Genomic DNA, 46196 nt, shown 5'->3' with positions numbered 1-46196 from the left:
CGCGGCTTTTTTTGCGATGTCGCGCTCCATGCGAAGGCGAGCATTCTCAGCGCGCAGCCGCGCTATCTCCATCTGCTCGGCAGACACCTTGGCGACCTTGTCACCGCCATCAGCGCCGCCGAGCTCGCCCTTGGCCGCCAGCCTCACCCAGTTCCCCAGACTGGCCTTGGGAATGCCCAGCACCTTGGCCACTACCGCAATCGCCCGACCCGAGCGGACCTGTCGAACCGCCTCCAGCTTGAATTCACGCGTGTACTGCGCACGCACCTGCTTGTCACTCATTGCTCAACTCCTCGTCGGTATTTTCAACAAGGGTTAAGAACTCCACTTTTCAGGGGTAACCTCAGACCTTGTACAACTGGAAAAATCAGTTGCTTGGCCCTTGTGCCCCAGCCTCAATGAAACACAGTCCAAAGCGATCGCCAGTGTTGGATGAAGCAGCACTCAGGCGCCAAGTTGAATCATTGCGCCAGGATGTTCGGCGGCTGAAGATAGAACGTGAGCTTCTCAAGCAGGCCCATGAAATCTTAAAAAATGGGGCTGACATTGATCTGCATAGGCTGGCAAACAAAGATAAGGCTGTGCTGGTTGAAGCGTTGCACGGGCAGTATGAATTGCCAGAACTGCTTTCTCTTGTTGGCCTTGCTAGAAGCTCGTATTTTTACCATCGTGCTCGGCTGAAGCTGGCTGACAAATACGTTGATTTACGCCGAAGCATCACAGAGATCTTCGACAACAACTACCGTTGCTATGGATATCGCAGGGTGCAGGCATCTCTGCTCAAGGAGTGCACGGGCATCTCAGAGAAGGTGGTTCGTCGGCTGATGAAGCAGGAGGGGTTGATCGTGGCCAAGCCCAAACGCCGCAGATATAACTCCTACCTTGGAGAGATAGGTGCCGCCCCGCAAAACCTCATCAATCGAGACTTCCGTGCCGCTGCGCCCAATGAGAAGTGGCTCACCGACATTACTGAACTCCAGATTCCTGCTGGCAAGGTTTACCTGTCGCCAGTCATTGATTGCTTTGACGGGCTGGTGGTGAGCTGGTCGATTGGGACTCATCCCAACGCACATCTCGTCAACACAATGCTGGATGCGGCCATTGATGCTGTTCAAGGCAGCGAGAGCCGCCCTGTGATTCATTCTGATCGTGGAGCTCACTACCGCTGGCCAGGCTGGCTCTCGAGGGTCCATGATGCAAAGTTGACTCGCTCGATGTCTCGCAAAGGGTGCTCACCAGACAACGCTGCGTGCGAAGGCTTTTTTGGAAGGCTAAAGATGGAGCTGTTCTATCCCAACAACTGGCAATCAACAACGATTGAGCAGTTCATTGAAGCTGTCGATGCGTACATTCGTTGGTACAACGAAAAACGTATCAAGGTATCTCTGGGACGTTTAAGTCCTGTGGAATACCGGCACAAACTTGGCCTAGCCGCATAAAACCAGTCCAAGTTTTTATCCGCACCCCCACCGGGGGCTAGTGGGTCACTTCTGGGTGGAAATCAACACGCTGTTCAAGCCGGGGCTGAAGTTCGAACCCGTGTTCGACTACGAGCAGGTGCTGGTCGTGGCCAAAGACCACCCCCTGGCTTCTACGGCCTACGTGAAGCCCCAGCAGCTGACCCGGGAAGTGCTCATCAGTTACCCCGTGGACATCGAACGCCTGGACATCTACAGCCAGTTCCTGTTGCCGGCCGGCGTGACGCCCAAGCGCCACAAAGCCATCGAAACCACCGACATCATGGTGCAGATGGTGGCCAGCGGCCGCGGTGTCGCCGCGCTGCCGCGCTGGCTGGTCGAGGAATATGCGGCCAGGATGGACGTGGTGCCTGTGCGGCTGGGCGCGCGCGGTATTGCCAAGCAGATCTTCCTGGGCGCACGCGAGGCGGATACCGCCATTGACTACGTGCGGGCCTTCGTCGAACTGGCCCGCCAGCCTGCAACTGCCACCACCGCTATTGCCCAAGGAGCCAAGGGATGAACACCACCGTCGAACGCAAAGCGCTTGCGCTGCCCGGAGGCCACGACAAGGTGCTGCTGCATTCGTGCTGCGCGCCGTGCTCAGGCGAGGTCATGGAGGCCATGCTGGCCTCGGGCATTGACTACACCATCTTTTTCTACAACCCCAACATTCATCCGCTCAAGGAATACGAGCTGCGCAAGAACGAGAACATCCGCTTCGCGGAGCAGTTCGGCGTGCCCTTCGTCGATGCGGACTACGACCGGGACAACTGGTTCGAGCGCGCCAAGGGCATGGAGCACGAGCCCGAACGCGGCGTGCGCTGCACCATGTGCTTCGACATGCGTTTCGAGCGCACGGCGCTGTATGCGCATGAGCACGGCTTTCCGGTGATCACCAGTTCCCTGGGCATCTCGCGCTGGAAGAACATGCAGCAGATCAATGACTGCGGCGTGCGTGCGGCGGCCAAGTACTCTGGCCTGATGTACTGGGAATACAACTGGCGCAAGGGCGGCGGCTCGGCGCGCATGATCGAGATCAGCAAGCGCGAGAACTTCTACCAACAGGAATACTGCGGCTGCGTCTACTCGCTGCGCGACACGAACCGCCACCGCGTGGAAAGCGGCCGCGAGCGCATCCAGCTCGGCGTGACGTTCTACGGTGACGAACAGCCCCCCAAAGATTGACGCGCCTTGCCGGGTGAGCGATGCCGCTCCATGGCTTCCAACCGACCCGATCAGCGCTGGCGGGTCGGAACTCTCCCAACAGTCGCCAGATATGGCAAGCCCCTTGCTTCATTCCGACAAGTCCAAGCCCATCGGCAACATCACCGACGCCTATTCGTTAGAGGTCAACGCGAAGGATATCTCTGCGCTGACCGCAGCGGCGCCGCGTGTATTGCCCGGGTCAACCATTTCCATTCCCTACCTGGCGAACCAGGACAACGACGCGCGACTGGCCGCAGCGCAGGCCGTTCGCGGACTCGGCTTTGAGCCCATGCCTCACCTCGCTGCACGCCGTATCGCCTCGTTCGCAAAACTGGAGTCGTTCATCCAGCGCGCGGTCGCGGAAGCCGGCGTCAAGCGTTGCTTCGTGATCGCTGGAGATCCGTCCACCCCGCTGGGGCCGTTTGCCGACAGCTCCTCACTGATCGAATCAGGCGTGTTCGAGCGCTCGGGCATTCAGATGGTCGGCGTGGGTGGCCATCCCGAGGGCCATCCGGTCATGAGCACATCTGATCGTTGGAAAGTGCTCGAACACAAGTGTCGCTGCATCGAAGGGCGCGGCATGGCGCCCTTGATCGTCACGCAATTTGCCTTCGATGCCGACATCGTGCTGGCCTGGCTGGAAGCCCTGCGCGGGCGTGGCGTCGAACATCCCGTACGCGTGGGCGTGCCGGGCCCTGCAGGCGTGGCGGTGCTGGCGCGCTATGCCGCCTTGTGTGGCGTTAGCGCATGCGCGTCGATGTTGTCCAAGTACGGCATCTCGATCAGCAAGCTGTTCGGCATAGCAGGCCCGGATCTCTTTGTGGATCGTCTGACCACCCGCCTGACCGAAGCACATGGAAAGGTGAGCCTGCATTTCTTTCCATTCGGAGGCATCGCTCAGTCCGTGAAGTGGGTAGAGCAGTACTGCTCGCGTGCCGAGCCTGAACAACCCATCGACACGGCTCCCATGTGATTACTGCGCCTCCAGCAGTCGCTTGCACTGGCATGCCCCATAGAAGCAGACCTCGTTGGGGCGAACGCTTCGAGAGCATCCTACCGCCCGCCTCAGCCTTCGCGTTGCGCAAGCGCCCCATGGGCGCGATCCCATTGGCACAGGACACACGCGGCCAACATCACCGGACGCAGGCGCAAATGCCACATCGAAATGGATCGCCCGCATCATCGGCTTCGACGGTGCGAGCTATCGATTGGCAGATTGGGGGGGCAAACACGATAAACGCCCTTCTCGAACTGCCTTCTGTAGGAAGATGGTGATAGACCGAAACTTTGATGATGCGACTTTGCTCGCTGAGACATCCTTACGTTTGCCACTGCAAAGCGCCTATGTGGCACCTAGCTCGCAAATCAGCAAGGATGCGTAGCGACCAAAATATGGACTAACCTGTTATTCCATAAGACCTTTTACGGAACTGTCCGTCTACATCAAAGACTTGACAGCGGACATTTTTCATGCGCGGGCGGCAGGAATGCGCGCCCCCGCCCTTGCCGGCCCCGCGCCGGATGCGATGATCGGCAAGTAATACCAAGCACTGCACCGGCGCAGCCGGCGGGGGGAGGCAGAGTGAACAAGTTGCAGGCCTACATCGGGGCGCTCGAACTGGCCATCCGCGCGCTGGACAGCGCCTTCGTGCGCGCCAACGCGGCAGAGGACGTGCGGCCGCAACGCGCGCTGGCCGAGCTGTGGCAGCTGCCGCCGGCCGAGCGGGCCGCTGCCGAGCGCGCCGAGGTGGCGAGCTACGACGTGGCGCCCGACCACTGGGGCGCGCGCCTGGCGCTGATGTCGGCCTTCGAGGCGCTGCACGCGTCGCTGCGCATCATCGCCTCGCGGTCGGCCCACGAGAACCCGGGCGCCAGCGCCTGGCGCCAGGCCACCGCCCGCTCGCGCGAGGCCGCCCGGCTGGCGCTGGAGGCGGCGGCGGCGTTTGAGGAGGCGAGCCTGCCGCCCTTCGTGGAGACGGCGCCCTCGTCGCGGCCGCCGGCCGCCTGGGACGACAGCGGGCTGCTGCCCATGCAATGACCGGGCGCCGGCTGCGCGGCCGGGCTGCGGCGATGATCGGGCCCATGCCCGCTGCGCCCACCCGCCACCCATGACCGCCGGCACCCTGCGCGGCATCGTCGCGATGCTCGCGGCCTGCGCCTGCTTCGCCTGCATGGACGCGCTGCTCAAGGCGCTGGCGGGCCACTTCCCGCCGCTGCAGGTGACCGCCCTGCGCGGGCTGACCTCGCTGCCGCTGGTGTGCCTGTACGTGCTGTGGCGGCGCGAGGCGGGCGCGCTGTTCTCGCGCCGGCTGCGCTGGGGACTGCACCTGCTGCGCGGGGTGCTGACCATCGTCATGCTGGTGCTGTTCACCACCGGGCTGAAGACGCTGGGCCTGGCCGAGGCCTACACGCTCAGCTTCGTGGCGCCGCTGGTCATCACCATGCTGTCGGTGCCGCTGCTGGGCGAGCGGGTGCGGCCGCGGCACTGGGTGGCGATCGCGGCGGGCTTCGGCGGCGTGCTGGTGGCGCTGCGGCCCTCGCAGGCGGCGCTGGTCTCGACCGGCGCGCTGGCGATCCTGGCGGCGGCCGCGGCCTATGCGCTGGCGAACGTGCTGGGCCGGCTGGCCAGCCGCACCGAGCCCAGCGTCACGCTGGTCTTCTGGACCACCGTGAGCCTGGCGCTGGCCGGCCTGCTGGCGCTGCCGCAGTGGGCGCCGGTGCGCCCGGAGCACGCGCCGATGCTCGCCGGCCTGGCGGTCTCTGGCTTCCTGGGGCAACTGGCGATCACCGAGGCCTTCCGCCACGGGCAGGCGGCGGCGATCGCGCCCTTCGAGTACAGCGCGCTGGCCTGGGGCATCGCGCTGGACTGGCTGGTCTGGCGGGCCGTGCCGGACGGCTGGACGCTGGCCGGCGCGGCGGTGATCGTGGCCAGCGGGCTGTACCTGGTGCGGCGCGAGGCGCCGCGGCAGCCGGCGGCGGCCTGAGCCCGGCGGTGCGTGCAGGAGGCGGAAAGCTGCTTTTCAATCCCTGCGCACCGGGGCCGGGGACCGGCTCCTAGACTGGATTGCAGCGCCCGGTCCCGGGCCCGTCCACCACAGGAGACAGCATGAGCTACCGCAAACTCGTCCTCGGGTTGGCGCTGGGTGCCTGCGCGCTCGCGCCGGCCCTCGCCCAGCAGATGACCCGCATCGTCGTTCCCTTCGCCGCGGGCGGGGGCACCGACCAGTACTGCCGCATCCTGGCGCAGGAACTGAACAAGCAGGGGCTGAACGTCATCATCGAGAACAAGCCCGGCGCCAGCGGCATCGTCGCGGCCGACCACGTGGCGCGCGCCAGGCCGGACGGGCAGACCGTCCTCGTCTCGTCCCTGGGCATCCTGGCCAACAACAGCGTGCTCTACGACAAGCTGCCCTACGACCCGGCGAAGGACTTCGCCGCCGTCACGCAGATCGCCTACCAGCCGGCCATCGTCGTCGGCCGCACCGACCTGCCCTACAGCAACATCCGGGAGATGGTGGACTACGCCAAGGCCCATCCCGGCAAGATCAACCGCGGCTCGCCGGGCGCCGCCATCCTGACCAACCTCGCCCCGATCGCCTTCGAGAAGGAACAGGGCTTCAGCACGCTGCACATCCCCTTCAACGGCGACGCGCCCGCGCTGCAGGCGCTGCTGGGCCGCCAGATCGACATCCACGGCACGTCCATCACGGGCTCGCTGCCCTACGTCAAGTCGGGCAAGCTGCGCGTGCTCGGCGTCATGGATTCGCAGCGCCTGCCGCAGGTGCCCGACGCACCCACCTTCAAGGAGCAGGGCTTCGACATGGTGGCCACGCTGTGGTATTCGCTGTCGGTGCCGGCCGGCACGCCGCGGCCGGTGATCGACCGGCTGAACAAGGCCGTGAACAAGGTGATCGCCGACCCGGCCTTCGTGGAGCGGGCCCGCGCGATCGGCATGGAGCCGCGCGGCAGCACGCCCGAGGAGCTGGACCGGTTCGTGCAGGTGGAGGCCGACCGGTGGCTGCCCATCCTGCGCAGCCTGGACCTGCCCAAGCAGTCGCACTGAACGGGCCGCCGGCCCCGGATGCAGCCGCCCCTTGCAGGGCGGCTTTCTTATTTGATGACGTTGCGGCGGCTCAGGGCGTGGAGATCGCCTTCGCCGATGTCCAGCAGCTCCCGCAGCACCTCGGCCGTGTGCTGCCCCAGGTGCGGCGGCGGGCGGCGCACGTCCGAGCGCGCGCCGTCGATGACGTAGGGCGGCGCGTGGACGGCCTGGGGTCCGGCCTCGTCGTCCTCGTAGCGGTGCCACACCTGCGTCTGCGCGGTGCGCTCGGACTGCAGCGCCTCGTACAGCCCCAGCACCTCGCCGCAGGGGATGCCGCAGCGGTTCATGCGCGCGATCAGCTCGGCGCGCGTGAACTGCCGGACCTTGCCGAGCAGCACGGGCAGCAGCGCGTGCCGGTGCTTCGAGCGCTCGGTGTTGGTCGCGAACTTCGGATCGGCGGCCAGGGCGGGGCTGTCGATCACCTCCTCGCAGAACTTCCTGAACTGGCCGTTGTTGCCCACCGCGATCACGAGCGGCCCGTCCGCCGCGTCGAACACGCCGTAGGGCACGATCGACGGGTGCGAGTTGCCGAACTTCGCGGGGTCGCCCTGCTGGAGCCAGGCGGTGAGCCCGTAGTAGGAGGTGATCATCATCCCGCTGTCGTACAGCGACATCTGGATGTGCCGGCCCTCGCCGGTGCGCGTGCGCTCGTACAGCACCGCAAGGATGGCCTGCGCCGCGTACATGCCGGTGAACATGTCGACGGCGGCGATGCCGAACTTCAGCGGGCCCTGGCCTTCCTCGCCGTTCATGGCCATCAGGCCGGTCTCGCCCTGGATCACGAGGTCGTAGCCGGGCCGGGCCTTCTCCTGGCTCAGCACCGAGTAGCCCGAGATCGAGCAGTAGACGATCTTCGGGTTCAGCGCGCGCAGGTCCTCGTAGCCCAGCCCCATCTTCTGCGCGCCGCCGTACTTGAAGTTCTGGATGACGACGTCGCTCTGCTGCGCCAGCCGGCGCACCAGCGCCTGCCCGTCCGCGTCCTGCAGGTCGACGCAGATCGAGCGCTTGTTGCGGTTGCAGCTGTTGAAGTAGGAGGTGTTGTGGCGGCCGATGCGCGTGCCCCAGTCGCGCGTGTCGTCGCCGCGCTCGGGGTGCTCGACCTTGATGACGTCGGCGCCGAGGTCGGCCAGCGCCATGCCGCACAGCGGCCCGGCCATCACGCGGGACAGGTCCAGCACGCGCACGCCGGCCAGGGGTTGCAGGGGTGATCGGTTCATGTCGTCGGCTCGCGCGTCGTGTCGTCCCGCATGGGCGACGACGACGCGCCGCCGCCGGCCCGCGGGACGGTGCGCTCGCAGTCTAGGGACGCGGCCGCCCTGCAGATGTGCAGGGCGTGCAACGGTGCTTTGCAGGTCCCGGCGCGCGCTACAGCACGCCGCGCTCGCGCAGCGCCGCGATCTCGCCCGCGTCCAGGCCCAGCTCGGCCAGCACCTCGTCGGTGTGCTGGCCCAGCGCCGGGGGCGCGCGGCGCAGCACCGGCGGCGTGGCCGACAGGCGCAGCGGACTGGCCACGCCGGTGATGGCGGCGATGCCGTCGCCGGCCTCGCGCGGCAGCGTGACGGCCAGGCCGCGCGCCTTCACCTGCGCGTCGGCGAAGGCCTGGCCGATGTCGTTGATGGGGCCGCAGGGCACGGCCTTGTCTTCCAGCAGACCGATCCACTCGGCGGTGGTGCGGGTGCGGGTGACGGTCTCCATCAGCGGGATCAGCGCGTCGCGGTGCTTCACGCGCAGGCTGTTGCTGGCGAAGCGCTCGTCGGCTGCCCATTCGGGTTTGCCGGCGGCCTCGCAGAAGCGCGCGAACTGGCCGTTGTTGCCGATGGCCAGCAGCATGGCGCCGTCCTGCGTCGGGAAGTCCTGGTAGGGCGCCAGGCTGGGGTGCGTGTTGCCCTGGCGCTGCGGCGGCGCGCCGGTGTTGAGGAAGGCGCTGGCCTGGTTGGCGAGGATGGCCATGCCCACGTCCAGCAGCGCCATGTCGATGTGCTGGCCCTGCCCGGTCTGGTCGCGCACGCGCAGCGCCGCGAGGATGGCGGTGGCGGCATAGCAGCCGGTGAACAGGTCGGTGAGCGCCACGCCCACGCGCAGCGGGCCGCCGCCGGGCTCGGCGTCGGGCCGGCCGGTGATGCTCATCATGCCGGTCATGGCCTGGATCATCAGGTCGTAGCCGGCGCGCTCGGCATACGGGCCGTCGTGGCCGAAGCCGGTGACGCTGCAGTACACCAGGCGCGGGTTGAGGGCGCGCAGGCTCCGGTGGTCCAGGCCGTACTGCGCCAGGCCGCCGGTCTTGAAGTTCTCCACCACCACGTCGGCCTGCTGCGCCATCCGCTGCAGCAGTTGCCGGCCCTCGGGCGTGGCCATGTCCACCGTCACGCTGCGCTTGTTGCGGTTGCAGGCGGTGAAGTAGGTGGACTGCGCGGTGTCGCGGCCCTCGGCGTCCTTCAGGAAGGGCGGCCCCCAGGTGCGCGTGTCGTCGCCCGTGCCCGGGCGCTCGATCTTGATCACGTCGGCGCCCAGGTCCGCCAGGATCTGGGTGCACCAGGGGCCCGCGAGCACGCGGGAGAGGTCCAGGACCTGGATGCCGTCGAGGGATGCAATGGGCGCGTTTGTCATGTGAGGAAGTCCGGTCCTTCTTTTGGATCGACTCGCCGGCGAGGCCGTGGACCCATCCCAGGGCACCCGTGGAACCGGCTTTGCCGGGCCACCGGGTGCGCCCCCTTCGCGAAGCAGAAGGGGGAGCCGCGAAGCGGCATGGGGGTTGTCAGCTGAATGCTGCGATGCCCGTGATCGCGCGGCCCAGGATCAGCGCGTGCACGTCGTGCGTGCCTTCGTAGGTGTTGACCACCTCCAGGTTGACCAGGTGGCGCGCCACGCCGAATTCGTCGCTGATGCCGTTGCCGCCCATCATGTCGCGCGCCATGCGGGCGATGTCCAGCGACTTGCCGCAGTTGTTGCGCTTCATGATGGAGGTGATCTCCACCGCGGCGATGCCCTCGTCCTTCATGCGGCCCAGGCGCAGGCTGCCCTGCAGGCCCAGCGTGATCTCGGTCTGCATGTCGGCCAGCTTCTTCTGGATGAGCTGGTTGGCGGCCAGCGGGCGGCCGAACTGCTTGCGGTCCAGCACGTACTGGCGGGCGCGGTGCCAGCAGTCCTCGGCCGCGCCCAGTGCCCCCCAGCTGATGCCGTAGCGCGCGCTGTTCAGGCAGGTGAAGGGACCCTTCAGGCCCTGCACCTCGGGGAAGGCGTTCTCATCGGGCACGAACACGTCGTCCATGACGATCTCGCCGGTGATGGAGGCGCGCAGGCCGACCTTGCCGTGGATGGCGGGGGCGGTCAGGCCCTTCATGCCCTTCTCCAGCACGAAGCCGCGGATCGGGCCCACCACGTCCTTGCCGTCGGCGCCCTTGATCACTTCCTTGGCCCAGACGACGAACACGTCGGCGATGGGGCTGTTGGTGATCCACATCTTGCTGCCCTTGAGCTTGTAGCCGCCGTCCGTCTTGTAGGCGCGGGTGGCCATGCTGCCGGGGTCGGAGCCGTGGTCGGGCTCGGTCAGGCCGAAGCAGCCGATCCACTCGCCGCTGGCCAGCTTGGGCAGGTACTTCTGCTTCTGCGCCTCGGTGCCGAACTCGTTGATCGGCACCATCACCAGCGAACTCTGCACGCTGGCCATCGAGCGGTAGCCGGAATCGACGCGCTCGACCTCGCGGGCGATCAGGCCGTAGCAGACGTAGTTCAGGCCGGGGCCGCCGTACTGCTCGGGGATGGTGGGGCCCAGCAGGCCCAGCTCGCCCATCTCGCGGAAGATGGCGACGTCGGTCTTCTCGTGGCGGAACTGCTCCAGCACGCGCGGCGCCAGCCGGCCCTGGCAGTAGGCGTTGGCGGCGTCGCGCACGGCGCGCTCGTCGTCGCTGAGCTGCTGGTCCAGCAGCAGGGGGTCGTCCCAGTGGAAGGCGGCTTTGGTGGTGGCCATGTGGAGTCTCCGTGGAAGGTGGAATGCGGGGGAATGGCCGGCATGGTACGTCCGCCACGGGGGCCCGGCAAACGAGAATTCGGCACCCAGATATGCGACATTCGCACATCTCGGACGCCTCTCCCTGCTTCCGGCAAGGGAGCACCGCGCCGATCCAACCATGCAGCCGGGGCATACCATGCGACGCAAGATCCCTTCCACCCAGGCGCTGGCCTGCTTCGAGGCGGCGGCCCGACACGAGAGCTACACGCGCGCGGCCGAGGAACTGGCGCTGACGCAGAGCGCCGTCTCGCGCCAGGTCGGCGCGCTGGAGGCGTTCATGGGGATGGCGCTGTTCCGCCGCACGCGCCACGGCGTGCAGCTCACCGCCGCCGGCGCCGACTACGCGCGCCAGATCCGCCGCCAGCTCGACGCGATGGAGCGCGACACGCTGGACGCGATGGCGCGCCAGGGCACGGGCGGCGCGCTGCAGCTGGCGGCGGTGCCGACCTTCGCCACGCGCTGGCTGATCCCGCGCCTGCCCGGCTTCGCGCGGCTGCATGCCGACGTCACCATCCACATCGAGACGCGCACGCGGCCCTTCCTCTTCGCCGACACGCCCTTCGACGCCGCGCTGTGGGCCGGCACGCCGCAGCAGGCGGCGCACTGGGCCGGCACCCGCTCCACCGTGCTGATGCACGAGGACGTGGTGCCGGTGTGCAGCCCGCAGCTCATCGCGCCGCGCCGGCAGGTCGGCGCGCAGGCGGTGGCGAAGCTGCCGCTGCTGCAGCAGAGCACGCGGCCCGACGGCTGGGTGCCGTGGTTCGAGGCGCAGGGCGTGGCCGCGCCGCGCGCGCGCAGCGGGCCGCGCTACGAGCTGTTCTCCATGCTCGCCGCGGCGGCCGCGAACGGCCTGGGCGTGGCGCTGATGCCGGCAATGCTGATCGAGACGGAGCTGGCGCGCGGCGAGCTGGTCGTCGCCTGCCCGCGGCCGCTGCGCGGCGAACGCAGCTACTTCCTGGTCAGCCCGGCGGTGCAGGACGAACGCCCCGCGCTGGCGCTGTGGCGCGACTGGCTGCTCGGGCAGGCGCAGGCCTGGCTGCAGGCGCATCCGGCCGCGCCGGACGCCGCCGCCGGCGCCCGGAATGCGAAATATGTGTCGTAAGCGCCATGGATTGTTATTGCATTGTTTCCTGTGTGCATTCAGCCCTACCTCGCCGGCGCGCGTAGGGCGAAGATTGCGGGTTGTCCGCGCGGCCGCGCGGTGCCCGCGTCCGCGCCATGGCCTCCGAATCCCCCACGCCTTCCCCTGCTGCTGCCAGCCCCCGCCGCCTGCGGCGCTTCCGCGTCGACGTGGGCACCATCATCACGGCCGTGGTGCTGGCGCAGTCGCTGCTGCTGGTGGGGCTGGGCTACTGGGGCGCGCAGCGGCTGGTGACGGCCATCGGCGAATCGGCCCATCGGGCCGACCACCTGCGCATCGAGGACAAGGTCAACGCCTTCCTGGCCAAGGCCACCTCGGTGGTGCAGGCGATGGCTGCCGCGCCCAGCCTGCGTCCGGCCGGCGAGGGCGCCGTGCCCACGGCCGAGCTGCTGTGGGTGCTGCTGCAGCAGTCGCCCGAGCTGGACAGCCTGTACGTGGCCAACGACCTGGGCCGCATGCTGATGGTGCAGCGCTACCCCGACCCGGCGGTGCGCCACATCGTGCGCGAGCACGGCACGACCGTCGAGACCTGGGAGTTCAAGCCGAGGCCGCCCGAGGACGGCACCGGCGGCGACGTGCAGCAGCGCTACCTGACCGAGCGCATCTCGGCCTTCCGCAGCGACTACGACCCCCTCTCGCGCAGCTGGTTCTCGATGGCCCTGCAGAAGCAGGCACCGGTGTGGACGCGCCCCTACGTCTTCGCCGCCGCGCAGGAGCTGGGCGTGACCTACGCCATCCCCAGCCGCCGCCGCGACGCCAGCGGCGCGCAGGTGCTGGTGGCCGCCGGCGACGTGACGCTGGGCCGGCTGGCGGACTTCGTGCGCCAGTTCAGCCGCGCCGGCTACGGCGACAGCGCCCTGCTCAGCGCCGACGGGCAGGTGCTGGCCCGCAGCGACCAGCCCGGCCGCGCCCATGCGCTGCACGCGCCGGAAGGCGGCGTGCTGGGCGCCGTGCACGCCCACATGCTGGCCGACGGCAGCGCGCGCGGCACCATCGCCACCCACTTCCCGATCGAGGTGGACGGCCGGCGCTACCTGGTGCAGACCTCGCGCATCCCCTCAACCCACTGGCGGCTGATCAGCTGGGTGCCCGAAGAGAAGCTGCTCGGCGGCCTGCGCCGCGCCGTGCTGTGGGCGCTGGCGCTGGTGCTGGGCTTCCTGGGGCTGATCGTGATGGTCTCGCTGCGGCTGGCGCAGCGCGTGACGGCGCCGGTGGAGCAGCTGTCGCGCATCGCGCGGCGCATCGGCCGGCTCGACCTGGACCGGCTGCCGCGCGTGCACAGCCGCGTGCTGGAGATCCAGCACCTGGACCAAGCGCTGGACGACTCGGCGCGCGGCCTGAAGGCCTTCCGCAAGTTCGTGCCGGTGGACGTGGTGACGCAGCTGGTGGACCGCGGGCACGACCTGGCGCCCAGCGGCGAGCCTCGCCGCATCACCGTCATGTTCACCGACGTGGGCGGCTTCACGCGCATCGCCGAAACCACGCCCATCGGCGGCCTGGTGGACCAGCTCACGCAGTACTTCAACCTGGCGGCGGCCGTCGTCGCGCGCCATGGCGGCACCATCGACAAGTACATCGGCGACGGCATGCTGGTCTTCTGGGGCGCGCCCACCGAGTGGCCCGACGCGGAACTGCGCGCCTGCCGCGCCGCGCTGGAGCTGCAGACCGAGCTGGACGCGCTCAACGCCCAGTGGCAGGCGCAGGGGCGCGCGCCCTTCCCCACGCGCATCGGCATCCACACCGGCCCGGCCATCACCGGCGTGCTGGGCTCCAACGACCGGCTGAGCTACACGGCGGTGGGCGACACGATGAACGTGGCCAGCCGCATCGAGGGGCTGAACAAGGAACTGGGCACGCGCATCCTCATCTCGCAGACCACCTTCGAGGGCCTGGGCGGCGCGCTGCCCACGCGCCGGCTGGACGCGATGCAGATCCGCGGGCGCCAGCAGCCGCTGCTGGTGTACGAGCTGCTCGAGGCCGCGCCGCCCGCCGCCTGACCGGCGGAGGTGCTCAGCGCGAGGCCCGCTGCGGCTGCGGGCGGTGGAACAGCTCGCGCAGCGCGCGCTTGGCCGCTTCGAGCCGGCGCCTGCGCGCGGCCGGCAGCCGCCGGCCGGCGCGGTTGATGTAGAAGTTCAGCATGGACATGGCCGAACGGAACGGGTCGCTCTTGCGGCGCCGGCTGTGCTCGGCCGAGCGCTTGAGCGAGCGCGCGATGGCCTGGGCGCTGGGCTGCGCGAAGACCCCGTGTTCGAGGTCCATCGCATCGCTGGTCCCGGTGACGTGCTGCGACCAGCGCCGGCCCTGGCGCGCGCCCGCGCGCTGCCCGCGAGGGGATCGATGTGGCATGGCGGTTCCTCGGGAAAGGAGATGCCTTCCATGCTGCGCGCCTGCCCGGGCGGCTGCGTAGGCCGCCTCTTGCATCGCCTGTCGGTCGGGCGCGGCTGCGCGCGCCGGCCGGCAGACAGCGGCCGTGCGGCGGTGTAAAAGCAGGGCCCATGCACGCCGACCGCTCCCTCCCCGCCCCGCGGCTCCTTCCACCGCTGCTGCTGCTGGCCGCAGCCGCCGGCGCGCAGGCGCAGGGCACCTCCTGCGAGGAGCTTCGCGCCAGCATCGAGGCACGCATCGCCTCGGCCGGGGTCAGCCGCTTCAGCGTCACCGTGCTGCCGATGGACGCGGCGACCGAGGCCCGCGTGGTCGGCACCTGCGAACTCGGCTCGCGCAAGATCGTCTACGTGCGCGAGCCCAGCCAGCCGCTGCCCGCCGCCGCGCCGGCGCCGCGGCCGGGCGGCGCGCAGGAGCGCATCCTCACCGAATGCCGCGACGGCTCGGTCTCGATGGGCGGCAGCTGCAAGCCCTGAACACGCCGGGCGGCGCTCAGCGGCAGATGGTGGTGGACCCCACCGGCCGGCAGGTCTTGCCGTCGGGGCCGGTGTAGCGGTCGATGCGGCCGCGGCGGTCGTAGTGGTTGCCCAGGCTGTCGTTGCAGCCGGTGGCGTCGCAGTTGCGCAGGCGCGGGCGCATGTCGCGCGGCGGCGGCGCGCCGCGGTAGCCCGGCCCATAGGCATGGCCGGGGTAGGGGTAGGGCTCGTCCACGTACGGCGCCGGCGCGGCCGGCGGTGCGGCGGTGCCGCGGCTGTCGAGGATCACCAGGCCGTCGCCCGGGGCTGCCGCGGGGGCGGGAGCGGGAGCGGGCGCTGGAACTGGCGCCGATGCAGGGGCAGGCGCGGCGTCCTCGGACGGGGGCGGCGCAGGCGGCACTTCCACCTCGGGCAGCCGCTGCGCCTGGCGCGTGCCGGCGGGGCACTTGCCGTCGGTGTAGCTGGTGCGGCCGGCGGCGTCGGTGCAACGCACGACCTCGGCACCGGCCGGCGCCGTCCACCCGGCCAGGAGCAGCGCCGCCAGCAGCGTGGCCGGCGGGAGAGCGGTGCGGACGCGGACGGCTTGCATGGTGCTGCCATTGTGGGCCCGCCCGGGGCCGCCGGCGCGTGCCTTTCGGCGCGGGGCGCGCTCCGTTCGTCGATCAGTGCTGCGCCGCGCGGCGCTTGCGCGTGGCCGCCGCCTTGCGGGCGGAGGCGGAGCGCTCCTCGGCGCTGCGCGACGCCGAGGCCGCGCCGCCCAGGCGGCCGCCCTTGCGCGCGGCGACCTTCGTGTCGGCGTGGCCGCGGCCCGAGCCACTCTTGTTGCCGCCGCCGGACTCGCGGTTGACGGTGGCCCAGGCGCGGCGCTCGGCTTCTTCCTTGCCGACCCCGCGCTGCTCGTAGCCCTCCTCGATGTGCTGCGCCTTGCGCTTCTGCTTGTCGGTGTAAGCGGACTTTTCGCCTCGGGGCATGGTGGGCTCCTTGGATGGTTGCACGACACCCCAGGTTGCGCCTGCCGCCGCAGCGGCGGCGTAGGCCGGCATCGACAGCCCGTGTCTCCGCTAGGATGGCCGCCATGCTGTCCAACCTCGCTCCCTTCCTCGTCCAATGGGCCATCACGGCGCTGGCGCTGTGGGTCGCCAGCCACATCTTCAAGGGGCTGAAGTTCGACAGCACCGGCGCGCTGGTCATTTCCGCGCTGCTGCTGGGCTTCGCCAACGCCATCGTCAAGCCGCTGCTGATCGTGCTGACGCTGCCGCTCACGCTGCTCACCTTCGGCCTGTTCCTGCTGGTGATCAACGCGCTGATGATCCTGCTGGTGGCGGCGCTGGTGCGGGGCTTCCGCGTCTCGGGCTTCTGGACCGCGCTGTTCGCCAGCCTGTTCGTGTCGATCCTCAGCCTGCTGATCGGCGCCTTCGTCAGCGGCCCCGACCCGGCCATGCAGATCCAGATGCCGCAGGGGCCGGGGACGTGGCTGTAGGGCGGGATCGCTGCGCACCGCCATGACGACCCAGTACTACACCGCCGCGAGCCTGGACGGCTTCATCGCCACCGAGGACGACGCCCTCGACTGGCTGTTCCCGCTCGGCGACATCAACGACACGGGCTACCCCGCGTTCATCGCCGAGGTCGGCGCGCTGGCGATGGGGGCGAGCACCTACGAATGGATGCTGCGGCACGCGCAGGCGGTCGCCGACCAGACCGGCTCGGCCTGGCCGTACAGCCAGCCGGCCTGGGTGTTCTCGCACCGGACGCTGCCGGCCGTGCCGGGCGCGGACCTGCGCTTCGTGCGCGGCGACGTGCGGCCCGTGCACGACGCCATGCGCGCCGCCGCCGGCGGCCGCAACCTGTGGATCGTCGGCGGCGGCGACCTGGCCGGCCAGTTCCACGACGCCGGGCTGCTGGAGGAGATCATCGTCCAGGTCGGCTCCGTCACGCTGGGCAGGGGCAAGCCGCTGTTTCCGCGACGGCTCACACAGCCGCCGCTGGTGCTGGTCTCGGCCAGGCAGATCGGCACGGGCTTCGCGGAACTGCGCTACCGCGTTCCGGCGAAGCCGCCGGCGGGCGGCGCCTGAGCCGGCACCTCGCCTGGGTCAGCGCGCCGGCACGCGCACGAGCATCAGGTCCGCCGTCTCGCCCGCACCCTGGGTGAGCACCGGGTACGCCGTGTCGCTGATGAAGAGCAGCCGGCCCGCCAGCTCGACGCGCGCCGCGACGGTGCAGCGCATGCGCGGGTCGAGGCGCGCCGCGTCCACCGCGAGTTCGAAGGCGAAGGGCGGCTGGCGGCCACCGGTGCGCTGGCGCTGCTCGGCCAGTACCACGGCGGGCGCGTCGGCGCGCGAGACGTCCAGCACGCGGACGATGAGTTCCGCCTCCGGCGGCACGGCGATGCGCTCGCGCCAGGCGACGCTGCCGCGCACCACGCGGCTGGCCGGGGCCGAGGCGGGCGGTGTGCCGCAGGCGGCCAGCATCGACGCGGCGGGCACGGCCGCGCAGAGCGCACGGCGCCGGCGGTTCATGCCTTCGCCCCCGCGGCGCCCGCCAGGTGCCGCGCCGCCAGGTCCACGTACCAGTCCAGGCAGCCCGGGTTGGCCATCGCCTCCCGGTTGACCACCTTCTCGATCGGCTGGCCCAGCAGCAGCTTCTTGATCGGCAGCTCCTGCTTCTTGCCCGAGAGGGTGCGCGGGATCTCGGCGACCTGGAAGATGTCGTCGGGCAGGAAGCGCGGCGACAGGCTGGCGCGGATGGCGTCGCCCAGCTTCTTCTTCATCGCGTCGTCCAGCGCCACGCCGGGGCGCAACACGACGAACAGGGGCATGTAGCTGTCGCGGCCCAGGTACTCCAGGTCGACCACCATCGAGTCGAGCACCTCGGGCAGTGCCTCGACCGCGTTGTAGATCTCGCTGGTGCCCATGCGCAGGCCCTGGCGGTTGATGGTGGCGTCGCTGCGGCCGTAGATGACGCAGCCGCCGTCGCGGCCGACCTTGAGCCAGTCGCCGTGGCGCCACACGCCGGGATAGGTGTCGAAGTAGCTGGAGAGGTAGCGCGCGTTGCCCGGGTCGTTCCAGAAGTACAGCGGCATCGAGGGAATGGGCTCGGTGCACACCAGCTCGCCCACCTCGTCCACCACGGGCTGGCCGTTCTCGTTCCACGCGTAGACGGCGGCGCCTAGGAAGCGGCACTGCATCTGGCCCGGCACCTCGGGCAGCTCGCGGTTGCCACCGACGAAAGCGCCGCAAAAGTCGGTGCCGCCCGAGATGTTGCACCACCAGGGATTCGGCGCGCCGGCCTCGCGCAGCTGCGCGCTGCCCCATCGCTGCACGTCCTCCGCCAGCGGCGAGCCGGTGCTGCCCAGCACGCGCACCTGCGACAGCTCGCCGCATTCGCGCGCCTGCACGCCGGCCTTCATGCAGTTGGTGAAGTAGGCCGCACCGGCCCCGAAGAAGGTGACACGGTGGCGCGCGACGAAGCGCCACAGCACCGACCAGTCGGGCTGCTCCTTGCTGTGCGCAGGGTGGCCGTCGTAGATGACGCAGGTGGTGCCCGAGACCAGCCCCGCGAGCTGCGCGTTCCACATCACCCAGCCGGTGGAGCTGTACCAGTGGAAGCGCTCGCCGAGGCTGTTGGCCGCGTAGCTCGCTCCCGTGTCGTAGTGCAGTTGCGAGACCGCCATCGACAGCAGGATGCCGCCCTGCCCGTGCACGATGGGCTTGGGCAGGCCGGTGGTGCCGCTGGAGTAGACGATCCACACCGGGTGGTCGAAGGGCAGCCACTCGGGTGCGAAGGCGGCCACCTCGGCGCCGCCGCGCGACGTGGCGGCGGCCCAGTCGATGTCGTGCGGCACCTCGACCGCGGCGTAGGGCGTGCGCAGCAGCAGCAGCTTCTCCACCGTCGGCAGTTGCGAACGCAGTTCCCGCAGCACGGCGCTGCGGTCGATCGCCTTCTGCCCGTAGTGCACGCCGTCCGCCGCGATCAGCACCTTCGGCTCGATCTGCCTGAAGCGGTCGGCGACGGCGGCCGTGCCCATGTCGGGCGCGCACACGCTCCACACCGCGCCGATGCTGGAGCAGGCCAGGAAGGCGACCATCGTCTCCGGGATGTTGGGCAGGTAGGCCGCCACGCGGTCGCCGCGCTGCACGCCCATGCCCTTGAGCGTGAGCGCGACGGAGGCGACCTGGCGCTTCAGCTCGGGCCACGACAGCTCGCGCACCTCGCCGCGCTCGTTCTCGCTGATGACGGCGGGCAGCCCGGCCGCATGGGCCTTGTCGACGTGCTTGAACACCTCGTGCGCGTAGTTGACCTGCGCGCCGGGGAACCACACCGCGCCGGGCATGCGGCGCTCGGCCAGCACCGCCGTGTGCGGCGTGGGCGACTGGATGCCGGCGTAGTCCCACAGGCTCTGCCAGAAGGCGTCGAGGTCGGTCACCGACCATTGCCACAGGGCGTCGTAGCTGTCGAAGGCGAGGCCGCGCGTGTCGCGCAGCCAGTTCTGGAAGAGGCGGATCTGGGGGACGTAGGCAGGAGCGGTCATGGCGCCAGGGTAGTGCGGCGCAGCAGGGCGCTCAATGCGGATTCCCCCGGGCACCGTCATCTGCGCGACTTCGGGTTTGCACGCGTGTACAAGTCTTTTGTACAGACGTTCAATATATGCCATGAACGCTCGGCCGCCCACCGTGCCACGCCCTACGCGCCGCGCCCGCGCCGCCTCGGCCGAGCCGCGCCCGGACCGCCGCCAGGCCATCCTGCTGGCGGCCGAGAAGCTGTTCGCCCGCCACGGCTACCACGCGGTGAGCATCCGCCAGATCGCCGACGAGGCCGGCGTGCCGCTGGCGCTGGTGGGTTACTACTTCGGACCCAAGAACGAGCTGTTCGAGGCCATCTTCGCGCACTGGAACCACACCATCGAGGAGCGCCTGGCCGCGCTGGCCGCCGTGCGCATCGACCCGGCCGACGCGCGCACGCTGCCGCGCATCATCGAGGCCTTCACCGCGCCGGTGCTGGCGCTGCGCGCGAGCAGCGAGGGCGAGTACTACGCGCTGCTGGTGGCGCGCGAGCTGTACCACGCGACGCCCGAGGCCGACCAGGTGCTGCGCCGCTACTTCGACCCGCTGGCCACCGCCTTCATCGACGCACTGCACCGCGCCCTGCCGCATGCCACGCGCGGGCAGGTGGCGTGGGGCTACCAGTTCGCGCTCGGCGCGCTGCTGCACCACCTGACCGACACGCGGGTGGAGCGCCTCTCGGGCGGCGAGGACCACGCCGCCGACCCGGCCGCCGGCGCGCTGCTGGTGAACTTCATCGTCGGCGGCCTGCGCGCCGCGCTGCCGCGGCCGCGCGCCGGCCGTGCCGCCGCCACGCCCCCCAAGAAGACCATCCCACGGAGACAAGCCTGATGAAACGACGCACCGCCCTCACCGCGCTCGGCGCGGCCTCGCTCGCCGCCGCCCTGCCCGTCCGCGCGCAGGGCACGACGAAGATCGTGTTCGGCTACACCGCGGTGACCGACTTCGCCTCGGTCTTCGTGGCCAGGGAAGAGGGCTACTTCGGCAAGCGCGGGCTCGACGTGGAGCCGAAGTTCATCCCGCTGAACTCCACCATCCCTGCGGCGCTGCAGTCCGATTCGCTCACCATCGGCGGGCCGACGCCTTCGGTCTTCCTGCAGGCGGTCGACGGCGGTCTCGACCTGGTGCTGGTGGCCGGCGGCGGCCTCACCTCCAAGACCATCACCGGCTTCGGCCTGGTGGCGCGCGCCGGCTCGGGCATCAAGACCGCGCAGGACTGCGTCGGCAAGAAGATCGGCGTGCCGGGCCTGGGCGCCTTCCTGCACGTGACCTTCCGCGCCTGGCTGAAGGACCAGGGCGTGGACTACCGCAAGGTCAACTTCGTGGAAGCCGCCTTCCCGCAGCATGCGGACCTGCTGCGCGGCGGCTCGGTCGACGCGGTGGTGTCGGCCGACCCCTTCATGAGCCGCATCACCGAATCCGGCGCGGGCTACGTGGCCAGCTACTACTCGACCTTCCTGCCCGAGGGCAACCAGACCATCGTGCACGCCGCGCGGCGCGACTGGGCCGAGAAGAACCCGCAGGCCGTGCGCGCCTTCCGCGAATCGCTGCTGGAGGCGGCCGCCTTCATGCAGCAGCCGAAGAACGACGCGAAGGTGCGCGCCGCGATCGGCAAGTACATCAAGCTGCCGCCGGACGTGCTGGCCAAGGTGCAGATCTCGCCGCCGGGGCCGGTGGTGACGGACAGGCAACTGGCCTACTGGGTCGGGCTGATGAAGGACCAGGAGATGCTGAAGTCCGCGCCCGACGTCGCCCGCCTGATCGCCCGCTGAAGCGCGCCGGCCGACCATGGGTGCCTCGGACTTCGTGACGGCCCGCGCCGCGGCCGCGGATTCGCCTTCCGGCCATGCGGCCGCGCCGCTGCTGCGCTTCGATGCGGTGAACATCCGCCTGGGCGGGCGCGAGATCCTCTCGCCCACCAGCTTCGACGTGGCGCGCGGCGAGTTCGTGTGCATCGTCGGTGCCAGCGGCTGCGGCAAGACCACGCTGCTGCGCGCCGCCAGTGCGCTGGTCGTGCCCAGCGGCGGGCGCGTGCTGCGCCACGGCGTGCCGGTGACGCAGCCCTCGCGCGAGATCGCCTTCGTGTTCCAGGACTACGGCCGCGCGCTGCTGCCCTGGCGCACGGTGGAAGGCAACGTGCGCCTGGCGCTGGAGGCCGCGCACGTGCCGGCCGCCGAGCACGCGGCGCGCGCGGCCGAGGTGCTGGCGAAGGTGGGCCTCGCCGCGCATGCCGGCAAGTTCCCGCTGCAGCTCTCGGGCGGCATGCAGCAGCGCGTGCAGATCGCACGCTGCCTCGCGCAGCGGCCCGAGCTGATGCTGATGGACGAGCCCTTCGGCGCGCTGGACGCCCTCACGCGCCAGGGCCTGCAGGACGAGCTGGCGCGCCTGGTGCGCGAGGACGGCCTGACGGTGATCTTCGTGACGCACGACCTGGAGGAAGCCATCTACCTGGGCGACCGCGTGATCGCGCTGCAGGCCAACCCCGGCCCGGGCCGGCCGAGCCTGGCAAGGATGATCGAGGTGGCGATCCCGCGGCCGCGCGACCAGCTCACGACGCGCGAGCATCCCGAGTTCCTGCGCCTGCGGCGCGAGCTGTTCACCTTCATCGAGCAGGGCCATGCCTGATACGGCGCCGCGTTCAGCCCCACCCACCGTTCACGCTGAGCCTGTCGAAGCGCCGCGCGAGGCTTCGATCCTTCGACAGGCTCAGGACAGGCCAAGCTCAGCCCGAACGGCTCCTGGTTCATCGAGCGCGAATCCGCATGGGCGGCGCAGCCTCCTCGCGCGCCTGCGGCCGTGGGTGGTGCCCGCCGTGCTGCTGCTCGCCTTCGAGCTGTACGCGCGGCACGCGGCGGCGCTGGGCAGCGATGCGCTGGCGCCGGTGAGCGCGGCCGTGAAGGCCTTCGCCGGCGCCGCGATGGACGGCTCGCTGTGGCAGGCCACCGCCTTCACGCTCGGTACCGCGGCGCTCGGCCTTCTGGTGGGTGGCGCGCTGGCGCTGGCCGGCGGCATCGCGCTGGGCCTGTCGCCGCGCGCGGCGCGCATGGGCTTCATGACCACCGAGCTGCTGCGCACGGTGCCCTCGGTGGCGCTGATCCCGCTGGCGATGCTGATGTTCGGCTTCGGCGTGCGCATGGAACTGGCGATCGTCGCCTTCGCCACCTTCTGGCCGCTGCTGCTGCTGGTGCAGGCGGCGGTGCGGCAGGTGGAGCCGCGCCTGCTGGAAGTCAGCCACGTGCTCGGCCTCTCGGTGCACGAGCGGGCCGTCAAGATCGTGCTGCCGGCCATCGCGGCGCGCCTCTTCGTCGCCTTGCGCCTGGGCGTCGCGGTGGCGCTGGTGGTGGCGGTGACGGTGGAGATCGCCGCCAACCCGCACGGCATGGGCTACGCCATGATGATCGCGCAGCAGAGCTTCGACCCGGCGCTGATGCTGGCCTGGCTGGGCTGGATCGGCGTGGTGGGCTATGCGGTCAACGCCGGCATGCTGCGGCTGCAGCAGCGCGTGGCGCGGCGCATGGGAGCCGCGGCATGAAGGCCGCGGCGCGCGGCGGCTGGCTCGGCTCGGCGCTGGTGCTGGCCGCGCTGGTGGCGCTGTGGTGGGCGGCCAGCAACGGCGGCTGGGTCAGCCGCGTCTTCCTGCCCACGCCGCAGGCCACCTGGGCCAGCCTGGCCGAAGGCTTCAACTTCACCGGCAGCGGCCACGGCGAGTTGGCCGCATGGACGCGCGACACGGTGGCGCGCATGCTGCAGGGCTGGCTGCTGGCCTCGCTGCTGGGCGTGGTGCTGGGCGTGCTGATCGGCGCCTCGGCCGCGGCGCGCGCCTGGCTGCAGCCGATGCTGGAATTCATCCGCCCGCTGCCGGCCTCGGCCGTGCTGCCGCTGGCCATCTCGATCTTCGGGCTGAGCCCGCGCATGGTGCTGGCGGTGGTGGCCTTCGGCGCGATGTGGCCGGTGCTGCTGGCCACGGTGCACGGGCTGGCGACGGTGGACGCGCGGCTGGCCGAAGCCGCGCGCTGCCTGCAGCTGTCGCGCGCCGCCTTCATCTTCAAGATCGGCCTGCCGCACGCGCTGCCCGACATCCTGGCCGGCACGCGGCTGGCGCTGACCATCGCGCTCATCGTCGCGGTGGTGGGCGAGATGATCGCCTCGCAAGGCGGGCTGGGCCAGGCCATCCTGCTGGCGGCGCGGGCCTTCCGCGCCAGCGATTTGTTCGCCGGCATCGTGCTGTTGGGGCTGATCGGCTTCGCCAGCAACGCGCTGCTGGCCCTGGCCGAACAACGGCTGCTGCGCTGGCAGCGGCCCTGACACCGAACCCACGAAGGAGAGAAGCGCCATGCCCCGCCGATTCGTCGACCTGTCCATCTTCCTCGAGAACGACGTGATGAGCGACCCGCCCGCCTTCGCGCCCAAGATCCAGTACTTCACGCACGAGCACACCTTCGAGCAGATCGAGCCCTTCTTCCCCGGGCTGAAGAAGGAGGACCTGCCCGACGGCGAGGGCTGGGCGGTGGAGCTGGTGCAGCTCTCGACCCACAACGGCACGCACCTGGACGCGCCCTACCACTTCCACTCCACCATGGACAAGGCGCTGGGCCGGAAGAAGCCCGCCATCGCCATCCACGACGTGCCGCTGGAATGGTGCTTCCAGCCCGGCGTGAAGCTGGACTTCCGCCACTTCGCCGACGGGTATGTCGTCACCGCCGCCGACGTGGAGGCGGAGCTGGCGCGCATCGGCCACGAACTCAAGCCGCTGGAGATCGTGGTGGTGAACACCCGCGCCGGCTCGCGCTACGGCCACGACGACTACGTGAGCGCCGGCTGCGGCATGGGCTACGAGGCCACCATGTACCTGCTGGAGCGCGGCGTGCGCCTGACGGGCACCGACGCCTGGAGCTGGGACGCGCCCTTCGTGCACACCGCGAAGAAGTACGGCGAGACGCACGACGCATCGCTGATCTGGGAAGGCCACAAGGCCGGCCGCGACATCGGCTACTGCCACATCGAGAAGCTGCACAACCTGGAGGCGCTGCCGCCTCATGGGTTCTTCATCAGCTGCTTCCCGCACAAGATCCGCGGCGCCTCGGCCGGCTGGACGCGGGCGGTGGCGATCTTCGACGATGCCTTGATGGGAACGGCAGCATGAGCACGGCACTGAACCATACGCACGACCCCACCGCGCGCAGTTGGGTGGACAGCGCCAACGCGGAAGGCAGCGACTTTCCGATCCAGAACCTGCCCTTCTCGGTGTTCCGGTGCAAGGGCTCGCAGGAGGCCTTCCGCGGCGGCGTCGCCATCGGCGACCAGGTGCTGGACCTGGGCGCGCTGGCCGGCGCGGGCCTGCTCGACGGCGCGGCGCAGCAGGCCGCGCAGGCGGCGGTGCAGCCCGAACTCAATGCCCTCTTCGCGCTCGGCGCCGGTGCCTGGCGCGCGCTGCGGCACGGCGTGTTCGCGCTGCTGAAGGAGGGTGCCGCGCAGGCCGACACCGTGCGCGCCTGCCTGGTGCCGCAGGCCGAAGTCGAACATGCCCTGCCCGCGCGCGTGGGCGACTACACCGACTTCTACACCTCGCTGGACCACGCGCTGAACATCACGCGGCTGATGATCCCCGACGGCGACGTGACGCCCAACTTCCGCTGGCTGCCGATCGCGTACCACGGCCGCGCCTCCACCCTGGGTGTGAGCGGCCAGCGCTTTCGCCGGCCGATGGGCCAGGCGCTGCCGCCCGGCGGCCGCACGCCCGTCTACCAGCCCTGCGCCAAGCTCGACTACGAGCTGGAGCTGGCGATCTGGGTCGGCACCGGCAACGCCGCCGGCGAGCCGATCCCGCTGGCGCGCGCCGAGGAGCACATCTTCGGCATCGGCCTGCTCAACGACTGGTCGGCGCGCGACATCCAGATGTGGGAGATGGCGCCGCTGGGCCCCTTCCTGGCGAAGAACTTCGCCACCACCGTCTCGCCGTGGATCGTGACCATGGAGGCGCTGGCGCCCTACCGCACGCCCTTCCCGCGCCCCGCCGGCGACCCGCAGCCGCTGGCCTATCTCGACGACGCGGCGCAGCGTGCCGCCGGCGGCATCGACATCCGGCTGGAGGTGTGGCTGGAGAGCGAGCAGGCGCGGCGCGGCGCGAAGGGCCCGACGCGCCTGTCGGCCACGAGCTTCCGCCACCAGTACTGGACGCCGGCGCAGATGGTGGCGCACCACACCGTCGGCGGCTGCGCGCTGCAGCCCGGCGACCTGTTCGGCAGCGGCACCGTCTCCGGCCCCGGCGCGGGCGAGGCCGGCGCCATCATCGAGCTGGCGCGCGGCGGCCAGGCGCCGGTGGCGCTTTCGACCGGAGAACGGCGCGCCTTCCTCGAAGACGGCGACGCGGTGATCCTGCGCGGCTGGTGCGAGGGGCCGGGGCACGCGCGCATCGGCTTCGGAGAGAGTCGCGGGCAGGTGCTGCCGGCGATCGCCGCGCCGGCACGCTAGCCCTCGGCGCCCGCCGCCGCATGGCGCTGCGCCAGCGCCACGGCATCGGCCCCGGCGGGAAAGCGCAACTGCCCGGCCGTGTCGTTCACGGCCCGCCAGACGCCCTCGGCCACGTCGGCCTCGGTCGTCACGGCGGCCGCCTGCGTGAAGCCGGCGAAGACCGATTGCGCGAAGGGCCCGTAGGCCTCGGGGATCAGCCCTTCCATGCGCGAGGCGCCGTTGTGGGCGAAGCGCGTGGTGGGGCCATAGCCCGGCTCCACGAGCCTGACGCGGATGCCGAAGCCCGCCAGTTCGTGCGCCAGCGAGCCGGTGAAGCCTTCGATGGCCGTCTTGCTCGCGGTATAGGCCGCCACCAGCGGCATCGGCGCTAGCGTGGCGCTGGAGGTGACGTTCACCACCACGCCCGAGCGCCGCGCGCGGAACTGCGGCAGCACGGCCTGCGTCATCGCCATGACGCCGAAGGTGTTGGTCTCGAACACGTCGCGCACCGTCGCCATCGGCGTCGCCTCGAAGGCGCCGAAGAGGCCGATGCCGGCGTTGTTGACGAGCGCGTCGATCGGCCCGCTGGTCTCCAGTGCGGCCGCGATGCTCTCGGGCCGGGTCACGTCGAGCGGCAGCACGCGCAGGCGCGGCGAGGCGGGCAGCAGGTCCTGGCGCGGCGCGCGCATGGTGGCGACCACTTGCCAGCCCTGGCCGAGAAAGCGGCGGGCGGTCTCCAGGCCATAGCCCGAGGAGCAGCCGGTGATGAGGACGGTCTTCATGTGCTTCATGGAAGGTTGGTTTCGATGAAGCAACGATAGGCCTCGGTCTTCGGACTTTCTACAATGAAGCGTCCACATTTGATTTGCCATCGTCCAGACATGGGCGACCCGCTGTCGGAGATCGTCACCCTCCTCAAGCCGCGCACCGTGTTCGCCAAGGGCATCAGCGGCGCCGGCCGCTGGGGCGTGCGGTACGCCGAGTTCGCGCAGCCGAGCTTCTGCGCAGTGCTCGAAGGCCGCTGCCTGCTGGCCGTCGAGGGCCAGCAGGCCTGCACCCTGGAGGCAGGCGACTTCGTCTTCCTGCCGGCCACGCCCGGCTTCACGCTGTCGGGCTTCGAGGCGGTCACGCCCCTGCGCATCGACCCGAAGGCGAGCGCCTCGCCGGCCCGCGAGGTCCGCCACGGCAGGCGCGGCGGGCGGCCCGACGTGCGTCTGCTCGGAGGCTACTTCCTCTTCGATTCGCCCGACACGGCGCTGCTGGTGGCGCTGCTGCCGGTGCTGGTGCACGTGCGCGGCGTCGGGCGGCTCTCGACGCTGGTGCGGCTGGTCGGCGACGAGTCGCGCCAGCGGCGGGCCGGCCGCGAACTGGTCCTCACGCGGCTGGTGGAGGTGCTGCTCATCGAGGCGCTGCGCGCCGCGCCCGCCGCGGACGCCCCTCCCGGGCTGTTGCGCGGCCTCGCCGACACGAGGCTGTCGGCCGCGCTGCGGCACATGCACGCCGACCCCGGCCGGCCCTGGACCGTGGCGCAGCTCGCGAAGAAGGCGGCGCTCTCGCGCTCTGCCTTCTTCGAGCGGTTCACGCACGCGGTGGGGCTGCCGCCGATGGAATACCTGCTCGCGTGGCGCATGGCGGTCGCCAAGGACCTGCTGCGGCGCGGCGAGGCGGGCATCGCGGCCGTCGCGGAGCGGGTCGGCTACGGCTCGGCGAGCACCTTCAGCACGGCCTTCCGCCGCCACGTGGGCGAACCGCCGGGGCGCTACGCGCGCCAGACGTGAAGTGAATCGTCAGGGCGCCGCCAGCCGGAACAGGCTGGTCACCTCCGTGTCCAGCACCTCGGCCCCATGCTGGTTGAACAGCCGCCAGCGCCAGCGCAGGATGCCCAGGGTCGGCTTGCTCTCGGAGCGGCGCGCCTCGATCACCTCGGCGCGCAGGCGCAGCAGGTCGCCGGGCCGCACCGGGTTGGGCCAGCGCACGTACCGCAGGCCGGGCGAGGCGAAGGACTCTGAGCCCTCCAGCGCCGCCTGCACCACCAGCCGCATGGCGATGGCGCAGGTGTGCCAGCCGCTGGCGATCAAGCCGCCGAAGATGCCCTCGGCGGCGGCCGCGGCCTCGGTGTGGAACCACTGCGGGTCCCACTGGCGCGCGAAGCCGGTCAGCTCGTCCTCGGTGACCTGATGGGGGCCGGCCTCGATGACCTGGCCGGCGAAGAAATCGGCAAAACGCATGGGATGTCAGCTTAATGTCGGAGGATGGTGACGACCCAACCCAGAATGGGCATCTACCAACCCATTCTGGGCATAATGTGCCCGTCATGGGAACAGACCTGTCCTCGTCTTCGAAGGCGCCGCCGCCGGCAGGCGGCATGAGCCTGGCAGATGCCTTGTTCACCGGCACCCAGCAGCGCGTCCTGGCCGTTCTGTTCGGACAGCCGCAACGCGCCTTCTACGCCAGCGAGGTCATCGCCCTGGCCCGCAGCGGTTCGGGCGCGGTGCAGCGTGAACTGGCGCGCCTGGCGCAGAGCGGACTGGTCACCGTGCAGCAGTCCGGCCGGCAGAAGTACTACCAAGCCAATCCGCAAGCGCCGATCTACGAGGAACTGCACGGCATCGTGCAGAAGACGGTGGGTCTGGCCGGGCCCTTGCGCGCCGCGCTGGCGCCGCTGGCCAGCCGGATCCACGCAGCGTTCGTCTTCGGGTCCGTGGCGAAGCGGCAGGACACCGCCAGCAGCGACGTGGACCTGATGGTGGTCAGCGACGCGCTGAGCTACGCCGATCTGTTCGGCGCGCTGGAGTCCGTAGGCCGGCAACTGGGCCGCCCCGTGAACCCGACGATCTACACGCGCGAGGAACTGGCGCGTCGCGTCGTGCGCAAGGACGCATTCGCCACCCGCATCCTGCAGCAGCCGAAGATCTGGTTGATGGGAGACGAGCATGCCTTCAGCGTTTGAGAATCTGTGCGGCCCCAGCAAGCCGCTGCGGGCAGAGCCACCCGATGCGGTGGAGTTCGGGGGCCTGCTGCGTTCCGGGAAAGCCCGGCTGGCCGATGCCGGTACCCGCACCCTGTCGCTCGAAAGCCGCTTCGACCTGGCCTACAACGCCGCCCATGCGCTGAGCCTCGCCGCTCTGCGCTGGCACGGGTACCGCTCGGGCAACCGCTACATCGTTTTCCAGATGCTGCCGCACACGGTCGGACTCGGCCCCGAGGTGTGGCGTGTGCTGTCCAAGTGCCACGACATCCGCAACCTCGGCGAATACGAAGGCGACCTGAACATCGACGAGCGCATCGTGGCCGACCTGCTGACGGCCTGCCGTGCCGTCGCGGCCAGGGTGGAAGCGCTCGCGCCACCCGAATAGCAGCGCCTGCATGGACGCGCAGGCCCGGGCACGGTTGCCGGTTCAGTACGTCTCCAGGTGCAGCCGCCCTTCCTGCTTGAGCTGCGCGGCCACGCTCTCCCAGTTCAGCCCGGCGTCGTTGGCGACGTCGCGCAGCGCCAGCACCACGCCTTCCTCCATGCTCTTGAGGCCGCACACGTAGAAGTGGCTGGCGCCGTCCTGGAGCAGCGCCACCAGGTCGGCGGCGCGCTCGCGCAGGCGGTCCTGCACGTACTTCTTCGGCTGGCCGGGCATGCGCGAGAAGGCGAAGTTGATGTCGATGAAGTCCTTGGGCAGCGACTGCAGCGGGCCGAAGTAGGGCAGCTCCTGCGGGGTGCGCGCGCCGAAGAAGAGCATCAGCTTGCCGCCCTCGAACTTGCCGCTCTTGCGCAGGCGGCGGCGCCACTCGGTCATGGCCCGCATCGGCGCGCTGCCGGTGCCGGTGCAGATCATGACGATGTGCGACTTCGGGTGGTTCGGCATCAGGAAGCTGCTGCCGAAGGGGCCCACCACCTTGACCTCGTCGCCCACCTTCAGGTCGCACACGTAGTTGGAGCAGATGCCGCGCACCGGCTGGCCCTGGTGGTCCTCGGTGACGCGCTTCACGGTGAGCGACAGGTTGTTGTAGCCCGGCCGCTCGCCGTTGCGCGCGCTGGCCACCGAGTACTGGCGCGGCTGGTGCGGCCGGCCCAGCGCGTCCAGGCCCGGCGGGATGATGCCGATGGACTGGCCCTCCAGCACCGGGAAGGGCATGGCGCCGAAGTCGAGCACCACATGGTGCGTCTCGCTGTCGAAGCCGGCCTCGGTGCAGTTGAAGTTGCCGGTGACGGTGGCGACGACCGGGCTCTTGGGCGCGTGCAGGTTGGTGTACGGATGCGCGGCCGACCACGGCGGGCGCGTGGCGCCGTAGCTGGCGGAGTTGAACGGCGCGGTGCCGGGCTCGGCGGGCTGCGGCTCGGGCATGGGGGGCGCGGCGACGGCCACCTCGTCGGCGGCGACGCCCTCGGCGGCCAGCTGGTCGGGCGTCAACTCGGCCGGCAGTTCGTCCCAGGTGAGCTGCTCCTCGATGCTGTAGGCGCGGACCACCGGCATCGTGCGCCAGTTGTCGATCGAGCCGGTCGGGCAGGGCGAGATGCAGGCCATGCAGCTGTTGCACACATCGGCCCGCACCACGTAGTTGCGGTCGTCGTGGGTGATCGCGCCGACCGGGCAGGTGGCCTCGCAGGTGTTGCAGCGGATGCAGATCTCGGGGTCGATCAGGTGCTGCCTGATCACCGCCGCGTCGACAGCCATGTCCATCGTGTCTCTCCTTGTGGTGCGGCGCGCGCCCCTCCTCCTTCGTGCAGGCGGGGCGGCGGCGCGTCAGCCGACCTTAGCCGAAACGGACATATTCGAAGTCCACCGGCTGGCGGTTGATGCCCATGACGGGCGGCGCGATCCAGTTGGCGAACTTGCCGGGCTCGACCACGCGGCCCATCAGCGAGGCGACGAAGGCGCGGTCCTCGTCGGTGGGGAGCCACTCCTTCTTCTTCGCGTCCCACTCGGCCTGGCTGACCACGCGGCCGTCGGGCGACATCCTGATGCCGGCCAGCGCGCCGATGGCGCGGTTGAATGCCTTGTGCGGCACCTGCAGGCGGAAGGGGATGCCGGCCTTCTCGATCACCTTGTTCCAGCGGCCGACGCCGGCCACCGAGTCCTTGATGAAGTCGTCGCGCAGCACCTCGTTCAGCGCGTTGAGCATCGGCACTTCCTTCTCGACGAGCTGCCCGTTCTGCACTTCGAGCACCTTGTAGGTCTGGCCCTTGAGCACGTGGTCGTCGGTGCGCTTGCCTTCCTCGTAGCGGCCCTTCAGGCCCGAGCTGTAGAAGATGGCGGCGTTGCTCGACTGGTCGGCGCCGAAGAGGTCGATGGTCACCGAGTAGTGGAAGTTCAGGTAGCGCTGGATGGTCTCCAGGTCGATCGCGCCGGCCTCGCGCACCTTCTTCGGGTCGTCGGTCTTCAACTCGTTCATCACCTGGCAGGTGCGCTGCACCACGCGGCTGACGCCGGACTCGCCCACGAACATGTGATGCGCCTCCTCGGTCAGCATGAATTTCGTCGTGCGCGCCAGCGGGTCGAAGGCACTCTCGGCCAGCGCGGAAAGCTGGAACTTGCCGTCGCGGTCGGTGAAGTAGGTGAACATGAAGAAGCTCAGCCAGTCGGGCGTCTTCTCGTTGAAGGCGCCCAGGATGCGCGGGTTGTTCTCGTCACCGCTCTGGCGCTCCAGCAGGGCTTCGGCCTCCTCGCGGCCGTCGCGGCCGAAGTGCTTGTGCAGCAGGTAGACCATCGCCCACAGGTGGCGGCCTTCCTCCACGTTGACCTGGAACAGGTTGCGCAGGTCGTACTGGCTGGGCGCCGTCAGGCCCAGGTGGCGCTGCTGCTCGACCGAGGCGGGCTCGGTGTCGCCCTGCGTGACGATAATGCGGCGCAGGTTGGCACGGTGCTCGCCGGGCACGTCCTGCCAGGCCTTCTCGCCCATGTGGTCGCCGAAGTGGATCTTGCGCTCCGCGTCGCCGGGGTTCAGGAAGATGCCCCAGCGGTAGTCGCGCATCTTCACGTGGCCGAACTGGGCCCAGCCGTTCGGGTCCACGCTCACCGCGGTGCGCAGGTAGACGTCGTAGTTGGTGGAGCCCTCGGGGCCGACGTCGTCCCACCAGTTGATGAAGTTCGGCTGCCAGCCCTCGAGCGCGCGCTGCAGCGTGCGGTCTTCCGAGAGGTTGACGTTGTTGGGGATCTTCTCGCTGTAGTTGATGCTGCTCATGGGGAATCTCCTCTCGGTTCGGTCAAACGCGGTTCATGTCGAAGCCGGCCTTCTCGCCGGTGCCGTAGACCTTCAGCGCACCCTTCTCGCCGACGGCGTTGGGGCGCTGGAAGATCCAGTTCTGCCACGCGGTGAGGCGGCCGAACACGCGGGTGAGCATGTTCTCCTTGCTGGCGAAGCGCAGGTTGGCCTCCATGCCGGTGAGGGCGTCGGGCGACATGGCGGCGCGCTCCTCGATGGCGATGCGCAGCTCGTCGGCCCAGTCGATGTCGTCGGGCGCGGCCGTCACCAGGCCCAGCTTCACGGCCTCGTCGGCGTCGATCTCGCGGCCGGCGGCGGCGCGCGCGGCCTCCAGCGGCGCGGCTTCCTCGTAAAAGCGGCGCTGCAGGCGGCTCTGGTCGTTGACCAGCGGCAGCAGGCCGAAGTTGAACTCGTCCAGCACGATGCGCGGCGCCTTCTCGGGCGCGTCGGGCAGGGCCAGCATGTAGGCGCGGTCGGCGGCGAAGGCCAGCTCGGCGAACATGCCGGCGAAGCAGGAGCCCTCGTCGATCAGCGCGAACAGGCTGCGCGAGGAGACGTCCAGCCGCGCGAAGGTGCGGCGCAGCAGGCCGAGGGTCTCGCGCACCAGCCAGTGGTCCTGGTTCGCCAGCATCAGCGCATCGGCGGCCAGCACCGCCTGCGCGTCGCCTTCCGTGCGCAGCAGCCAGGTGCCGATGTCCAGCTCGTTGGTGCGCAGGTGCAGGATGGCGTCGTCCAGCTCGCGGCCCAGGGCCAGCGGCCACCAGGCGGCACCGGCGGCCTCGATGCCGGCCGCGTCCGCGGGCTGTGCGCCGGCGGGCGCTTTCAAGGTCAGGGTGACGGTGCGCTTGGCGCGGTCGATCTCGATGCGAACGTTGGCGTACTCGATGGTGTCGCCGTTCTCCTGGCGCTCCACGCGCGTCAGCGCCACGCCCTTGGCGTCGGCGGGCCGGTCGCTGGCCTGGGCCAGCTCGGCGGCGCGCTCCTGCACGGCGGCGGCGAACTGCGCGGGCTTGATGGCCTGGTCCACCAGGCGCCACTCGACGGCGCGCTGGCCGCGCACGCCCTCGACGCTGGTGCAGAAGATGTCGGCCAGGTCGTGGCGCACGTGGCGCTTGTCGGTCACGCGGGTCAGGCCGCCGGTGCCGGGCAGCACGCCCAGCAGCGGCACCTCGGGCAGGCTGACGGAGGAGGAGCGGTCGTCCACCAGCAGGATCTCGTCGCAGGCCAGGGCCAGCTCGTAGCCGCCGCCGGCGCAGGCGCCGTTGACGGCGGCGATGAACTTCAGGCCGGAGTGTTTCGACGAGTCCTCGATGCCGTTGCGCGTCTCGTTGGTGAACTTGCAGAAGTTCACCTTCCAGGCGTGGCTGGAGACGCCCAGCATGAAGATGTTGGCGCCCGAGCAGAAGATGCGGTCCTTGTCGCTGGTGACGATGACCGTGCGCACTTCGGGGTGCTCGAAGCGGATGCGGTTGAGCGCGTCGTGCAGCTCGATGTCCACGCCCAGGTCGTAGCTGTTGAGCTTGAGCTTGTAGCCGGGACGCAGGCCGCCGTCCTCGGCGATGTCCAGCGCCAGCCGGGCCACCGGGCCCTCGGTGCTGAGCTTCCAGTGCTTGTACTGGGTGGGGTCGGTGCGGTAGTCGACGCGGGGGGCGGCGGTCTGGGTCATGGAAAGTCTCCTGCGTGGCGGCGGTGGGGGTCAGGCCGGATGCGACATGCATTTTTGTGCATCCATGACATGCATCATCGTGCATGTCATCGGGCACGTCAACCCCTTCCGCGTTTTTTTGTCTCTCAAAGAAGGGCGGGCCGGCCTATCCGGCCTCGGCCATCGCCTGGCGCACCGCCGTGCGCAGCGCCTCGAAGGCCTGCTGCAGCGTCCGGCCGCTGGTGTCGACCTGCAGGTCGGCCTTGGAATAGAAGGCGGCCCGCCCGTCCAGGATGCGCTTGAGGTCGTCCATGGCCTCGCGGCTGGCGGCCATGGGGCGCACGTCGCCCTGGGCGGCCACGCGGCCCATGTGCTCCTCGGGCCGCGCCCGCAGCCACACGGTGGTGCAGTGCGCCAGCAGTTCGTTGAAGGTGGCCGGGTCGGAGACGATGCCGCCGGGGGTGGCGATCACCACCTCGCTGTAGATCTGCACCGTCTCTTCCAGCGCCCGGCGCTCGTAGCGGCGGTAGGCGTTGGTGCCGTACAGGTCGTGGATCTCGCGCACGCTGCAGCCGGCGAGCTTCTCGACCTCGCGGCCGAGTTCGATGAAGGGCAGCTCCAGGTCGTCGGCCAGCATCTGGCCCAGGGTGGACTTGCCGGCGCCGCGCAGGCCGACCAGCGCGATGCGGCGCGAGCGGGCCGGGTCCACCGCGGCGGTGCCCAGCAGCTCGCCGATGGCCATGCGCACGCGGCGCAGGTCGGGCTCGGAGCGGTTTTCCAGCAGTTCGCGGATCAGCAGCCACTCGGGCGAGCTGGTGGTCACGTCGCCCAGCAGCTCGGCCATGGAGCACTGCAGCGCGCCGGCCACCTGCTGCAGCACCAGGATCGACACGTTGCCGGTGCCGTATTCCAGGTTGGCGAGGTGCCGCTCGGAGACGTCCGCCGCCAGCGCCACCGCCTTGCGGGTGAGGCCACGGCGCGCGCGCAGGCTGCGCACCCGCTCGCCCACGGCGGTGAGCAGCGGGTCGCGCGATTCGGCGGGCTCGGCGGCGGCGTGCTCCTGCGCCGGCCGAACGGCAAGGGCGGATTCCTGGTCCGTCATGAAGTCATTTCCTCGGGGTCGTCCGGCCTAGGGTTAACACCAAACATGCACTATATTGCTTGACAGGGGGTCCGGCGACTTTTATGGTTCGCGTGCAAGCAAGATACTGCACATCGCCGGAAGCCACAAGCCGGCGTGTCAACCCCGCGAGACACCACGATGGCCAAGGAAGATTTTCATGCGCTGGTCGCCACCCTGACCGCCCAGTTGGCCGGCCGGCCGCTGGACGGCGAGCTGGACGCCTGGCTCAACCGCGAGCACGGCCCCGGCAGCACCACCTACGCCTGCCTGAAGGCCGCCTGCGAGCAGGGCGTGGCCGAAGGCTGGCTGTGCGAGCGCGAGGGCGGCGGCATCCGCTACGGGCGGGTGTTCAAGGCCGAGGACGCGCTGCACCGCTTTTCCGTCGACGTGGTCGACATGAACGACATCGCCGGCCCGCACCACACCCATCCCGGCGGCGAGATCGACCTGATCCTGCCGCAGGGCGGCGAGGCCACCTTCGACGGCCGGCCGGCCGGCTGGTGCGTCTACCCGCCCGGCAGCGCGCACCGGCCCACCGTGCGCCAGGGCCGCGCGCTCGTCCTCTATCTCCTGCCCGAAGGGCAGATCGAATTCACCAAGGGTGCCTGAACCATGACCGAGCTTCTTTCCAACTACGTCGGCGGCCGCTGGCAGCCGGGCACCGGCGCCGGCACGCCGCTGTTCGACCCGGTGCTGGGCACCGAACTGGTCCGCGTCGACGCGACGGGCCTGGACCTGGCCGGCGCCTTCGCCTTCGCCCGCGACACCGGTGGCGCCGCGCTGCGCGCGCTCACCTACCGCGAGCGCGCCGGGCTGCTGGCCGCCGTGGTGAAGGTGCTGCAGGCGAACCGCGACGCCTACTACGAGATCGCCACTGCCAACGCGGGCACGGTGAAGAACGACTCGGCGGTGGACATCGACGGCGCGATCTTCACGATCGGCCAGTACGCGAAGTGGGGCGACGCGCTGGGCGACGCCCGCGCGCTGCGCGACGGCGAGCCGGCGAAGCTGGGCAAGGAGCCGGTGTTCCTCTCGCAGCACGTGCAGGTGCCCACGCGCGGCGTGGCCCTGTTCATCAACGCCTTCAACTTCCCCTCGTGGGGGCTGTGGGAGAAGGCGGCGCCTGCCCTGCTCTCGGGCGTGCCGGTGATCGTCAAGCCGGCCACGGCCACCGCCTGGCTGACGCAGCGCATGGTCAGGGACGTGGTCGAGGCCGGCGTGCTGCCGGCCGGCGCGCTATCGGTCGTGTGCGGCAGCTCGGCCGGGCTGCTCGACCAGCTCAAGCCCTTCGACGTGCTCTCCTTCACCGGCTCGGCCGAGACGGCGGCGACGATCCGCGGCCACGACGCGGTGGCGCGCCACTCGGTGCGCACCAACATCGAGGCCGACAGCCTCAACAGCGCCGTGCTGGCGCCCGGCGCCGCGCCCGGCTCGCCGGCCTTCGACCTGCTGGTCAAGGAGGTGGTGCGCGAGATGACGGTCAAGTCGGGCCAGAAGTGCACCGCCATCCGCCGCATCCTGGTGCCCGAGGCGGCCTACGACGCGGCGGCCGAGGCGATCGGCGCGCGCCTGGCGAAGACCACCGTGGGCAACCCGCGCAACGAAGCCGTGCGCATGGGCGCGCTGGTCAGCCGCGCGCAGCTGGCATCGGTGCGCGAAGGGCTGCAGGCGCTGGAAGGCGCCGCGCAGGTGCTGCACGACGGCCGCGCCGCCCCGCTGATCGACGCCGACCCGCAGGTGGCCGCCTGCATCGGCCCAGTGCTGCTGGGCACGCGCACGCCCGACGCGGCGCAGGCGGTGCACGACATCGAGGTCTTCGGCCCGGTCGCCACGCTGATGCCCTACCGCGACCTGGCGCACGCCGAGGCGCTGGCCGAGCGCGGCCAGGGCTCGCTGGTCGCCTCGCTGTACGGCGAGGACGCGGGCGAGCTGGCCCGCCTCGCCACGGCGCTGGCGGCCAGCCACGGCCGCGTGCACGTCATCACCCCCGAGGTGGCCCAGGCCCAGACCGGGCACGGCAACGTGATGCCGATGTCGCTGCACGGCGGCCCGGGCCGCGCCGGCGGCGGCGCCGAGCTGGGCGGCCTGCGCGCGCTGGACTTCTACCACCGGCGCGCGGCCGTGCAGGCGGGCCCCGCCGTGCTGGAAGCACTGCAGCCCTGAGCGGCGCGCCCCGCGATCGAACGAGACGAACTGGAGACTTCCTGATGACCCCCCCGAGCCGCCTGAACTTCGCCGAGCACCTGTTCGCCCTGAACCGCGGGCGTGCCGGGCGCATCGCCTACGTGGACGACCGCGGCACGCTCAGCTATGCGCAGCTGGAGGAGCGCTCGCGCCGCCTGGCCGCCGCGCTGGCCGCGGCCGGCATCCGGCGCGAGGAGCGCGTGCTGCTGCTGATGCTGGACACCAACGACTGGCCGGTCGCCTTCCTCGGCTGCCTGTACGCCGGCGTGGTGCCGGTGGCCGTCAACACCCTGCTCACCGCCGACGACTACGCCTACATGCTGGAGCACAGCCGGGCACAGGCGGCGCTGGTGTCGGGCGCGCTGCTGCCCACGCTGCAGGCGGCGATGGAGAAGGGCCCGCACGAGCTGCGGGCGGCCTTCGTCGCCGACCCCGCGGGCGATCTGCCCGACGGCATGCAGGACTTCGCGCAGGCGCTGGGCGCCGCCGCGCCGCAGGCCGCGCCCGCGCCCACGGCGGCGGACGATCCGGGCTTCTGGCTGTACTCCTCCGGCTCCACCGGCAAACCCAAGGGCACGGTGCACACGCACGGCAACCTGTGGTGGACGGCCGAGCTGTTCGGCAAGGCGGTGCTGGGCATCACCGAGGACGACGTGTGCTTCTCCGCCGCCAAGCTGTACTTCGCCTACGGGCTGGGCAACGCGCTGACCTTCCCGCTCTCGGTGGGCGCCAAGGTGGTGCTGATGGCCGAGCGGCCCACGCCCGACGCCGTCTTCAAGCGCTGGACGAACACCGAGCATGCGCCGACCGTGTTCTTCGGCGCGCCCACCGGCTATGCGGGCATGCTGGCCTCGCCCGCCCTGCCGCCGCGCGAAGCGGTGCGCCTGCGCATGGGCTCCTCGGCCGGCGAGGCGCTGCCGGCGGAGATCGCGCAGCGCTTCAAGGCGCACTACGGCTGCGACATCATCGACGGCATCGGCTCCACCGAGATGCTGCACGTCTTCCTCTCCAACCGGCCGGGCGACGTGCGCTACGGCACCACCGGCAAGCCGGTCGCCGGCTACGGGATCGAGCTGCGCGGCGAGGACGGCCGCCCGGTGGCCGACGGCGAGGTGGGCGACCTGTACATCCAGGGGCCGAGCAGCGCGCTGATGTACTGGGGCAACCGCGAGAAGACGCGCGAGACCTTCCAGGGCGCATGGACCAAGAGCGGCGACAAGTACGTGCGCGACGCCGACGGCTACTACACCTACGCCGGCCGCAGCGACGACATGCTCAAGGTCAGCGGCATCTACGTCTCACCCTTCGAGGTGGAGGCCACGCTGATGCAGCACCCCGCCGTGCTGGAGGCGGCCGTGATCGGCACGCCCGACGCCGAGGGGCTGACCAAGACCAAGGCCTTCGTCGTGCTCAAGGCCGGCCGGCAGGCCACCGACGCCGAGCTGAAGGCCTTCGTCAAGGAGCGCCTGGCGCCCTACAAGTACCCGCGCATCATCGAGTTCCTCGACGAGCTGCCCAAGACCGCCACCGGCAAGATCCAGCGCTTCCGCCTGCGCGAGAAGGAAGCGGCGCAGTGAGCGAGGCGGGGACGACGCAGTTCGCGCAGATCGACTGGCGCGGCCGGCCGGTGCGCATCGAGCACCGCTGGATCGGCCCGCGCGAGGCGGGCGAAGGCGGCGCGCCGCTGGTGGTCTTCCTGCACGAGGGCCTGGGCTCGGTGGCGATGTGGAAGGACTTCCCCGACCGCTTGTGCGCCGAGGCCGGCGTGCGCGGCCTGGTGTTCTCGCGCCCCGGCTACGGCCGCTCGACGCCCCGCGCGGCGGACGAAGCGTGGGACGTGGACTTCATGCACCGCCAGGCGCACGAGGTGCTGCCCGCCTTCTTCGACGCGATCGGCCTGGCCGAGCCGCCCTGGCTCCTCGGCCACAGCGACGGCGGCTCGATCGGCCTGCTGTACGCGGCCCGCTTCCCGCAGCGCGTGCAGGGCCTGGTGCTGCTGGCGCCGCACATCTTCGTGGAAGAGGTGACGGTGAAGAACATCGAGATCGCGCGCCAGGCCTACCTGGAGACCGGCCTGCGCGAGCGCCTGGCCCGCTACCACGACGACGTGGACTCGGCCTTCTGGGGCTGGAACCGCATCTGGCTGCACCCGCCCTTCGCCAGCTGGAACATCGAAGGCGAGCTGGAGGGCGTCCGCTGCCCGGTGCTCGCCATCCAGGGGCTGGACGACGAATACGGCACGCTGGCCCAGGTGCACGGCATCGCCGCGCGCGTGCCCGGCGCCCGGGTCCTGGAACTGCCGCAGTGCGGGCATTCCCCGCATCGCGACCAGCCCGGGGCGGTAATCTCGGCCGCCGCCGGGTTCATGGCGCAGCCCGCGGGCGCCTGAGGCGCCCGCCCCGGGCAAATACTTATTTGAGCCGTGAATAGTTTAGTGCTAAAGTAATTTCAACCACTCGAGGAGACAGGCATGAGCATCCGCATCGCACGCACCACCCTGACCGCCCTGGCGCTGGCCAGCCTTGCCGCCACCGCCGCCGCTCAGGGCGGCGACAAGATCAAGGTGGGGCTGATGCTGCCCTTCAGCGGCACCTACGCCGCGCTGGGCGTGGCCATCGAGAACGGCTTCAAGCTGTACGTCCAGGAGCAGGGCGGCAAGCTCGGCGGCCGCGAGATCGAATACGTGAAGGTCGACGACGAGTCCGACCCGGCCAAGGCGACCGACAACGTCAACAAGCTGATCAAGCGCGACAACGTGGACGTGATCGTCGGCACCGTGCACTCGGGCGTGGCGATGGCGATGGCCAAGGCCGCCAAGGAAAGCGGCACGCTGCTCATCATCCCGAACGCCGGCGCCGACGCGGTGACGGGCCCGATGTGCGCGCCCAACATCTTCCGCAGCAGCTTCAGCAACTGGCAGCCGGCCTACGCCATGGGCGTGGTGGCCGCCAAGGAAGGCAAGAAGACCGCCATCACCCTGACCTGGAAGTACGCGGCCGGCGACGAGTCGGTCAACGGCTTCAAGGAAGGCTTCGAGAAGAACGGCGGTAAGGTGGTCAAGCAGCTCACGCTGCCCTTCCCCAACGTGGAGTTCCAGGCCCTGCTGACCGAGATCGCGGCAGCCAAGCCCGACGCGGTGTACTCCTTCATGGCCGGCGGCGGCGCGGTCAAGCTGGTCAAGGACTACGCGGCGGCGGGCCTGAACAAGAGCATCCCGCTGTACGGCCCCGGCTTCCTGACCGACGGCACGCTGGACGCGCAGGGCGACACGGCGCAGGGCATGCTGACCACCCTGCACTACGCCGACGGCCTGAACACGCCGAAGGACAACGCCTTCCGCGCCGCCTACGCCCAGGCCTTCAAGCTGCAGCCCGACGTGTATTCGGTGCAGGGCTACGACGCCGCGCAGATGCTCGGCGCCGGCCTGGCCGCCACCAAGGGCGACTTCGGCAAGAAGGCCGAGCTGTCCGCCGCCATCCAGAAGGCCAAGATCGACAGCCCGCGCGGCGCCTTCACCATGAGCCGCGCGCACAACCCGGTGCAGGACATGTACCTGCGCAAGGTGGAAGGCAAGGAGAACAAGGTGGTGGGCGTGGCCGTGAAGGCCCTGGCCGACCCGGCGCGCGGCTGCAGGATGTGACCGCCGGGGCCTGCACAGGCCCCTTTTTCCATCCCCCTTCTCCCACACAAGGGCCATCGCTTGGACTTCGGAACCTTTCTCGTCCAGTGCCTGAACTCGGTGCAGTACGGGCTGCTGCTGTTCCTGCTGGCCTCGGGGCTGACGCTGATCTTCGGGATCATGGGCGTCATCAACCTGGCGCACGGCAGCTTCTACATGATCGGGGCCTACATGGCCTTCTCGCTGTCGCCGCTGTTCGGCGACAGCTTCCTCCTGATGCTGCTGGCCGGCGTGGCGCTGGCCGCCGTGCTGGGCTACCTGCTGGAGTGGGCCTTCTTCAGCTACCTCTACCAGCGCGACCACCTGCAGCAGGTGCTGATGACCTACGGCCTGATCCTGGTGTTCGAGGAGCTGCGCTCCATCCTGGTGGGCAACGACGTGCACGGCGTGCCGGTGCCGGCCTGGCTGGACGGCAGCTTCGCGCTGGGCGGGGTGATGAGCTACCCGTGGTATCGCCTGTTCGCCTCGGCCGCCTGCATCGTGCTGGCGATCGCGATGTACGCGGTGGTCAACCGCACGCGGCTGGGCATGATGATCCGCGCCGGCGCCAGCAACCGCGACATGGTGCGCGGCCTGGGCATCGACATCCGGCGGCTGTACCGCATCGTCTTCGCCGGCGGCGTGGCGCTGGCGGCGCTGGCCGGCATGATCTCGGCGCCGATGTCCTCTGTGTATCCCAACATGGGCGCCAGCGTGCTCATCATCTGCTTCGTGGTGGTGGTGATCGGCGGCATCGGCTCGATCACCGGCGCGCTGGTGGCCTCGCTGCTGGTGGGCTTCGTCGACACCTTCGGCAAGGTCTTCTTCTCCGAGATCAGCGGCATCGGCATCTACCTGCTGATGGCCGTGGTGCTGATCTGGCGGCCCGAGGGGCTGATGGGGAGGAAGACATGAGCCCGCGCCCGGCCGTTCCGAAGGGGGCTCGCACCGCAGTGCGAAGCACGGAGGTTGTCCAATGAGCGCGGCGGCCCCGATGACTTCCTCTCCTCCCGCATCGGCCTCGCTGCCTGCCGACCGCCTCACGCGCGGCCTGCTGGTGCCGGCCCTGGCCGTGGCGGTGCTGGCCGTGGCCGCGCCCTTCCTGGGTGGCTACGCCTCGGACCTGGTGGTCAAGGTGATGATCCTGGCCATCTTCGCGCTCAGCCTGGAGCTGCTGGTCGGCATGACCGGCCTGGTGAGCCTGGGCCACGCGGCCTTCTACGGCATCGGCGCCTACGTCACGGTGCTCGCCTCCGGCGACGAGGGCGGCAACCTGCTGGTGCTGCTGGTGGCGTCGATGGGCCTGGCCGCGCTGTATGCGCTGGTGGTGGGCGCCTTGAGCCTGCGCACCAAGGGCGTGTACTTCATCATGGTCACGCTGGCCTTCGCGCAGATGGCCTTCTTCGTCTTCCACGACACGCCGGTGGGCGGCGGCAGCGACGGCATCTACCTTTACGTGCGGCCCGCCATCGGCCCGATCGACCTGGAGAACCGGCTGACGCTGTTCTACGTGGTGCTGGCCGCGCTGGCGGGCACCTACGGCCTGCTGGCGCTGATCCGCCGCTCACGCTTCGGCGCCGCGCTGGCCGGCATCCGCGTGAGCGAGCAGCGCATGCGCGCGGTGGGCTTCCCGACCTACTTCTACAAGCTGGCCGCCTTCGTCATCGCAGGCGCGCTGGCCGGGCTGGCGGGCTGCCTGGTCGCCGCGCGCGACGGCGTGGTCAACCCCGAGCTGCTGGCCTGGCACAACTCGGGCGAGGTGCTGCTGATGATCATCCTGGGCGGCCTGGGCCACCTGCGCGGCGCGGTGCTGGGGGCGGTGGCCTTCACGCTGCTCAAGGAGCTGCTGTCCACCCACGCGCTGGTGGGCCCGCTGGCCGACCACTGGCAGCTCAGCCTGGGCCTGGTGATCATCGCCTTCGTGGCCTGGCTGCCGCGCGGCCTGATCGGGCTGGTGCAGCGCATCTCGCCGGAGGGCTCGCGATGAGCGGCAACGCAGACGCACTGCTGAAAGTGGACGGCCTGACGCGCCGCTTCGGCGGCCTGGTGGCGGTCGGCAACGTCTCGCTCGACCTGCGCGTCGGCGAGGTGCATGCCGTCATCGGCACCAACGGCGCCGGCAAGTCGACGCTGATCAACATGCTCTCGGGCGAGATCGCCGCCAGCGAGGGCCGCATCGCGCTGGAGCGCAGCGACATCACCGCCCTGGCGCAGCCGCGCCGCGCCCTGGCCGGCGTGGGCCGCAGCTACCAGCGCAACACCATCTTCGCGGAGTTCACCGTGCTGGAGAACTGCCGCCTGGCGGCGCAGGCCGCCACGCCGCGGCCCTGGGCGTTCTGGGAGTCGGCGGCGCGTTGCGCGGCCAGCAACCAGGCCGCGCACGAGGCGATGGAGGCCGCCGGCCTGACGGCCGAGGCGCAGCGCATCGCCGGCACCATGAGCCACGGCGCCAAGCGCCAGCTCGAGGTGGCGATGTGCCTGGCCACGCGCCCGCGCGTGCTGCTGCTGGACGAGCCCCTGGCAGGCATGGGCGCCGAGGAGACCGAGCGCATGCTGGCCCTGCTGTCGCGCCTGAAGGCCAGCCACGCGATCCTGCTGGTGGAGCACGACATGGACGCGGTGTTCCGCATCGCCGACCGCATCACGGTGATGGTCAACGGCACCGTCATCGCCACCGGCGCGCCGGAATCGATCCGCACCAACCCCGAAGTGCGCACCGCGTACCTCGGCGACGAGGCCCCGGCATGATCGAGACGCGCGAGCTCAACACCTACTACGGCGACAGCCACATCCTGCGCGGCGTCGACGCGCAGCTGCCCGGCGCCACCGCCGTCGGCCTGCTCGGCCGCAACGGCATGGGCAAGACCACCTTCATCCGCACGCTGATGGGCTACGTGCGCCCCGCCTCGGGCCAGGTGCTGGCCGACGGGCGCAACGTGACGGGCTGGGCGCCCGAGCGCATGGCGCGGCTGGGCATCGGCTACGTGCCCGAGGGCCGCGGCATCTTCCCCAACCTGTCGGTGCGCGAGAACCTGGTGATGGCCGCGCGCGCCGGCGTCGACGGCCGGCGCGACTGGACCTTCGAGCGGGTGATGGCGACCTTCCCGCGCCTTTCGGAGCGGCTGTCGCACGGCGGTCAGCAGCTCTCGGGCGGCGAGCAGCAGATGCTGTCCATCGGCCGCGCGCTGATGACCAACCCGCGCCTGATGATCCTGGACGAGGCCACCGAGGGCCTGGCGCCGCTGGTGGTGGCCGAGATCTGGCGCGTGATCGCCGAGATCCGCGCCACCGGCATCGCCACGCTGATCGTCGACCGCGACTGGCGCAAGGTGCTGCACCACACCGACCGCGCGATGGTGATGGAGAAGGGCCTGATCACCCTGGCCGGCGGCTCGGCCGAACTGCTGGCGCAGCCCGAGGCCCTGGCGCAGCGGCTGGGCGTGTAGCACGTTCAGTCCGGCGCGCGCCGGCGCAGGCCTGCCAGGTCGGTGACGGTGATCCCGCCGTACTCGATCTCGATCAGCCCGTCGGCCGCCAGCCGCTTGAGCGCGGCATTGCAGCGCTGGCGCGAGACGCCCGACAGGTGCGCGATCTCCTCCTGCGAGACCTGCAGGTGCGGGTCGCTGCCCGGGTGCAGCCAGGGGTGGAACAGGCCCACCAGCGCGCGCGCGACGTTGCTGTCGGTGTCCAACAGATGGTGCGCCGCGAAGTTGCCCAGGAACCAGTGCATGCGCTCGTTGATCTGGCGCAGCAGGAACTCGCCGAAGCTGCGCTCGTGCACGCGCAGCCACTCGAACACCTCGGCCGGCATCAGCGCCACCCGGCTGTCGCGCAGCGCGATCACGTCGGCCGTGCGCGCCACGCCGCGCAGCAGCGTGCCCTCGCCGTACCAGCTTCCCACCGACAGCCCGCCCAGCGTGACCGAGCGGCCGTCGGCGCTGCTGACCGACCACTTCAGCAGGCCCTCGACGGTGCCGTACCAGTGCTGCGGCGCGTCGCCCATGCGGCACAGCGCGGCGCCGGCAGGCACCTGCGCCTCGCGCGTCTCTTCACGCACGCGCGCACGCGCCTCGGGGCCGAGTGCAGGGAACCAGGCCGAGCCTTCGAGCAGGCTGTCGGTGGTCGGGGCGTGGGCGGGCGTGGGGCTGCGGCGCATGGCGGGGAAAACAATAACAGGCCCGGCTCCGCAGGCGCGCCATGTATGATTTCGGATCATTTTTCGAGCACTGACACGTCCCGGGCCGACGGCCTGCGGAATGCCTCTTCGCCATGTTCCCAGCCAGCCCTCGTACCGACATGGATGAGGAGACGGCGGACGCAGAACCCGTCCTGCCCTTCGTCGATGACTACCTGCCCGCGCTCCTGGCCCAGGCCAGCAAGCTGATCTCGACCGAGTTCCACGCCGTGGTGCAGGCGGCCGGCTTCTCGGTGACCGAATGGCGGATCCTCGCCACGCTGACCGGCAAGCCGGGCCTGAGCATCGGCGGGCTGGCGCAGATCTCGGTGAGCAAGCAGCCGACGGTGACGCGCCTGCTCGACCGCATGGAAGCCAAGGGCTACGTGGAGCGCTTCGCGCACGACACCGACCGCCGGATCACCATGGTGCGCATCGCGCCCGCCGGCCAGGCCATCGTGGCGAGCCTGATCCAGCAGGCCAAGGAACACGAGCGGCGCGTACTGCAGCCCTTCGGGCTGAAGCGGGCGGAGGCGCTCAAGGTCACGCTGCGGCGCATCATCGAGCTGCACCGTCCGCCGGGCTGAGCTTCCGGCTTCGACAGGCTCAGCCCGAACGGTGCTTGTCGATTGAACGCGATCCGGCTCAGTCGGCCCGGATGCCCCGCGCCTTCACGATCGGCCCGAACAGCGCCACCTCCTCCTTCACCATCGCCGCCACCTCGGCCGGCGACAGCGCCATCGGCTCGGCGCCCACCTCGGCGAAGCGCGCGCGCACCGATGGCTGCACGAGCAGCTTGTTCAGCTCGCGGTTCATGCGCTCGACGTGGGCCGCGGGCATGGCGGCCGGCGCGTAGACGGCGAAGGGCGTGTCGACGTAGACCTTGCCGAAGCCGGCCTCCTCGACGGTGGGCGCCGCGGTGTAGTAGGCCGGCCGCCGGCGGCTGGCCACTGCGAGCAGCTTGAGCTTGCCGGCCTTCACGCTCGGGAACACGGTGCCGGGCACGAGGGCGTAGTCGATCTGGCCGGCCATCACGTCCTGGATCGCCGGCGCCGCGCCGCGGTAGGGGATGTGGGTGGCGAAGATGCCGGCCGTCTGCTTGAACGTATGCGTCCGGCGAAGTCACCTTGACCGCCAGTGCGTCGCCGGTGACAGCCCTCAAGCGGAAGGCGACCAGCGGTGCGGCAGCAGTTCGTCGATGCGGCTGGCCGGGTGGGCCGGCAGTCGTTCCAGCACGTCCTTGAGGTACGCATAGGGCTCGTGCCCGTTGATGCGCGCCGAGTGCAGCAGGCTCATGATCGCTGCTGCGCGCTTGCCCGCGCGCAGGCTGCCGGCGAACAACCAGTTCGACCTTCCGAGGGCGATGGGCCTGATGTGGTTCTCCACCCAGTTGTTCGAGATCGGCACGTCGCCGTCGTCGACGAAGTGC

47 protein-coding genes and 3 pseudogenes are annotated in these 46196 nt (G+C 70.3%); 32 read left to right on the top strand and 18 right to left on the bottom strand.

The annotated features are described in order from the left end of the window. On the bottom strand, positions 1 to 282 hold a 282-nt coding region (locus Q392_RS20285), incomplete at its 3' end, for a transposase (RefSeq protein WP_038211608.1). A gap of 65 nt (positions 283 to 347) precedes the next feature. Between Q392_RS20285 and Q392_RS32095 the strand changes: the two are divergent. The 7 genes and pseudogenes from Q392_RS32095 to Q392_RS20255 form a co-directional block, all read left to right on the top strand. Next, a pseudogene (locus tag Q392_RS32095) lies at positions 348 to 1439 on the top strand (IS3 family transposase); the annotation flags it as partial. Between the two features lie 70 nt (positions 1440 to 1509). Further along, positions 1510 to 1980, top strand: a pseudogene (locus Q392_RS20280) (LysR substrate-binding domain-containing protein); the annotation flags it as partial. Continuing rightward, a complete protein-coding gene (locus Q392_RS20275; RefSeq protein WP_003056085.1) occupies positions 1977 to 2645 on the top strand; it encodes an epoxyqueuosine reductase QueH in 669 nt (222 codons plus the stop codon). The pseudogene Q392_RS20280 and the gene Q392_RS20275, both read left to right, overlap by 4 nt. 103 nt (positions 2646 to 2748) lie before the next feature. After that, entirely contained in the window at positions 2749 to 3639 is an 891-nt protein-coding gene (locus tag Q392_RS20270) for a methylenetetrahydrofolate reductase (RefSeq protein ID WP_227472608.1), read from the top strand. 609 nt (positions 3640 to 4248) lie between these two features. Next, positions 4249 to 4704, top strand: coding sequence for a hypothetical protein (locus tag Q392_RS20265; protein ID WP_038211606.1), 456 nt, complete (start codon positions 4249 to 4251; stop codon positions 4702 to 4704). Between the two features lie 70 nt (positions 4705 to 4774). Further along, positions 4775 to 5650: a DMT family transporter gene (locus tag Q392_RS20260; protein ID WP_038211604.1), complete on the top strand. Its 876-nt coding sequence runs from the start codon at positions 4775 to 4777 to the stop codon at positions 5648 to 5650. A gap of 122 nt (positions 5651 to 5772) precedes the next feature. Then, positions 5773 to 6729, top strand: coding sequence for a Bug family tripartite tricarboxylate transporter substrate binding protein (locus tag Q392_RS20255; protein WP_038211602.1), 957 nt, complete (start codon positions 5773 to 5775; stop codon positions 6727 to 6729). A gap of 47 nt (positions 6730 to 6776) precedes the next feature. Here Q392_RS20255 and Q392_RS20250 read toward each other — a convergent pair whose 3' ends face one another. The 3 genes from Q392_RS20250 to Q392_RS20240 all read right to left on the bottom strand — a co-directional run bounded on the left by Q392_RS20250 (position 6777) and on the right by Q392_RS20240 (position 10735). Next, complete coding sequence (locus tag Q392_RS20250; RefSeq protein WP_038211601.1) at positions 6777 to 7985, bottom strand: CaiB/BaiF CoA transferase family protein; 1209 nt, start codon at positions 7983 to 7985, stop codon at positions 6777 to 6779. A 148-nt stretch (positions 7986 to 8133) separates the two neighbouring features. Then, entirely contained in the window at positions 8134 to 9375 is a 1242-nt protein-coding gene (locus Q392_RS20245; protein WP_038211600.1) for a CaiB/BaiF CoA transferase family protein, read from the bottom strand. Between the two features lie 148 nt (positions 9376 to 9523). Further along, positions 9524 to 10735 carry an acyl-CoA dehydrogenase gene (locus Q392_RS20240; RefSeq protein ID WP_038211599.1) on the bottom strand — a complete coding sequence of 404 codons (1212 nt, stop codon included), beginning with the start codon at positions 10733 to 10735 and terminating at the stop codon, positions 9524 to 9526. 178 nt (positions 10736 to 10913) lie between these two features. Between Q392_RS20240 and Q392_RS20235 the strand changes: the two genes are divergently transcribed. Both Q392_RS20235 and Q392_RS20230 read left to right on the top strand, forming a co-directional pair. Continuing rightward, positions 10914 to 11879: a LysR family transcriptional regulator gene (locus Q392_RS20235; protein WP_051953790.1), complete on the top strand. Its 966-nt coding sequence runs from the start codon at positions 10914 to 10916 to the stop codon at positions 11877 to 11879. 116 nt (positions 11880 to 11995) lie between these two features. Next, on the top strand, positions 11996 to 13915 hold the full coding sequence (locus tag Q392_RS20230; protein WP_051953792.1) for an adenylate/guanylate cyclase domain-containing protein: 1920 nt from the start codon (positions 11996 to 11998) through the stop codon (positions 13913 to 13915). Between the two features lie 13 nt (positions 13916 to 13928). On the opposite strand, the gene Q392_RS20225 is transcribed toward Q392_RS20230, so the two are convergent. After that, positions 13929 to 14264 carry a DUF3175 domain-containing protein gene (locus tag Q392_RS20225; protein ID WP_038211597.1) on the bottom strand — a complete coding sequence of 112 codons (336 nt, stop codon included), beginning with the start codon at positions 14262 to 14264 and terminating at the stop codon, positions 13929 to 13931. 149 nt (positions 14265 to 14413) lie between these two features. Between Q392_RS20225 and Q392_RS20220 the strand changes: the two genes are divergently transcribed. Beyond that, the gene (locus Q392_RS20220) at positions 14414 to 14776 is read left to right on the top strand and encodes a DUF1161 domain-containing protein (RefSeq protein ID WP_038211595.1); all 363 of its coding nucleotides are present in this window, start codon (positions 14414 to 14416) and stop codon (positions 14774 to 14776) included. Positions 14777 to 14792: 16 nt separating this feature from the next. Here Q392_RS20220 and Q392_RS32910 read toward each other — a convergent pair whose 3' ends face one another. Both Q392_RS32910 and Q392_RS20210 read right to left on the bottom strand, forming a co-directional pair. Further along, on the bottom strand, positions 14793 to 15365 hold the full coding sequence (locus Q392_RS32910; RefSeq protein ID WP_051953789.1) for a DUF4124 domain-containing protein: 573 nt from the start codon (positions 15363 to 15365) through the stop codon (positions 14793 to 14795). 73 nt (positions 15366 to 15438) lie between these two features. Then, a complete protein-coding gene (locus Q392_RS20210; protein ID WP_038211593.1) occupies positions 15439 to 15747 on the bottom strand; it encodes a hypothetical protein in 309 nt (102 codons plus the stop codon). Between the two features lie 104 nt (positions 15748 to 15851). Between Q392_RS20210 and Q392_RS20205 the strand changes: the two genes are divergently transcribed. Then, the gene (locus Q392_RS20205; RefSeq protein ID WP_038211621.1) at positions 15852 to 16256 is read left to right on the top strand and encodes a phage holin family protein; all 405 of its coding nucleotides are present in this window, start codon (positions 15852 to 15854) and stop codon (positions 16254 to 16256) included. Positions 16257 to 16278: 22 nt separating this feature from the next. After that, positions 16279 to 16851 (top strand): dihydrofolate reductase family protein, encoded by a 573-nt coding sequence (locus Q392_RS20200; RefSeq protein ID WP_038211590.1) that lies wholly within the window; start codon positions 16279 to 16281, stop codon positions 16849 to 16851. 18 nt (positions 16852 to 16869) lie between these two features. On the opposite strand, the gene Q392_RS20195 is transcribed toward Q392_RS20200, so the two are convergent. Both Q392_RS20195 and Q392_RS20190 read right to left on the bottom strand, forming a co-directional pair. Then, positions 16870 to 17295, bottom strand: a complete 426-nt coding sequence (locus tag Q392_RS20195) for a YbaY family lipoprotein (RefSeq protein WP_038211588.1) — start codon at positions 17293 to 17295, stop codon at positions 16870 to 16872. Further along, positions 17292 to 19307, bottom strand: coding sequence for an acetoacetate--CoA ligase (locus tag Q392_RS20190; protein ID WP_038211587.1), 2016 nt, complete (start codon positions 19305 to 19307; stop codon positions 17292 to 17294). The genes Q392_RS20195 and Q392_RS20190 overlap by 4 nt, the downstream gene beginning before the upstream one ends. 121 nt (positions 19308 to 19428) lie before the next feature. Here Q392_RS20190 and Q392_RS20185 point away from each other — a divergent pair, with 121 nt between their 5' ends. From Q392_RS20185 to fahA, 7 genes are all read left to right on the top strand, one after another. Continuing rightward, positions 19429 to 20169, top strand: a complete 741-nt coding sequence (locus Q392_RS20185; RefSeq protein WP_038211584.1) for a TetR/AcrR family transcriptional regulator — start codon at positions 19429 to 19431, stop codon at positions 20167 to 20169. After that, positions 20166 to 21110 (top strand): ABC transporter substrate-binding protein, encoded by a 945-nt coding sequence (locus tag Q392_RS20180; RefSeq protein ID WP_038211619.1) that lies wholly within the window; start codon positions 20166 to 20168, stop codon positions 21108 to 21110. The genes Q392_RS20185 and Q392_RS20180 overlap by 4 nt, the downstream gene beginning before the upstream one ends. Positions 21111 to 21126: 16 nt before the next feature. Continuing rightward, positions 21127 to 21963 carry an ABC transporter ATP-binding protein gene (locus Q392_RS20175; RefSeq protein ID WP_038211582.1) on the top strand — a complete coding sequence of 279 codons (837 nt, stop codon included), beginning with the start codon at positions 21127 to 21129 and terminating at the stop codon, positions 21961 to 21963. Positions 21964 to 22141: 178 nt separating this feature from the next. Next, a complete protein-coding gene (locus Q392_RS20170) occupies positions 22142 to 22870 on the top strand; it encodes an ABC transporter permease (RefSeq protein ID WP_425425190.1) in 729 nt (242 codons plus the stop codon). Beyond that, the gene (locus Q392_RS20165) at positions 22867 to 23643 is read left to right on the top strand and encodes an ABC transporter permease (RefSeq protein WP_038211580.1); all 777 of its coding nucleotides are present in this window, start codon (positions 22867 to 22869) and stop codon (positions 23641 to 23643) included. Before Q392_RS20170 ends, Q392_RS20165 begins: the two co-directional genes overlap by 4 nt. Positions 23644 to 23671: 28 nt before the next feature. Beyond that, a complete protein-coding gene (locus tag Q392_RS20160) occupies positions 23672 to 24481 on the top strand; it encodes a cyclase family protein (protein ID WP_038211578.1) in 810 nt (269 codons plus the stop codon). Continuing rightward, entirely contained in the window at positions 24478 to 25809 is a 1332-nt protein-coding gene (gene fahA, locus Q392_RS20155; protein ID WP_038211577.1) for a fumarylacetoacetase, read from the top strand. The genes Q392_RS20160 and fahA overlap by 4 nt, the downstream gene beginning before the upstream one ends. Here the strand turns inward: fahA and Q392_RS20150 are convergent. Continuing rightward, the gene (locus Q392_RS20150) at positions 25806 to 26570 is read right to left on the bottom strand and encodes an SDR family oxidoreductase (protein WP_084217236.1); all 765 of its coding nucleotides are present in this window, start codon (positions 26568 to 26570) and stop codon (positions 25806 to 25808) included. The two genes, fahA and Q392_RS20150, sit on opposite strands and share 4 nt — an antisense overlap. Positions 26571 to 26669: 99 nt before the next feature. Here Q392_RS20150 and Q392_RS20145 point away from each other — a divergent pair, with 99 nt between their 5' ends. Continuing rightward, the gene (locus Q392_RS20145) at positions 26670 to 27566 is read left to right on the top strand and encodes an AraC family transcriptional regulator (RefSeq protein WP_211260261.1); all 897 of its coding nucleotides are present in this window, start codon (positions 26670 to 26672) and stop codon (positions 27564 to 27566) included. Positions 27567 to 27575: 9 nt separating this feature from the next. On the opposite strand, the gene Q392_RS20140 is transcribed toward Q392_RS20145, so the two are convergent. Then, positions 27576 to 28016: a MaoC family dehydratase gene (locus Q392_RS20140; protein ID WP_038211572.1), complete on the bottom strand. Its 441-nt coding sequence runs from the start codon at positions 28014 to 28016 to the stop codon at positions 27576 to 27578. Between the two features lie 137 nt (positions 28017 to 28153). Here Q392_RS20140 and Q392_RS20135 point away from each other — a divergent pair, with 137 nt between their 5' ends. Together Q392_RS20135 and Q392_RS20130 are read left to right on the top strand one after the other, a co-directional pair. Continuing rightward, positions 28154 to 28738: a nucleotidyltransferase domain-containing protein gene (locus tag Q392_RS20135; protein WP_038211570.1), complete on the top strand. Its 585-nt coding sequence runs from the start codon at positions 28154 to 28156 to the stop codon at positions 28736 to 28738. Further along, positions 28722 to 29144 (top strand): hypothetical protein, encoded by a 423-nt coding sequence (locus tag Q392_RS20130; protein ID WP_038211568.1) that lies wholly within the window; start codon positions 28722 to 28724, stop codon positions 29142 to 29144. Before Q392_RS20135 ends, Q392_RS20130 begins: the two co-directional genes overlap by 17 nt. A 42-nt stretch (positions 29145 to 29186) precedes the next feature. On the opposite strand, the gene boxA is transcribed toward Q392_RS20130, so the two are convergent. From boxA to Q392_RS20110, 4 genes are all read right to left on the bottom strand, one after another. Continuing rightward, on the bottom strand, positions 29187 to 30461 hold the full coding sequence (boxA, locus tag Q392_RS20125) for a benzoyl-CoA 2,3-epoxidase subunit BoxA (RefSeq protein ID WP_038211567.1): 1275 nt from the start codon (positions 30459 to 30461) through the stop codon (positions 29187 to 29189). A gap of 73 nt (positions 30462 to 30534) precedes the next feature. Beyond that, complete coding sequence (gene boxB / locus Q392_RS20120) at positions 30535 to 31962, bottom strand: benzoyl-CoA 2,3-epoxidase subunit BoxB (RefSeq protein WP_038211566.1); 1428 nt, start codon at positions 31960 to 31962, stop codon at positions 30535 to 30537. A 22-nt stretch (positions 31963 to 31984) separates the two neighbouring features. Then, complete coding sequence (gene boxC / locus Q392_RS20115; protein WP_038211565.1) at positions 31985 to 33649, bottom strand: 2,3-epoxybenzoyl-CoA dihydrolase; 1665 nt, start codon at positions 33647 to 33649, stop codon at positions 31985 to 31987. A gap of 145 nt (positions 33650 to 33794) precedes the next feature. Beyond that, positions 33795 to 34730, bottom strand: coding sequence for a helix-turn-helix transcriptional regulator (locus tag Q392_RS20110; protein WP_038211563.1), 936 nt, complete (start codon positions 34728 to 34730; stop codon positions 33795 to 33797). Between the two features lie 159 nt (positions 34731 to 34889). On the opposite strand from Q392_RS20110, the gene Q392_RS20105 reads away from it, so the two are divergent. From Q392_RS20105 to Q392_RS20065, 9 genes are all read left to right on the top strand, one after another. Continuing rightward, on the top strand, positions 34890 to 35360 hold the full coding sequence (locus Q392_RS20105; RefSeq protein WP_038211562.1) for a 4-hydroxylaminobenzoate lyase: 471 nt from the start codon (positions 34890 to 34892) through the stop codon (positions 35358 to 35360). Positions 35361 to 35363: 3 nt separating this feature from the next. Further along, positions 35364 to 36914: a 3,4-dehydroadipyl-CoA semialdehyde dehydrogenase gene (locus Q392_RS20100; protein ID WP_038211561.1), complete on the top strand. Its 1551-nt coding sequence runs from the start codon at positions 35364 to 35366 to the stop codon at positions 36912 to 36914. Positions 36915 to 36958: 44 nt separating this feature from the next. After that, positions 36959 to 38512 (top strand): benzoate-CoA ligase family protein, encoded by a 1554-nt coding sequence (locus Q392_RS20095; protein ID WP_038211560.1) that lies wholly within the window; start codon positions 36959 to 36961, stop codon positions 38510 to 38512. Then, positions 38509 to 39324, top strand: a complete 816-nt coding sequence (locus tag Q392_RS20090) for an alpha/beta fold hydrolase (RefSeq protein WP_038211559.1) — start codon at positions 38509 to 38511, stop codon at positions 39322 to 39324. The genes Q392_RS20095 and Q392_RS20090 overlap by 4 nt, the downstream gene beginning before the upstream one ends. Positions 39325 to 39405: 81 nt before the next feature. Continuing rightward, complete coding sequence (locus Q392_RS20085; protein WP_038211557.1) at positions 39406 to 40575, top strand: ABC transporter substrate-binding protein; 1170 nt, start codon at positions 39406 to 39408, stop codon at positions 40573 to 40575. Positions 40576 to 40635: 60 nt separating this feature from the next. Beyond that, entirely contained in the window at positions 40636 to 41508 is an 873-nt protein-coding gene (locus Q392_RS20080; protein WP_038211555.1) for a branched-chain amino acid ABC transporter permease, read from the top strand. A 79-nt stretch (positions 41509 to 41587) separates the two neighbouring features. Further along, complete coding sequence (locus Q392_RS20075) at positions 41588 to 42580, top strand: branched-chain amino acid ABC transporter permease (protein ID WP_051953791.1); 993 nt, start codon at positions 41588 to 41590, stop codon at positions 42578 to 42580. Continuing rightward, complete coding sequence (locus tag Q392_RS20070) at positions 42577 to 43341, top strand: ABC transporter ATP-binding protein (protein WP_038211552.1); 765 nt, start codon at positions 42577 to 42579, stop codon at positions 43339 to 43341. Before Q392_RS20075 ends, Q392_RS20070 begins: the two co-directional genes overlap by 4 nt. After that, positions 43338 to 44039, top strand: a complete 702-nt coding sequence (locus Q392_RS20065) for an ABC transporter ATP-binding protein (RefSeq protein WP_038211551.1) — start codon at positions 43338 to 43340, stop codon at positions 44037 to 44039. The genes Q392_RS20070 and Q392_RS20065 overlap by 4 nt, the downstream gene beginning before the upstream one ends. Before the next feature lie 5 nt (positions 44040 to 44044). Here the strand turns inward: Q392_RS20065 and Q392_RS20060 are convergent, their stop codons facing one another. Next, a complete protein-coding gene (locus tag Q392_RS20060) occupies positions 44045 to 44749 on the bottom strand; it encodes a Crp/Fnr family transcriptional regulator (protein WP_038211549.1) in 705 nt (234 codons plus the stop codon). Between the two features lie 140 nt (positions 44750 to 44889). On the opposite strand from Q392_RS20060, the gene Q392_RS20055 reads away from it, so the two are divergent. Further along, on the top strand, positions 44890 to 45354 hold the full coding sequence (locus Q392_RS20055; RefSeq protein WP_038211548.1) for a MarR family winged helix-turn-helix transcriptional regulator: 465 nt from the start codon (positions 44890 to 44892) through the stop codon (positions 45352 to 45354). Between the two features lie 58 nt (positions 45355 to 45412). Here Q392_RS20055 and Q392_RS20050 read toward each other — a convergent pair. Both Q392_RS20050 and Q392_RS20045 read right to left on the bottom strand, forming a co-directional pair. After that, positions 45413 to 45862: pseudogene (locus Q392_RS20050) on the bottom strand (Bug family tripartite tricarboxylate transporter substrate binding protein); the annotation flags it as partial. Positions 45863 to 45925: 63 nt separating this feature from the next. Then, the coding region (locus Q392_RS20045) for a transposase domain-containing protein (protein WP_038211546.1) at positions 45926 to 46196 on the bottom strand (271 nt) is incomplete at its 5' end.

The organism is Xenophilus azovorans DSM 13620, assembly GCF_000745855.1.
Taxonomy (GTDB): Bacteria; Pseudomonadota; Gammaproteobacteria; order Burkholderiales; family Burkholderiaceae_C; genus Xenophilus; species Xenophilus azovorans.
This window is presented reverse-complemented; position numbering and strand designations above follow the sequence as displayed.

Bases quoted from the DNA above. Each gene is read 5' to 3' on its own strand.
- Q392_RS20110 (WP_038211563.1), bottom strand. From the start codon at position 34,730: ATGACGGACCAGGAATCCGCCCTTGCCGTTCGGCCGGCGCAGGAGCAC.
- Q392_RS20245 (WP_038211600.1), bottom strand. From the start codon at position 9,375: ATGACAAACGCGCCCATTGCATCCCTCGACGGCATCCAGGTCCTGGAC.
- Q392_RS32910 (WP_051953789.1), bottom strand. From the start codon at position 15,365: ATGCAAGCCGTCCGCGTCCGCACCGCTCTCCCGCCGGCCACGCTGCTG.
- Q392_RS20100 (WP_038211561.1), top strand. From the start codon at position 35,364: ATGACCGAGCTTCTTTCCAACTACGTCGGCGGCCGCTGGCAGCCGGGC.
- Q392_RS20055 (WP_038211548.1), top strand. From the start codon at position 44,890: ATGGATGAGGAGACGGCGGACGCAGAACCCGTCCTGCCCTTCGTCGAT.
- Q392_RS20230 (WP_051953792.1), top strand. From the start codon at position 11,996: ATGGCCTCCGAATCCCCCACGCCTTCCCCTGCTGCTGCCAGCCCCCGC.
- Q392_RS20190 (WP_038211587.1), bottom strand. From the start codon at position 19,307: ATGACCGCTCCTGCCTACGTCCCCCAGATCCGCCTCTTCCAGAACTGG.
- Q392_RS20075 (WP_051953791.1), top strand. From the start codon at position 41,588: ATGACTTCCTCTCCTCCCGCATCGGCCTCGCTGCCTGCCGACCGCCTC.
- fahA (WP_038211577.1), top strand. From the start codon at position 24,478: ATGAGCACGGCACTGAACCATACGCACGACCCCACCGCGCGCAGTTGG.
- Q392_RS20130 (WP_038211568.1), top strand. From the start codon at position 28,722: ATGCCTTCAGCGTTTGAGAATCTGTGCGGCCCCAGCAAGCCGCTGCGG.
- Q392_RS20235 (WP_051953790.1), top strand. From the start codon at position 10,914: ATGCGACGCAAGATCCCTTCCACCCAGGCGCTGGCCTGCTTCGAGGCG.
- Q392_RS20085 (WP_038211557.1), top strand. From the start codon at position 39,406: ATGAGCATCCGCATCGCACGCACCACCCTGACCGCCCTGGCGCTGGCC.
- Q392_RS20185 (WP_038211584.1), top strand. From the start codon at position 19,429: ATGAACGCTCGGCCGCCCACCGTGCCACGCCCTACGCGCCGCGCCCGC.
- Q392_RS20165 (WP_038211580.1), top strand. From the start codon at position 22,867: ATGAAGGCCGCGGCGCGCGGCGGCTGGCTCGGCTCGGCGCTGGTGCTG.
- Q392_RS20160 (WP_038211578.1), top strand. From the start codon at position 23,672: ATGCCCCGCCGATTCGTCGACCTGTCCATCTTCCTCGAGAACGACGTG.
- boxA (WP_038211567.1), bottom strand. From the start codon at position 30,461: ATGGACATGGCTGTCGACGCGGCGGTGATCAGGCAGCACCTGATCGAC.
- boxB (WP_038211566.1), bottom strand. From the start codon at position 31,962: ATGAGCAGCATCAACTACAGCGAGAAGATCCCCAACAACGTCAACCTC.
- boxC (WP_038211565.1), bottom strand. From the start codon at position 33,649: ATGACCCAGACCGCCGCCCCCCGCGTCGACTACCGCACCGACCCCACC.
- Q392_RS20210 (WP_038211593.1), bottom strand. From the start codon at position 15,747: ATGCCCCGAGGCGAAAAGTCCGCTTACACCGACAAGCAGAAGCGCAAG.
- Q392_RS20250 (WP_038211601.1), bottom strand. From the start codon at position 7,985: ATGAACCGATCACCCCTGCAACCCCTGGCCGGCGTGCGCGTGCTGGAC.
- Q392_RS20175 (WP_038211582.1), top strand. From the start codon at position 21,127: ATGGGTGCCTCGGACTTCGTGACGGCCCGCGCCGCGGCCGCGGATTCG.
- Q392_RS20065 (WP_038211551.1), top strand. From the start codon at position 43,338: ATGATCGAGACGCGCGAGCTCAACACCTACTACGGCGACAGCCACATC.
- Q392_RS20105 (WP_038211562.1), top strand. From the start codon at position 34,890: ATGGCCAAGGAAGATTTTCATGCGCTGGTCGCCACCCTGACCGCCCAG.
- Q392_RS20205 (WP_038211621.1), top strand. From the start codon at position 15,852: ATGCTGTCCAACCTCGCTCCCTTCCTCGTCCAATGGGCCATCACGGCG.
- Q392_RS20275 (WP_003056085.1), top strand. From the start codon at position 1,977: ATGAACACCACCGTCGAACGCAAAGCGCTTGCGCTGCCCGGAGGCCAC.
- Q392_RS20200 (WP_038211590.1), top strand. From the start codon at position 16,279: ATGACGACCCAGTACTACACCGCCGCGAGCCTGGACGGCTTCATCGCC.
- Q392_RS20150 (WP_084217236.1), bottom strand. From the start codon at position 26,570: ATGAAGACCGTCCTCATCACCGGCTGCTCCTCGGGCTATGGCCTGGAG.
- Q392_RS20140 (WP_038211572.1), bottom strand. From the start codon at position 28,016: ATGCGTTTTGCCGATTTCTTCGCCGGCCAGGTCATCGAGGCCGGCCCC.
- Q392_RS20095 (WP_038211560.1), top strand. From the start codon at position 36,959: ATGACCCCCCCGAGCCGCCTGAACTTCGCCGAGCACCTGTTCGCCCTG.
- Q392_RS20240 (WP_038211599.1), bottom strand. From the start codon at position 10,735: ATGGCCACCACCAAAGCCGCCTTCCACTGGGACGACCCCCTGCTGCTG.
- Q392_RS20060 (WP_038211549.1), bottom strand. From the start codon at position 44,749: ATGCGCCGCAGCCCCACGCCCGCCCACGCCCCGACCACCGACAGCCTG.
- Q392_RS20260 (WP_038211604.1), top strand. From the start codon at position 4,775: ATGACCGCCGGCACCCTGCGCGGCATCGTCGCGATGCTCGCGGCCTGC.
- Q392_RS20195 (WP_038211588.1), bottom strand. From the start codon at position 17,295: ATGAACCGCCGGCGCCGTGCGCTCTGCGCGGCCGTGCCCGCCGCGTCG.
- Q392_RS20255 (WP_038211602.1), top strand. From the start codon at position 5,773: ATGAGCTACCGCAAACTCGTCCTCGGGTTGGCGCTGGGTGCCTGCGCG.
- Q392_RS20145 (WP_211260261.1), top strand. From the start codon at position 26,670: ATGGGCGACCCGCTGTCGGAGATCGTCACCCTCCTCAAGCCGCGCACC.
- Q392_RS20070 (WP_038211552.1), top strand. From the start codon at position 42,577: ATGAGCGGCAACGCAGACGCACTGCTGAAAGTGGACGGCCTGACGCGC.
- Q392_RS20135 (WP_038211570.1), top strand. From the start codon at position 28,154: ATGAGCCTGGCAGATGCCTTGTTCACCGGCACCCAGCAGCGCGTCCTG.
- Q392_RS20225 (WP_038211597.1), bottom strand. From the start codon at position 14,264: ATGCCACATCGATCCCCTCGCGGGCAGCGCGCGGGCGCGCGCCAGGGC.
- Q392_RS20220 (WP_038211595.1), top strand. From the start codon at position 14,414: ATGCACGCCGACCGCTCCCTCCCCGCCCCGCGGCTCCTTCCACCGCTG.